Source organism: Kitasatospora sp. NPDC098652 (genome assembly GCF_044760155.1).
Lineage (GTDB): Bacteria > Actinomycetota > Actinomycetes > Streptomycetales > Streptomycetaceae > Kitasatospora.
On record NZ_JBIWAQ010000001.1, the window covers coordinates 736,167 to 793,837 of the forward strand.

The 57,671-nt window shown below is 73.0% G+C and carries 40 protein-coding genes and 2 pseudogenes (2 of these 42 cut by a window edge); 24 read left to right on the forward strand and 18 right to left on the reverse strand.

Annotated elements, in window-relative coordinates; all coding sequences use genetic code 11:
- The 3 genes and pseudogenes from ACIQWA_RS03255 to ACIQWA_RS03265 all read left to right on the forward strand — a co-directional run.
- Positions 1 to 1,083: the 3' portion of a hypothetical protein gene (locus tag ACIQWA_RS03255; protein ID WP_402477445.1), read on the forward strand. Its footprint begins 414 nt before the window's first position; only the last 1,083 of its 1,497 coding nucleotides appear in the window; its start codon lies off the left edge, out of view; its stop codon occupies positions 1,081 to 1,083.
- Between the two features lie 110 nt (positions 1,084 to 1,193).
- A pseudogene (locus tag ACIQWA_RS03260) lies at positions 1,194 to 1,504 on the forward strand (transposase family protein); the annotation flags it as partial.
- A 236-nt stretch (positions 1,505 to 1,740) separates the two neighbouring features.
- The gene (locus ACIQWA_RS03265; RefSeq protein ID WP_402477447.1) at positions 1,741 to 2,961 is read left to right on the forward strand and encodes a serine/threonine-protein kinase; all 1,221 of its coding nucleotides are present in this window, start codon (positions 1,741 to 1,743) and stop codon (positions 2,959 to 2,961) included.
- A gap of 469 nt (positions 2,962 to 3,430) precedes the next feature.
- On the opposite strand, the gene ACIQWA_RS03270 is transcribed toward ACIQWA_RS03265, so the two are convergent.
- The 3 genes from ACIQWA_RS03270 to ACIQWA_RS03280 form a co-directional block, all read right to left on the reverse strand.
- Entirely contained in the window at positions 3,431 to 3,721 is a 291-nt protein-coding gene (locus ACIQWA_RS03270; protein WP_402477450.1) for a hypothetical protein, read from the reverse strand.
- A 97-nt stretch (positions 3,722 to 3,818) separates the two neighbouring features.
- The gene (locus ACIQWA_RS03275; RefSeq protein WP_402477452.1) at positions 3,819 to 4,829 is read right to left on the reverse strand and encodes an AraC family transcriptional regulator; all 1,011 of its coding nucleotides are present in this window, start codon (positions 4,827 to 4,829) and stop codon (positions 3,819 to 3,821) included.
- Between the two features lie 56 nt (positions 4,830 to 4,885).
- The gene (locus ACIQWA_RS03280; RefSeq protein ID WP_402477453.1) at positions 4,886 to 5,431 is read right to left on the reverse strand and encodes a helix-turn-helix domain-containing protein; all 546 of its coding nucleotides are present in this window, start codon (positions 5,429 to 5,431) and stop codon (positions 4,886 to 4,888) included.
- A gap of 86 nt (positions 5,432 to 5,517) precedes the next feature.
- Between ACIQWA_RS03280 and ACIQWA_RS03285 the strand changes: the two genes are divergently transcribed.
- From ACIQWA_RS03285 to ACIQWA_RS03305, 5 genes and pseudogenes are all read left to right on the forward strand, one after another.
- Positions 5,518 to 6,381, forward strand: coding sequence for an alpha/beta fold hydrolase (locus ACIQWA_RS03285; protein WP_402477455.1), 864 nt, complete (start codon positions 5,518 to 5,520; stop codon positions 6,379 to 6,381).
- Positions 6,381 to 6,977 carry a DUF1707 domain-containing protein gene (locus ACIQWA_RS03290; RefSeq protein ID WP_402477457.1) on the forward strand — a complete coding sequence of 199 codons (597 nt, stop codon included), beginning with the start codon at positions 6,381 to 6,383 and terminating at the stop codon, positions 6,975 to 6,977. The genes ACIQWA_RS03285 and ACIQWA_RS03290 overlap by 1 nt, the downstream gene beginning before the upstream one ends.
- A 143-nt stretch (positions 6,978 to 7,120) precedes the next feature.
- Positions 7,121 to 7,360 (forward strand): annotated as a pseudogene (locus ACIQWA_RS03295) (transposase domain-containing protein); the annotation flags it as partial.
- 76 nt (positions 7,361 to 7,436) lie between these two features.
- Complete coding sequence (locus ACIQWA_RS03300; protein WP_402477898.1) at positions 7,437 to 7,574, forward strand: hypothetical protein; 138 nt, start codon at positions 7,437 to 7,439, stop codon at positions 7,572 to 7,574.
- A gap of 53 nt (positions 7,575 to 7,627) precedes the next feature.
- Positions 7,628 to 8,785 (forward strand): IS701 family transposase, encoded by a 1,158-nt coding sequence (locus ACIQWA_RS03305; RefSeq protein ID WP_402477876.1) that lies wholly within the window; start codon positions 7,628 to 7,630, stop codon positions 8,783 to 8,785.
- Between the two features lie 523 nt (positions 8,786 to 9,308).
- Here ACIQWA_RS03305 and ACIQWA_RS03310 read toward each other — a convergent pair.
- Positions 9,309 to 10,415 (reverse strand): FAD-dependent oxidoreductase, encoded by a 1,107-nt coding sequence (locus ACIQWA_RS03310; RefSeq protein WP_402477461.1) that lies wholly within the window; start codon positions 10,413 to 10,415, stop codon positions 9,309 to 9,311.
- 153 nt (positions 10,416 to 10,568) lie between these two features.
- Here ACIQWA_RS03310 and ACIQWA_RS03315 point away from each other — a divergent pair, with 153 nt between their 5' ends.
- On the forward strand, positions 10,569 to 11,150 hold the full coding sequence (locus ACIQWA_RS03315) for a TetR/AcrR family transcriptional regulator (protein ID WP_402477879.1): 582 nt from the start codon (positions 10,569 to 10,571) through the stop codon (positions 11,148 to 11,150).
- 78 nt (positions 11,151 to 11,228) lie between these two features.
- On the opposite strand, the gene ACIQWA_RS03320 is transcribed toward ACIQWA_RS03315, so the two are convergent.
- The 6 genes from ACIQWA_RS03320 to ACIQWA_RS03345 all read right to left on the reverse strand — a co-directional run bounded on the left by ACIQWA_RS03320 (position 11,229) and on the right by ACIQWA_RS03345 (position 18,036).
- Entirely contained in the window at positions 11,229 to 11,927 is a 699-nt protein-coding gene (locus ACIQWA_RS03320; RefSeq protein ID WP_402477464.1) for a hypothetical protein, read from the reverse strand.
- Positions 11,928 to 12,063: 136 nt separating this feature from the next.
- The gene (gene rbsD / locus ACIQWA_RS03325; RefSeq protein ID WP_402477467.1) at positions 12,064 to 12,453 is read right to left on the reverse strand and encodes a D-ribose pyranase; all 390 of its coding nucleotides are present in this window, start codon (positions 12,451 to 12,453) and stop codon (positions 12,064 to 12,066) included.
- Entirely contained in the window at positions 12,450 to 13,379 is a 930-nt protein-coding gene (locus ACIQWA_RS03330) for a ribokinase (protein WP_402477470.1), read from the reverse strand. Before ACIQWA_RS03330 ends, rbsD begins: the two co-directional genes overlap by 4 nt.
- Before the next feature lie 97 nt (positions 13,380 to 13,476).
- Positions 13,477 to 15,423 carry a substrate-binding domain-containing protein gene (locus ACIQWA_RS03335; protein ID WP_402477472.1) on the reverse strand — a complete coding sequence of 649 codons (1,947 nt, stop codon included), beginning with the start codon at positions 15,421 to 15,423 and terminating at the stop codon, positions 13,477 to 13,479.
- Entirely contained in the window at positions 15,413 to 16,933 is a 1,521-nt protein-coding gene (locus ACIQWA_RS03340) for a sugar ABC transporter ATP-binding protein (RefSeq protein WP_402477474.1), read from the reverse strand. The genes ACIQWA_RS03335 and ACIQWA_RS03340 overlap by 11 nt, the downstream gene beginning before the upstream one ends.
- Positions 16,930 to 18,036, reverse strand: a complete 1,107-nt coding sequence (locus tag ACIQWA_RS03345; protein ID WP_402477476.1) for a LacI family DNA-binding transcriptional regulator — start codon at positions 18,034 to 18,036, stop codon at positions 16,930 to 16,932. Before ACIQWA_RS03345 ends, ACIQWA_RS03340 begins: the two co-directional genes overlap by 4 nt.
- A gap of 384 nt (positions 18,037 to 18,420) precedes the next feature.
- Between ACIQWA_RS03345 and ACIQWA_RS03350 the strand changes: the two genes are divergently transcribed.
- A complete protein-coding gene (locus ACIQWA_RS03350; RefSeq protein ID WP_402477478.1) occupies positions 18,421 to 21,216 on the forward strand; it encodes a beta-L-arabinofuranosidase domain-containing protein in 2,796 nt (931 codons plus the stop codon).
- Positions 21,217 to 22,241: 1,025 nt separating this feature from the next.
- On the opposite strand, the gene ACIQWA_RS03355 is transcribed toward ACIQWA_RS03350, so the two are convergent.
- Positions 22,242 to 22,598, reverse strand: coding sequence for a beta/gamma crystallin domain-containing protein (locus ACIQWA_RS03355; protein ID WP_402477481.1), 357 nt, complete (start codon positions 22,596 to 22,598; stop codon positions 22,242 to 22,244).
- 525 nt (positions 22,599 to 23,123) lie between these two features.
- On the opposite strand from ACIQWA_RS03355, the gene ACIQWA_RS03360 reads away from it, so the two are divergent.
- The 5 genes from ACIQWA_RS03360 (at position 23,124) to ACIQWA_RS03380 (ending at position 29,731) form a co-directional block, all read left to right on the forward strand.
- On the forward strand, positions 23,124 to 24,647 hold the full coding sequence (locus ACIQWA_RS03360) for a peptidoglycan DD-metalloendopeptidase family protein (RefSeq protein ID WP_402477483.1): 1,524 nt from the start codon (positions 23,124 to 23,126) through the stop codon (positions 24,645 to 24,647).
- 11 nt (positions 24,648 to 24,658) lie between these two features.
- Positions 24,659 to 26,128 carry a hypothetical protein gene (locus tag ACIQWA_RS03365; RefSeq protein WP_402477486.1) on the forward strand — a complete coding sequence of 490 codons (1,470 nt, stop codon included), beginning with the start codon at positions 24,659 to 24,661 and terminating at the stop codon, positions 26,126 to 26,128.
- 207 nt (positions 26,129 to 26,335) lie between these two features.
- On the forward strand, positions 26,336 to 27,109 hold the full coding sequence (locus ACIQWA_RS03370; protein WP_360236576.1) for a serine/threonine protein kinase: 774 nt from the start codon (positions 26,336 to 26,338) through the stop codon (positions 27,107 to 27,109).
- 14 nt (positions 27,110 to 27,123) lie between these two features.
- The gene (locus ACIQWA_RS03375) at positions 27,124 to 28,488 is read left to right on the forward strand and encodes a serine/threonine-protein kinase (RefSeq protein ID WP_402477489.1); all 1,365 of its coding nucleotides are present in this window, start codon (positions 27,124 to 27,126) and stop codon (positions 28,486 to 28,488) included.
- Between the two features lie 187 nt (positions 28,489 to 28,675).
- On the forward strand, positions 28,676 to 29,731 hold the full coding sequence (locus ACIQWA_RS03380; RefSeq protein ID WP_402477492.1) for a BTAD domain-containing putative transcriptional regulator: 1,056 nt from the start codon (positions 28,676 to 28,678) through the stop codon (positions 29,729 to 29,731).
- A gap of 84 nt (positions 29,732 to 29,815) precedes the next feature.
- Here the strand turns inward: ACIQWA_RS03380 and ACIQWA_RS03385 are convergent, their stop codons facing one another.
- The 4 genes from ACIQWA_RS03385 to ACIQWA_RS03400 form a co-directional block, all read right to left on the reverse strand.
- Entirely contained in the window at positions 29,816 to 30,925 is a 1,110-nt protein-coding gene (locus ACIQWA_RS03385; RefSeq protein WP_402477494.1) for an alpha/beta hydrolase, read from the reverse strand.
- Positions 30,926 to 31,001: 76 nt separating this feature from the next.
- Positions 31,002 to 33,485 carry a penicillin acylase family protein gene (locus ACIQWA_RS03390; protein WP_402477497.1) on the reverse strand — a complete coding sequence of 828 codons (2,484 nt, stop codon included), beginning with the start codon at positions 33,483 to 33,485 and terminating at the stop codon, positions 31,002 to 31,004.
- Positions 33,486 to 33,747: 262 nt separating this feature from the next.
- Positions 33,748 to 34,422, reverse strand: a complete 675-nt coding sequence (locus ACIQWA_RS03395) for a cutinase family protein (protein WP_360236561.1) — start codon at positions 34,420 to 34,422, stop codon at positions 33,748 to 33,750.
- Between the two features lie 559 nt (positions 34,423 to 34,981).
- Complete coding sequence (locus tag ACIQWA_RS03400) at positions 34,982 to 36,073, reverse strand: LuxR C-terminal-related transcriptional regulator (RefSeq protein WP_402477501.1); 1,092 nt, start codon at positions 36,071 to 36,073, stop codon at positions 34,982 to 34,984.
- Positions 36,074 to 36,526: 453 nt separating this feature from the next.
- Here ACIQWA_RS03400 and ACIQWA_RS03405 point away from each other — a divergent pair, with 453 nt between their 5' ends.
- From ACIQWA_RS03405 to ACIQWA_RS03420, 4 genes are read left to right on the forward strand one after another with little or no spacing between them, the layout of a single operon-like run.
- Positions 36,527 to 37,648 (forward strand): hypothetical protein, encoded by a 1,122-nt coding sequence (locus ACIQWA_RS03405; RefSeq protein ID WP_402477503.1) that lies wholly within the window; start codon positions 36,527 to 36,529, stop codon positions 37,646 to 37,648.
- Between the two features lie 6 nt (positions 37,649 to 37,654).
- Positions 37,655 to 38,455 (forward strand): class I SAM-dependent methyltransferase, encoded by an 801-nt coding sequence (locus ACIQWA_RS03410; protein WP_402477506.1) that lies wholly within the window; start codon positions 37,655 to 37,657, stop codon positions 38,453 to 38,455.
- A complete protein-coding gene (locus ACIQWA_RS03415; RefSeq protein ID WP_402477509.1) occupies positions 38,452 to 39,669 on the forward strand; it encodes a cytochrome P450 in 1,218 nt (405 codons plus the stop codon). Before ACIQWA_RS03410 ends, ACIQWA_RS03415 begins: the two co-directional genes overlap by 4 nt.
- Positions 39,666 to 40,988: an MFS transporter gene (locus tag ACIQWA_RS03420; protein WP_402477511.1), complete on the forward strand. Its 1,323-nt coding sequence runs from the start codon at positions 39,666 to 39,668 to the stop codon at positions 40,986 to 40,988. The genes ACIQWA_RS03415 and ACIQWA_RS03420 overlap by 4 nt, the downstream gene beginning before the upstream one ends.
- A gap of 75 nt (positions 40,989 to 41,063) precedes the next feature.
- Here the strand turns inward: ACIQWA_RS03420 and ACIQWA_RS03425 are convergent, their stop codons facing one another.
- Entirely contained in the window at positions 41,064 to 42,860 is a 1,797-nt protein-coding gene (locus ACIQWA_RS03425) for an acyl-CoA dehydrogenase (RefSeq protein ID WP_402477514.1), read from the reverse strand.
- A gap of 200 nt (positions 42,861 to 43,060) precedes the next feature.
- Positions 43,061 to 44,407, reverse strand: coding sequence for an MFS transporter (locus tag ACIQWA_RS03430; RefSeq protein ID WP_402477516.1), 1,347 nt, complete (start codon positions 44,405 to 44,407; stop codon positions 43,061 to 43,063).
- An 819-nt stretch (positions 44,408 to 45,226) separates the two neighbouring features.
- On the opposite strand from ACIQWA_RS03430, the gene ACIQWA_RS03435 reads away from it, so the two are divergent.
- Genes ACIQWA_RS03435 through ACIQWA_RS03455 form a run of 5 tightly spaced genes read left to right on the forward strand, consistent with a single transcriptional unit; the run spans position 45,227 to position 56,991 of the window.
- Positions 45,227 to 51,268 carry an acyltransferase domain-containing protein gene (locus ACIQWA_RS03435; protein WP_402477519.1) on the forward strand — a complete coding sequence of 2,014 codons (6,042 nt, stop codon included), beginning with the start codon at positions 45,227 to 45,229 and terminating at the stop codon, positions 51,266 to 51,268.
- Entirely contained in the window at positions 51,265 to 53,106 is a 1,842-nt protein-coding gene (locus tag ACIQWA_RS03440; protein ID WP_402477522.1) for an amino acid adenylation domain-containing protein, read from the forward strand. The genes ACIQWA_RS03435 and ACIQWA_RS03440 overlap by 4 nt, the downstream gene beginning before the upstream one ends.
- Before the next feature lie 37 nt (positions 53,107 to 53,143).
- Positions 53,144 to 54,940 carry a type I polyketide synthase gene (locus ACIQWA_RS03445; protein WP_360236445.1) on the forward strand — a complete coding sequence of 599 codons (1,797 nt, stop codon included), beginning with the start codon at positions 53,144 to 53,146 and terminating at the stop codon, positions 54,938 to 54,940.
- Between the two features lie 2 nt (positions 54,941 to 54,942).
- The gene (locus ACIQWA_RS03450; RefSeq protein WP_402477881.1) at positions 54,943 to 56,247 is read left to right on the forward strand and encodes a cytochrome P450; all 1,305 of its coding nucleotides are present in this window, start codon (positions 54,943 to 54,945) and stop codon (positions 56,245 to 56,247) included.
- A 48-nt stretch (positions 56,248 to 56,295) separates the two neighbouring features.
- Positions 56,296 to 56,991, forward strand: a complete 696-nt coding sequence (locus tag ACIQWA_RS03455) for a formyltransferase family protein (protein WP_402477524.1) — start codon at positions 56,296 to 56,298, stop codon at positions 56,989 to 56,991.
- A gap of 84 nt (positions 56,992 to 57,075) precedes the next feature.
- Here the strand turns inward: ACIQWA_RS03455 and ddaH are convergent, their stop codons facing one another.
- Positions 57,076 to 57,671 carry the 3' portion of a dimethylargininase gene (gene ddaH, locus ACIQWA_RS03460; protein ID WP_402477525.1) on the reverse strand. It continues 253 nt past the right edge of the window, so the window shows 596 of its 849 coding nt (coding positions 254–849); its start codon lies off the right edge, out of view — the gene reads right to left on this strand; its stop codon occupies positions 57,076 to 57,078.

The window sequence follows — 57,671 nt, forward strand, 5'->3', positions numbered from 1 at the left end:
GGCAACGGTCACACGGTGGCGATCGAGCAGGTGCGGGCGACCGTGGTCGGGGAGCCTCACGACCCGCTGCCCGGCACGGTCGTGGGCTGCACCGCCCAGGGCGAGGGCAAGAAGATCGACATGGGTGTCGACCTGGACTCCACCGACCCGATCGCCATGGTCGCGGCCTTCGGGCCGGTGTCCTTCGCCCCGTACTTCACGGACAAGTACCTCTACCTCGAGAACGGGAAGCCCGAGATCGTGAGCCTCACCGTGCTCGCGGCCAGGCACAGCTACGACTACGTGATCACGGTCGAGGGCACGGTCGACGGCAGGCACCGCACGTGGGAGCTGAAGGACGGTGACCGCCCGTTCCACATCTCCGGGGTGCGGATGGAACGCGGCACCTTTCTGAACACGCTCGGCAGGGGCTGGGAGACCGACTACGGCAAGGGGGCGGGTGAACGCGCCCGGTGCAACCCGTGCTACGACGAGAACGAGAAGGAGATCCCGGGAACGACGGTCGCCACCGCACCACCCGGTTTCTCCTTCTCCTCCGCGCCGGGCGCCGACCCCATGGAGCTGCCGGTCCCGCCGAAGGAACGACCGGCCTCGCCGACACCTCCCCTGACGGTCGACCAGCATGACGCGGAGTCCGTCGTGATCGGCTGGGCCGTGACCTCGGGCAGCTTCGACGTGTCCCGCGGCGACACCGGGCCGGCGGCCGTCCTGAACCGGGTCCGCAGATACCTGACGCCCGAACTCGCCGCTTCCGGCGGAGGACTCAACGCGTGCGTGGCCGACGCCGCGGCCTGGCCGGCCGAGGTGACGGCGCGGCACGGCTGGTCGGTCGTCATGCACGCACTCGCGAGCCCCCGGGAGGGCCACCCCGATCCGCACGAACTCACCGGTGACGTGGTCGGGTTGGAGGCCGACATCAGCTGCGCCTACGCGGCGGCGGGCGGCTGGTACCAGACCCGAAAGGAATCGGTCATCGCGCGGCTGCAGCTTAAGCGCCAGCCCGACGGCGGCTACCTGATCTCCGACATGGAGAAGGTGGAGTACACCTTCCCGGCACCCACCGACCCGATCCCGCAACCCTGAAAGGGTCTGTACAAAGAACGGCTCTGTTCCGTAGTCGGTGGGGGTGGGTGCCGAAGCGTGATGGGCATCATTGACGTTTCATGCGCGATGTCAACGGGCTTGTGGGGAAGGTGTTTTCCGGGCTGTCGGCGCTGGTCGTCGAGGATGTGGCGGATGGCGGTGAGGTGGTCCGGGTGAGGGCCCGGACGCGGGACGTAGAGGTGCCGTGTCCGATGTGCGGGGTGCCCACCGGGAGGTGCATGGGTACCACTAGCGGACAGTGGCCGATGTGCCGGTAGACGGTCGTCGCGTGGTGCTCCGGATCCGGGCGCGCAGGCTGGTCTGCCCGGTTCGCGGCTGCCGGCGCCAGACCTTCCGGGAGCAGGTTCCCGGGCTGATCGAGCGCCTCCGACGCCGCACCACACGTCTGACCGGGCAGGTCGACCCTCGGGTTCCCGCTGAAGAGCCTTCGGTTCCCATGAACCCACGGGGCTCCAGGCCCTGCGCTCGGGTGGCTACGGCAAGAGGGACAAGCAGCGTGGAGCAGCTGCCGTGACTATGCGTGATGGGCGCCGAGGACTTGTGGGTATCCGATCCTACTGGCACCCGACGCCAGGACTCCTCCGGAGGCGGAAGGCCATAATTGCGCATGCCAGGGCTTGAGGAGGCGCGCGGCAGATGACACTCGGGGTGGACGGAATGAGACGGATCGGCCACTACACGGTTGAACGTGAATTGGGTGCCGGCGGGATGGGGACCGTCTACCTCGCGCGGTCGCGTGGAGGCCGTGCGGTGGCCGTCAAGGTGGTGCGGCCCGAACTCGCGACCGATCCGCACTTCCGGGACCGCTTCCGAGCCGAGATCGCGGCGGCCCGGAAGGTCGGTGGGTTCCACACCGCGCCGGTGGTGGACGCCGATCCGGACGCCGAGACGCCCTGGCTCGCAACGGCCTACGTCCCGGGTCCCACGCTGTCCGGGCTGCTCGCCGCCGAGGGGCCGATGGACGAACAGCGGTTGCGCCTGCTGGGTGCGGCACTGGCGGAGGCCCTGCAGGCGATCCATGCCTGCGGCCTGGTCCACCGTGACCTCAAGCCGGGCAACATCATCATGGCCGAGGACGGACCGCGCGTGCTGGACTTCGGTATCGCACGAGCCGTGGCGTCCACCCGGCTGACCGTCACCGGTGCGGCCTTCGGCACCCCCGGATTCCTCGCCCCGGAGCAGGCACAGGGCCGCGAAGTGGGCGGTGCCGCTGACGTGTTCGCGTTGGGTGCGGTCCTGGTCGCTGCTGCGGGCGGCAGCGCTTTCGGAACCGGTACGGCCATGGAGTTGATGTACCGGTGCGTCTGGGAGCCGGCGGATCTGTCGTCGCTCCCCCAGGGCCTGCGCCCGGTCGTCGAGGCCTGCCTGGCCAAGGATCCGGCCCAGCGCCCGTCACCCGACCAGCTGTTGGACCTGTTCGCGTCGCCGACAGCGGCGCCCTACGTCCCCACGGCGGTCGTCACACCGGTGCAGGGGGCGGAGGCGAAGGCCTCGATGGCGTCCGTACCGCCCTTCCGCCGGGAACCCTCGACCTGGGGCGCCGACTGGATCGGTGACGACGTGGCCTTTGTGGCCGAGGACCACAGAAGCGGGATCGTCATCGGTGGGCGTGGCGTCACGATCGACTTCGAGGGCCAGCGCGTCAGACTCGCTTGGGGCATGATCCGAACGGTCGAGTACGAGGCCGATTCCGCGACCTGGCTCAAGATCAGTGTCAGCTGTCGGTTCGGCGCCGCGTACCACTGTCGGGTGGACGCGCTCCGAACCTCCCGACTCCACGATTGGATCCGGGAGCTGGAGCCGGTCCTCGACCGCTACCTCCACGCGCGAGGCGACCGGGCGACCGCGGAGGAGTGATCGCGAGACTGAGACGGCATGCCCTTGCTGACGGCGACGGTGGCGAGTTCGTCGTCGACGGCCTCCACTCCATGTTCCAGGGCGTATTCGAGGGCCTTGATCGCGACCTCCCGACTGTCCCTGAGGTACTCGGTGTACTGCCCAGCGCACACGCCACCACGGCGACCGCCCCCCGGGACGGCCGCCCCCAGCGGGGGCCCAGCGGGCCCGGGACGACGGCGCGGGCAAGGTGGGCACGGCGGCCAGCAGCACCAGCCACCCGGCAGCTCCACCCCATACGAAGCCGAACACCGGACCGTGCCAACTCTCGCCCGACCCCAACAGCACAACCAAAGGTCCCGGGCGGCCGGGTCCTGCTCGGCCAGCGCGGGGTCCGTGCTCTTCACCCTGGTGCGGAACAGCTCGCGGTAGGCGGTGAACTTCGCGGCGACCCGCTGCGGCGCCATGGTGGAGCGGTCGACCTCGACCATCAGCACCGGCGCCCCGATCTCCGGGGCCTGGAGCACACCGCGTCCGGGCGGACCTTACGCCGGCCGCCCGGCAGCAGGAACTCGACCGCGGTCGCCCAGTCGGTCACGGTGCCGACCCCGCCCGCGGCGCCGGACGCGGTGCCGCCCAGGACGACCGCGGCGATCGTCTCGTTGACCGCCATCGGATGCGGCGCGCCGGCAAGCAGACGCGGGGAAGGGTTGCCCAGCCCAATGACCTGGCAACCCTTCCGTTTCTGCCATGCCGGGATCGTGAAGTCCCAGGACTCCACCAGTCCTCTCGTCCGGTGGGCCGCTCGGCCTGGTGTCAGCCGCGCTGGATCCGTCGGAGGTCATGGCGCCCGCCGCGCCCCTCCGTACGTTCCGCGGCTACGCGCCGTCGGGCCCGGCCAAGGCCCGGTGGCGGTGCTCACGCGGCGAGAGCCCGTAGGCGTTCCTGAAGGCCCGGCTGAACTCGGCGGCCCCGGGGATGCCGCAGCGGGCGGCAACGACGTGCACCGGCACGCTGCGCAGCGCGGGGTCGGCCAGTTCGCGGTGGGCCTTCCCCAGCCGTTGGGTGCGGATCGCCGCAGCGAGGGTCTCGCCCTGCGACTCGTGGGTGAAGACGCGGTGCAGGTGGCTGACGGAGATGTGGTGGGCGGCGGCGATCACGGCCGGGGTCAGGCCGGGGTCGTGGAGGTTGTGCCGGATGAACGCCCGGATGCCCTCCATCAAGGCTCGGCGCCGGGCTTCCTGGGGAAGTGCGGGGACGGCGTCGAGTTCCTGGGCGACCCAGGCGGCGACCAGGTCGACGACGACCGTCCCGAGCCGGGAGGCCTCCGCCGGCCGCAGGCTGTGGGCCTGGCGGCCCAGCCCGCGCAGGAAGTCCGTGAGCAGCGCGCCCGAGCCGGAGTCCGCGGCCAGTGACCGGCCGAGGAGGCTGCGCACCAGGCGGTGCGGCACCGGCAGCAGGGACTGGGGGATGTCGATGCCCAGTCCCGCCACATGGGCGTCCTCGGCGCCGGTGCCGGCGAGCCGGACGTCGTAGGGGGTGGTGCTGTCCGTCAGCCACAGTTCGCCGGGCCTGGGTCTTTCCCGCTGGTCATGCCCGCGCTTCATCACCGCCGCGCCGCAGGTCATCACGGTCAGGTGGTAGAGCTCCGGGCCGTGCGAGCGCCGCACCATCCGTTCGTTGCGCACGAAACGGGCCGAGCGGAACGACGTCCAGAGCATCGTCGCCGCCCCCAGCTCCGACCGCCGCAGCTGCGCCTCGAAGCTGTCCGCGTGAGCGCTGGTCGCCTCGCACTCCCGCGTCCGTCCTATCAGGTCCCGCCAGACCTCGAAACGCTCCTTCGCCGACAAGCCCTCGTCCCACCGGCCCCCCGTGGCACCGACCGCCATCTCCACCCCTCCGGAAGACACTCCCCCGCCGATCCGGCAGGGCTCCCCCGCCGACATCACGACGGGTCGTCCGGAGCGACGCCGGTGGGGAAGCGGATCGGGCTGAGCAGGTACGGCCTGCGCCCGGGTGCCGGTTCGTTCGCCAGGTAGGGGCCGAGGACGGCGAGCAGGTCGCCCGTCATCCGCCCGAGTTCCTCCGGGTCCAGCCACAGCGTGCCCTGCCGGTAGGAGACCCCGTCGGCCACCGGGTCGGCGTCCTCGCGGTCGAGGTAGGCGTTGAACTCGGCGATCAGGACGGCCATGGCGGCGGCGAAGCCCCGGCGGTGGTCGTCGGGCGTCATCGCGGCGGCGTCGGCGGTGCCGACGGAGGGGCGGTCCCGGCGCAGCCGGTAGTACCGCTCGACGGTGCCACGCACGCGCTGTTCGTCGGCGACCTCCAGGAAGCCGGCCTCGGTGAGTACGCCGACGTGCCGGTACATGGTCACCTTCGGGACCTCGGGCATGCGCGCGCACAGCTGGGCGGTGGTGAGGACCCGGTCGCCGGCGAACGCGTGCACGATGCGCAGCCGCACTGGGTGGAGAAGCACGTCGGTGGTGTCCATGGGCTTTACGATTCCACATTCGGCACTATTATCGGAAGTGGAAATGATGGCGATCCGTAGGTGATCGACGGCGATCGGAGGGGGACATGCGCCAGTCGGCGGGACGGGCGGTGCCGGTGAACGGCCGGTCCGTGTACGTGGAGGAGTCCGGCACCGGCCCGGACCACGCGGTGTTCGAGGCGGGCGCGGGCATGGGCCGCACCTGCTGGGATCCGGTGCTGCCGCTGCTCGCGGACCGCGCGCGCCTCGTGGCGTACGACCGCGCCGGCGCTGGTCGCAGCGGCCGGACGGAGGGCCGGCCGGGCATCGACGACCTGGCCGCCGACCTGGTCGCGCTGACCGGGGCGGTCGTCCCCGGCCGCTTCGTGCTCGTCGCGCACAGCATGGGCGGCCTGGTCGCACGCCGGGCCGCGGAGGCGCTCGGGCCAAGGCTGCGCGGGCTGTTGCTGCTGGATCCGACGGCGGAGACCGCGCCCGTCTACGACACCTTCGACCGGACGGTCGCCCAGGTCGACCGCACCATGGCCGTGATGCAGGCGCTCGTCCGGTTCCGCCCGCTGGCCCGCCTCGGTAGCGGGAGCGTGCGCCGGGCGTTCCCCGCGGACACCTACGCGGCGATGCTGGCCGAGGACCTCGTCCCGGCGGGCATCGCGCAGACGAGGAAGGAGGTCAAGGCCGTGGCGGAGGCGATTCCCCGCTTCCGCGCCGAGCCGCCCGCCCCGCCGTCCTGCCCGACCGTCCTGCTCTCGGCCTCCCGCCCGCAGCCGGGGAGGGCGCGGCACCACGCCGGACTCGTCGAGCACCAGCGCCGGTTGGCCGAGTCGCTGCCGGACGGCCGGTTCGCGCCGGTCGACTCGGGCCACCTCGTCCAGGCCGAGCAGCCGGCCGTCGTCGCCGCCCGCGTGCGCGAGCTGCTCGGCGCGTCCGAGACGGGCGAGGAGGCCCGGTGATGCACGAGCTCCACGACAGCACCCCGGCCCTGCGGGTCTCCGACGCCGACCGCGAGCGCGCCGCCGCCGTCCTTCGGGAGGCGGCGGCCGACGGCCGGCTCGCCACCGGGGAGCTCAACGAGCGGCTGGACCTCGTCTACGGCGCGCGGACGACCGGCGAACTGGCGGCCGCCGTCCGGGATCTCCAGAGACCGCAGGGCGGGCCGACGGCGGCCGAGGACGTCGGCGTGCTGAGCGACTTCGCTCGCCGCGGCCCCTGGGTGGTGGGCGCCGAGTACCGTGCCACGGCGGTCGTCGCGGCGGGCGTGGTGGACCTCCGCGAGGCCCGGTTCACAGGCCCGGAGACGACGATCCGCGTGCAGGCGTGGATCGGCACGGTCCACGTCGTCGTCCCCGAGGGCGTCGAGGTGTGCGTCGAAGCCACCAGAATCCTGGGCGACTTCCACCAGGACCGCGAGACCGCCCACCACCCCGCCGCGCGCCGGATCACCGTCATCGGCACCGCCGTGTGCGGCAGCGTGTTCGTCGTGCACGACCTCCCGCCCGCCCAGGAACGCCGCCTGCGCAAGCGCGAACGGCGGGGCCTCCCGGGCTAGCGGCAACGCCGTGTAGATAGGGCCTCGGGCGGCTGAGTCAAGTCGCCTGAAATGGGACGGAGCTCCTGCTAGAACCGTGTCGACCAAGATCACTGTTCGGTAGGAGCTCCGTGGATGCTCAGTCTGTCATCTCTCGTGAGGTTGTGGTTGCCGCTGGGGCGTTCGCGCCCGGCCATCTCGGGGAGTTGACCCGGGTTGTTCCGTTCGAGATGGTCGACGAAGCGTTGACGCAGACCGGCAGGATGCAGGCCCGGGTGAGGGACCTGCCGTCGCGGGTGGTGGTGTATCTACTGCTGGCCGGGTGCCTGTTCCCCGGGCTGGGCTGGCGGCAGGTATGGCAACGGCTGACCGCCGGCCTGGACGGCCTGCCGGTCGCCGACCCGACCGCCAGCGCTCCCCGCACCACCGCTCCGGACCCACCAGGGCCCGCCCCCTCACCGAGGGGGCGGGCCCTTTCGCGTGCACGAGCTGCGCACCGCGCTGTCCCGCTACGGCCTGCCCGGCGATCGCGAGCAGTTCGAGCAGGACCTGGCCGCCGCCCTCGACAACTCCCCGATCGGTGACTTCGCCGCCGTCGCCGAGGTCGCCGCCACCTAGTACTGCAACGGTGCTTACCGTGACGGTTGTTGAGTTCGCTCGTTGGGCTGTTTATGGGTGGGGACATATCCGAGGTTGATGTTCGTCGCTGGTCGGACGGGCTGGCTGGGTTGCATGAGCGGTTTGCTCACCGGTTCGCGCGGAGCGAGTCGCGGGAGTCGGCACTGGCCTACATGCGGGGCCTGCTGGCGCCGTTGGAGCGCAAGAACGGGTGGACGGTGGCCGAGGAGGCCGGTCACGGCGGCCCGGACCGGATCCAGAGGCTGCTGAACCGCATCGACTGGGACGCCGACGGGGTACTCGACGACGTGCGCGAGTACGTCGTCGAGCACCTGGCGGATCCGGGCGGCGTGCTGATCGTGGACGACACCGGCTTCCTGAAGAAGGGCATACGGTCGGCCGGCGTCCAGCGGCAGTACTCCGGCACCGCCGGCCGCACCGAGAACGCCCAGGTCGGAGTCTTCCTCGCGTACGCGAGCATGCATGGCCGGACCCTGATCGACCGGGCGCTCTACCTGCCGAAGTCCTGGACCGACGACCGCGAACGCTGCCGGGCCGCGGGGGTGGGCGACGGAGTCGAGTTTGCCACCAAGGTCCAGCTCGCACGGGCGATGGTCCGCCGCGCGATCGACGACAAGATCCCCTTCCGTTGGGTGACTGCGGACGCCGGCTACGGCTGCAGCAAGGGCTGGCGCTACGAGCTGGAGCAGGCCGACATATTCCACGTCGTGGCTACCACCAGCCACGACACGGTCGTCACCCGGCGGGCCGTGGACCATCGGCTGCACGACCTGGTCGCCGACCTGCCCCGGCAGAAGTGGAAGCGCCGCTCATGCGGGGAAGGTGCTCACGGCCTGCGGATCTACGACTGGGCACGCGTGGAGGTCCGGCCCTGGCATCGCCCCGACCGCAAGCACTGGGTCCTGGCCCGCCGCAGCACCAGCGATCCCACGAAAGTCGCCTACTACATCGCCTACGCGCCCGCCGACGCCACACTCAACGAGCTGATCGTCGTCGCGGGCGCCCGGTGGGCGAACGAAGAGTGCTTCCAAACCGCGAAGGGCCAGTGCGGCCTGGACGACTACCAGGTCCGCCGCTACACGGGCTGGTATCGACACATCACCCTCGCCATGGCCGCCCACGCTTACCTGACCGTCCTGCGGGCCCAGCACCTCGAAAAGGGGCCAGAGCGGCTCGAACGCCAGACCTGATCCCACTCACCGTTCCCGAAATCCGCCGGCTGATCACCCATCTCACCCGGCCTGTTCGCCGCAGCATCGACCACGTCCTGCACTGGTCCCGCTGGCGCCGCCGACGCCAGCACCAGGCCCGGATCAGCCACTACAAAAGACGAGGCTACAGTCCGAAAACTGAAGCATCGTCACAGTAAGCACTGTTGCAGTACTAGCCCGGCGAGGCGTGGAGCGCCACAGCGAAACCGCTCTAACGCGGGGGATCGGCCCACTGCCCGCAGCCCTCATCCATCGCCCGACCTCCACGTGCGAGTACGCTTCGAGAGCGCAGGACACGGCACTGACAACTCGCCTCGGAGGATAGAGAGATGGCGACAATGCGCCACCTCCCCTACGGGCTGCCATACGATCGAACCGAATCAACCCGCACCCTCTGACACCAATCGCCGCAGCTCAGCAAGCATCGACCCCGCACTCGCGGGGGTTGCTCCCACGCCACCCAGGGGAGTTCACCCTATCGCTCGGGGCCGGCGGGGTCAGCTCAGCGGGCCGCGGGGACGAGGTGGTCGAGGCCCCGGGCGCTGCCCGTCGCGGCCTCGGTCGAGCGTGGCAGCATGACGCGCTCGTAGGCGCGGACGGCGTCGGCGACGCTGGATTCGGTGACGAGGGCGTGGGCGAGGTCGGCGCCGTCGAGCATGGCGAGGTTGGCGCCCAGCCCGACCGGGGGCATCAGGTGCGCGGCATCGCCGAGCAGCGTCACGCCGGGCACGTGCGCCCAGGTGTGCGGGGCGGGCAGCACGTGCAGGGGCCGGTTGACGAAGCCGTGGTCGCTGTCGCGCAGGATCCGCAGCAGACTGTCGTCCCAGCCGTCGAACATCTCCAACAGGTGCTCCTGCACGGCCCGTTGGTCGCCGAGGTCGAGTCCGGCGGCCGCGTGCCAGTCCTGCGGCTCGCGCAGCGCGAGGTAGCCGCGGATGTGGCCGTTGCTGTTGCGCTGGGCGACCAGGGTCCGGCCGAGGCCCTTCGCCAGCAGCGATCCGTTGCCGACCAGCCGGGCGAGTTCGGGGTGGCGGGTGTCGCACTGGTCGAAGCCGGTCTCGACGAAGGTGACACCGGTGTAGTGGGGCACCGCGGGCGACAGGGCCGGGCGGACCCGTGACCAGGCGCCGTCGGCACCGACCACCAGGTCGAACTCCTCGGCCGTACCGTCACCCAGGACCAGCCGGCAGGTGCCGCCCGCCAGCGGGGTGACCCTGGTGACGGCACGGTCCCACCGCACCGTGCCCGGGGCGAGCGAGTCCAGCAGCAGGCCGCGCAGCTGGCCGCGGTCGATCTCCGGACGGCCCCCGCCTGCGGTCGGCCCTCGCTGCGTGAGGAGGGCACCGGTGGCATGGTCGAGCACGCGCCACTCGTCGCCCTCGGGGCGCGCGAGGGCATGGAACCGGTCGAGCAGGCCCGCCGACCGCAAGGCGGCCTGGCCGGTGTCGGCGTGCATGTCGAGGGTGCCGCCCTGCGGGCGGGCGTCGGCGTCGGCCTCGCGTTCGAACACCGTGACGGCGCGGCCGTGTTGCTGCAGGACCCGGGCGCAGGTCAAGCCGCCGAGGCCGGCGCCGACGATCGCGATGCGAGGGTCACGGGCAGAGGGCATGGGTGTGTCCTTCCGGTGGTGGGTGGGTCCCGGTGGTGGGTGGGTCGCCGGGCGGCCCGACACCACCAAGAAAGCACACTCGCTAAATAAGTGCAATGACTACACTTTCGGAGTGGATGCACTTCGGGCTATGGTGGTCGAGTGACCGAAGCGATGGGGCGCCGCGAGCGCAAGAAGGCCCAGACCCGCCAGGCCCTGGCCGACGCCGCACTCGAACTCTTCCTCGAACGCGGCTACGACCAGGTCGGCGTCAAGGACGTCGCCGATGCCGCGGACGTCTCGGTGACCACCCTGTTCAAGCACTTCGCCGGCAAGGAGGCGCTGGTCTTCGACCAGGACGACGACCTGGAAGCGGCCCTCGTCGCGGCCGTGCGCGAGCGGCCCCCGGGTCGGTCGATCCCGCAGGCGCTGCGCGAGCACCTGCTGCTGCACCAGACCCGGTTCGCCGTCCACGCCGCCGACCCGCGGTTCGCCGACTTCACCCGCCTGGTGCAGGAGACCCCCGCGCTGCGTGACTACTCCCAACGGATGTGGACCCGCCATGAAGCGGCCCTGGCGCGGGCCGTCGCGGAGGCCGTGGGCGCACCCGAGGACGACGTCAGCTGCGCCGCCCTGGCCCGGTTCGCCCTGGCGGCCCGCAGTCTGATCCTGCAGCACCCCGAACCGCGCCGGGCTGCCGACGAGGCGTTCGCCCTGCTCGAACAGGGCTGGGCAGTCTCCCATCCGAGCAACTGACCCGGTCTGCGATCGCCTCGAAGCCCGCCGGGCGGCGGTACCGGGGGTCAGGTACCCGGGGGCTCAGGTACCGGGAGGTCAGGTGGCCGGGAGGCCGTTTGCCATCTCCCGGAAGCGGGCGGACGGGCGCATCATGCCGTTGTCGCCGACGTTCAGGTTCTCCAGCCAGCCGTCCCGGTACCAGAAGATCGACGAGGTCAGCGGCGCCGGATCGTTGGCCTGGAGCTGCTTCGACAGGTCGATCATGAAGCGGATCGCGTTCAGCGACGAGCCGCTGCGGATCGGCGCCGCGCAGAACGCGTTGCTCGTCGGCAGGGTGACCAGGGCGCCGTGGGGCAGTTCGACCCCGCCCAGGACGTTCTCCAGCCGCAGGGCCTGGGCCGCGCCGGGCCACACGCCCATCCCGTTGACGGCGTAGAGGACGTCGCCGTTCGTCGCATTGAAGGACTGCCGGTTGAGCTGCTCGGTGGCCAGATTGGCGAAGGCCCGTTCCCAGAGCTCGGCCCGGCTGAGGCTCCACTGGTCGGCGGCGTGCTCGGCTATCGACAGGGCCTCGGTCGTCCCGCCCCGCTTCCCGCCGTTCACGCACAGGACGACCGACAGCTCGTCGTCGATCTGCCGGGCCATGGGGTCGGGGCCCAGTGTGCGGGTCGGGGCGACCAGGAGCCGAAGCCGGTCCCGGACCTCGAGGACCGAGATCCCGGCCAGCGCCTTGCACGGGCCGTGCTCGTCGCACAGCGGCTTCGGTAGGTTCTTGCGACTGCCGAACAGCGGCATGGGTGGTTCCCCCGGGGGTCATTGTGGTGGGTCGGACCAAGGCCCCAGCATCCCATCGGAGTTCGCCGACCGTCTCACGGATCGTCCGATTCCCGGAAACGCGCAGCCCGCCCAGCAGCCCGTCGTCGAAGGTCGATCAGAAGAACACCCCGCACCGCAGCAGCACGTTCGCGTACGGCCGGGCTTCCCCGGTCCGCACCACCAGGCGCGCCCCCGCACTCAGCTCCTTCAGCGTTTCGTGCGGTACGTAGGCCAGTTCGGTGAAGGAGCCGGCCAGCAGCCCGTCTGCGGCGGGGTTCGCCTCCCGTACCTCCTGCGCCGCGAGCGCCCCCTCGATCACCAACTCGTCGAGCAGCCCGGCCAGTACGTCCTCGAACGACGGGATCCCCGCCCGGAAGGCGAGGTCGACCACCCGGGGCCCGTCCGGAATCGGCATCCCCGCGTCACAGACGAGCACCTGGTCGCCGTGCCCCAACTCGGCGACGGCGCCGGCGAGATGGCGATTCAGAATCCCGCCCTTCTTCACCGCGCCTCGACCTCCTCGGCGGTGGGGAAGGACTCCTGGGCCCCCCGCCGCGTCACGGCGACGGCGCCCACCCGGGCGGCGTACCCGGCGGCCTCCGCGAGCGAAGCGCCCGCGCCCAGCTTCCAGGCCAGTGCGGCCGTGAAGGAGTCGCCGGCACCCGTCGTATCGACGGCGTCGACCTTCACCGACGCGACCCGTACGGCCTCCTCCCCGGCGGAGGCGACCAACGCTCCCTCCGAGCCGAGCGTCACCACGACCGATCGGGGCCCGCTCGCGAGCAACTCCCGCACCCACGCGGCGGGATCGTCGCCCGAGCCGGAGTCGCCGATGGTCCCGTCGCCCAGGATCACCCGGGCCTCGTGCTCGTTGACGATCAGCGGGTCGCAGGCCGCCAGCACCTCGGCCGGCAGCGCCTGCGGCGGGGAGGGGTTCAACACGAACCGCGTGCCGGACGGCAGTTGCCGCACGACCTCCACGACCGACTCCAACGGGATCTCCAACTGCGTCGAGACCACCCGAGAGGCGCGGATCAGCGGCTCGGCGGCCCGGACGTCCTCCGGCGTGAGCCGCCCGTTCGCACCGGGCGACACCACGATGCTGTTGTCCCCCGACGGGTCGACGGTGATCAGCGCGACGCCGGTCGGGGCCCCGCCCACCAGGACGCCCTCCGTGTCGACCCCCGCGCTGCGCTGCGACTCCAACAGCAGCCGCCCGTTCGCATCGTCCCCGACCCGCGCGAGCAGCGCTGTGCGCGCCCCCAGCCGCGCGGCGGCAACCGCTTGGTTGGCCCCCTTGCCGCCGGGATGGACGGCGAGGTCCGACCCGAGCACCGTCTCCCCGGCCCCGGGCCTGCGCTCGACACCGATCACGAGATCGACGTTGGCCGACCCCACGACCAGCACGTCGTAGTCGTACGTGAAACCCATGAAACTCCCCAATCAGGACATCCGAAACTCAGGAAATCCGAAACGAGGCGGCCGGAGCCCCGCTTCCGCGGGCACCCCGGCCACCCCGTTCCCCGTCTCAGCCGCTGAACCCGGCCACGGTCTCCTTCGTGACCACCTTCACCGGCACCTTGACGGTCTCCTCGACCTTCTCCCCCTTGATCGCCTTGACCGCGTTGTCCACGGCGATCTTCCCGAGCTGCGACGGCTGCTGGGCCACGGACGCGTACAGCGCCCCCTGCTCGACCGCCTTCAGCCCGTCGGGAGTTCCGTCGAAGCCGACGACCTGCACGGATTCGCCGGCCTTGGACCCGAGCGCCTTCACCGCGCCGAGCGCCATCTCGTCGTTCGCGGCGATGACGCCCTGGACGTCCGGGTGCGCCTGGAGCAGGTTCGACATGACGTCGAGCCCCTTGGTCCGATCGAAGTCGGCCGGCTGCTGCGCGACGACCTCGATCCCCGGGTACGCCTCCAGCCCCTTGGCGAAGCCCTCCGCCCGCTCCCGCGCGGCGGAGGTACCGGCCAGCCCCTGGAGGATCACGATCTTCCCGCTGCCGCCGAGCTTCTCGGCGACGGCCTTCGCCGCCTGCTCACCCCCGGCGACGTTGTCGGAGGCGACCAGTGCGTTCACATCGGCGTTGTTGACGCCGCGGTCGACGGCGATGACCGGGATCCTCGCCTTGCCCGCGGCCTGCACGGAGTTGCTCGCCGCGTCGGAGTCCACCGGGTTGACGACGATCGCCGCGAGCTTCGAACTGGTGAAGTTCTGCAGCTGGTTGGCCTGCTGCGAGGCGTCGTTCTGCGCGTCGGTGACGGTCAGGTCCACCCCCAGCAGCTTCGCCTCGGCCTGCGCACCCGACCGGATCTGCACGAAGAACGGGTTGTTGAGCGTGGAGAGCGAGAGGCCGATCTTCCGGGTGCCGGCCTTCGGATCGCCGTGCAGGAACGAGGTCGCAGCCACGATCGCCACCGTCACGACAGCCGCGATCCCGTACGTGGCGGCCTGCTTGCCCCTTCCGCCGCCGGGCGCCCCGATCGCCGTGGGAGTGGCCCCGGCCTTGCGCCGCACCGTGTCGAGCAGCACCGCCAGGGCGATGACGACACCGATGACGACCTGCTGCCAGAACGCGGAGACGTTCAGCAGGTTCAGCCCGTTGCGCAGCACCGCGAGGATGAGCGCGCCGATCAGCGTCCCCGACGCCTTGCCGGTACCCCCGGCGAGGGAGGCGCCGCCGATGACGACGGAGGCGATGGCGTCCAGCTCGTACCCGGTGGCGGCCTGCGGCTGCGCGGAGGAGAGCCGGGAGGCCAGGACGACACCGGCGACCGCGGCGAACACCCCGGACAGCGCGTAGATCACGAGCTTCTGCCTGGGCACCCGCAGACCCGAGAGCCGGGCCGCCTCCTCGTTGCCGCCGATGGCGTACATCGAGCGGCCGATGTACGTACGGCCGAGGACGAACGCCGTGACGAGCCCCATGGCCACCATGACGAGCACCGGCACCGGCAGCCACCCGCCGAGCGTGTCACCCAGGTGGGAGACGGAGGCCGGGAACGCGATCGGCGATCCGTCCGAGATCACCAGTGCCAGGCCACGCCCCACCGACAGCATCGCGAGCGTCGCGATGAACGGCGGCAGCTTGCCGTACGAGACCAGGAAGCCGTTCACCAGGCCGGCGGCCACACCCGTCGCCAGTGCCAGCAGCACCGCGACGGCCACCGGCACTCCGTGCGCCGTGGCGCTCCACGCCAGTACGGTCGCCGACAGCGCGGCCACCGACCCGACCGACAGGTCGATGCCCGCCGAGACGATCACGAAGGTGACGCCGAAGGCGAGGACGGCGGTCACGGCCGCCTGGACGCCGACGTTGAGCAGGTTGTCGGTGGTGAGGAAGTCGCCCGACAGCGCCGACATGGCGATGACGAGGGCGATCAGCGCGGTCAGCGCGCCGTTGTCGAGCAGCAGACGGCGCACCGCCGCGGCGCCACCGGCGCCCGTACCGCTCTTGAGCGTTTCAGCGGCCACGGGGGGCCTCCAGTTCGGTAGTGGGATTGCTCACGGCCAGCGACATGACCGCGTCCTGCGTGGCCTCGTCGGCGGACAGCTCGCCGGCGATCCGGCCCTGGGCCATCACCAGCACCCGGTCGCTCATCCCGAGCACCTCGGGCAGATCGCTGGAGATCATGAGGACGGCGGCCCCGGCGGCCGTCAGCTCGTTGATGAGCTGGTAGATCTCGACCTTGGCGCCGACGTCGATGCCGCGCGTGGGCTCGTCGAGGATCAGCACCCTGGTGTCGGCCAGGAGCCACTTGCCGATGACGACCTTCTGCTGGTTGCCGCCGGACAGCGTGCGCACCTGCTGACCGAGCCCGGCCATCCGTACGCCGAGTTGCCCGGCGATCCGCGCGGCGGCGTCGTGCTGACCCCTGAGGTCGACGATTCCGGCCCTGGTGGCGGACTTGAGGGTGACGAGTCCGAGGTTCTCCTCGACCGACTGGTCGAGCACCAGCCCCTGGCCTTTGCGGTCCTCGGGCACCAGCCCGATTCCCGCGGTCATGGCGGCGCCGATGTCGTGCCGCTTCAGGGAAGCCCCGTCGACGCGGACCGTACCGCGGTCGTACGGGTCGGCCCCGAAGACGGCCCGGACCACCTCGGTACGACCCGCCCCGACCAGCCCCGCGACGCCGACGACCTCGCCGGCGCGCACCTCGAAGCTGACGTCGTGGAAGACACCGTCCCGGGACAGTCCCTCCACGGACAGCAGCGCGGCGCCCGGGACAGCCCGCTCGCGCGGGTACTGCTGCTCGATGGACCGGCCCACCATCAGCCGTACGAGCTCCTCCTCCGGTGTGGAGGCAGGCACCTGTCCGACCGACCTGCCGTCCCGGATGACCGTGACCCGGTCCCCGAGGGCGGCGATCTCCTCCAGATGGTGCGTGATGAAGACGATCCCGACGCCGTCCTCGCGCAGTCTGCGCACGATCACGAACAGCTTCTCGACCTCCTCGGAGGTCAGCACGGCGGTCGGCTCGTCCATAATCAGGACCCGCGCGTCCAGGCTCAGCGCCTTGGCGATCTCGACCATCTGCAGGCGGGCGATGCCCAGTTCGCGCACCCGCGCCCGGGGCGACACGCTGACGCCGACGCGCTCCAGCAGCTCCGAGGCGTCCGCCTCCATCCGCTTCCGGTCGATCACCCCGAACCGGCGCGGCTGACGTCCCAGGAAGATGTTCTCGGCGACCGTCAGATCGGGGACGAGGTTGAACTCCTGGTAGATGGTGGCGATCCCGAGCCGCTCGGAGTCCTGCGCACCGTGGATGCGGACCTCCTGACCACCGACCAGGATGCGGCCCTCGTCGGGCGTGTGGGCACCGGAGAGCATCTTGATCAGGGTGCTCTTGCCCGCGCCGTTCTCACCGAGCAGCACATGGACCTCGCCCCGCCGCAGGTCGAAGTCGACGCGGTCCAGCGCGACCACCCCGGGGAAGGTCTTCCGAACGCCCTCGATGCGCAGCAACTCGTCCGCGTCGCTCACGACTGGCTCCTGTTCGTCACGGGGGCCTCGGTTACGGGGGCCTCGGTCACGGGTGTCCCGGTCACGGGCGTCCCGGTCACGGGCGTCCCGGTCACGGGCGTCCCGGTCACGGGGCTCTCGCCGCACGAGCGGCGAACGACGAGACGGGCGGGGAGCGTCACGGATCGCGGCGCCCGCCCCTCGATGCGGTCCACGAGCGCGCGCACGGCGGCCCGGCCCAGCTCGCCCGTGGGCTGGGCGATCGCGGTGATCGGCGGGTCGGTGTGCACGAACCAGGGGATGTCGTCGAACGCGGCGAGCGCGATGTCGTCCGGTACCCGCAGGCCACGGGCGCGGACGGCGTCCAGGGCGCCCAGCGCCATCAGGTTGTCCGCCGCGAACACGACCTGCGGGGGCTCGGCGAGGTCGAGGAAGCGCTCGGTCGCCCGTCGGCCGCTGGCGGCCTGGAAGTCACCCTGGCCGATGTACCGGTCCGGCAGGTCGAGGCCGCACTCCGCCAGCGCCTCGCGGAACGCCGCCACCCGCTCCTGCCCGGTCGTGGTGGCCGCCGGCCCGGCGATGATCGCCAGCCGCCGGTGCCCCAGCCGGCGCAGGTGCGCGACGAGATCCCGCACGGCACCCCGCCCGTCCGCCCGCACCACCGGCACGTCGACGCCGGGGATCCACCGGTCCACGAACACCATCGGTGTCCCGGCCCGGGCGGCGTCCAGCATGAGCGGCGACCCGCCGTCGGTGGGCGAGACCAGCAGCCCGTCGATACGGCGGTCCAGCAGCGTCCGTACGTGGTGGTCCTGCAGTTCCGGCCGCTCGTCGGCGTTCCCGATGATCACGCTGTACCCCAGCGCCCGCGCCTCTTCCTCCACGGACCGTGCGAGCTCGGTGAAGTACGGGTTCAGCACGTCGCTGATCACGAGGCCGAGCGTGTGGGTCTGATCGGTGCGCAGCGACCGCGCCACGGCGTTGGGCCGGTACCCGAGCGCTGCGACGGCGGCCAGCACCCGCGCCCGCGCGTCCGCACTCACCGAAGGGTGCTCATTCAGGACACGCGAGACAGTGGCGACGGACACGCCTGCCTCGGCGGCGACGTCCTTGATGCTCGTCACAGCCGCCCCACCTCCTCGTGGAATCGATTACATCAACGCGTTCCGACGATTGGAATCGATTACATGCGCGCAGGGCAAGCCCTGGACAGGTGGCTGAAACCTGATCGTGATGAACGCCGGCCGCCCAGGCAGCCACCCGCGGCGGGAATCGGGCGCGCAGGAGGCAAGCCCCAGGCCCCCCGCCTGGGGCTGGCCCGTCATCCGCCGGCGGCGCCCGCGTTCACGCCGTCTACCGGTCTATTGACACGCTAATTGTGAGCGTTAACACTCTTGCAACAAGCGGGCGTCGCACCAAGCCCCGCTGGGCGGCGACGTGCGCTTGTGCGAAGGACTACGGCCGCTGTACTCCCCCGCTTCCTTCTCCCGCACACGATGGAGTTCGCCATGCCGGCTCACCCCTTCAGCCGCCGTGCCGCGTTCAAGGCGACCGGCGTCGCGGCCGTGGCCGCAGCCGCCGGCCCCGCCCTCGGTCCCGGCCCCGCCCTCGGTCCCGTCTCCGCCCTCGGCCCCGGCCCAACCCTCGGCCCCGGCTCCGCCCTCGGTCCCGTCTCCGCCGCGGCGCAGACGGCCCCGGCCAGGTCCGACGTCGGAGTGTCGACGCTCCCGTTCGAGCTGGGTCAGGTCCGGCTCACCAGCAGCCGCTGGCTCGACAACCAGAACCGCACCCTGGCCTACCTCCGCTTCGTCGACGTCGACCGCCTGCTGTACAACTTCCGCGCCAACCACCGGCTCTCCACCAACGCCGCTGCCGCGAACGGTGGTTGGGACGACCCCGGGTTCCCCTTCCGGACCCACGTGCAGGGCCACTTCCTCTCGGCGTGGGCCCAGGCCGCCGCCGCGCTCGGGGACACCACCTGTCGGGACAAGGCCGTCCGGATGGTGGCCGAACTCGCCAAGTGCCAGGCCAACAACGCCGCCGCGGGCTTCTCCGCCGGCTACCTCTCGGGCTTCCCCGAGGCCGACTTCGCCGGCCTCGAAGCGGGCAGACTGAGCAACGGCAACGTCCCGTACTACTGCGTCCACAAGACCATGGCCGGCCTGCTCGACGTGTGGCGCCTCCTGGACAACACCCAGGCCCGCGACGTGCTCCTCGCGCTCGCCGACTGGGTCGACCGCCGCACCGCCGCGCTCGGCTACGGCACGATGCAGTCGGTGCTGGGCACCGAGTTCGGCGGAATGAGCGAGGTGCTGGCCGACCTCTGCCAACAGACCGGTGACACGCGCTGGCTGACCACCGCTCAGCGCTTCGACCACGCCGCCGTCCTCGACCCGCTCGCCGCGAACCTGGACCAGCTCAACGGCCTGCACGCCAACACCCAGGTGCCCAAGTGGATCGGGGCCGTCCGCGCGTACAAGGCCACCGGGACGACCCGCTACCGCGACATCGCCGCCAACGCCTGGGCGATCACCACCGGCGCGCACAGCTACGCCATCGGCGGCAACAGCCAGGCGGAGCACTTCCGGGCCGCGAACGCCATCTCCGGCTACCTCACCGACGACACCTGCGAGCTCTGCAACTCCTACAACATGCTCAAGCTGACCCGGGAGCTGTGGCAGCTGAGCCCGGACCAGGCCTCGTACTTCGACTTCTACGAGAAGACGCTGCTCAACCACGTCCTCGGCGCCCAGAACCCGGCCGACCCGCACGGCCACATCACGTACTTCAGCTCCCTCAACCCGGGCGGCCGCCGGGGCAAGGGCCCGGCCTGGGGCGGCGGCACCTGGAGCACCGACTACGGCACCTTCTGGTGCTGCCAGGGAACGGGCGTCGAGTCCAACACCAAGTTGATGGACTCCGTCTACTTCCACGACGGCACCACCCTCACGGTGAACCTGTTCCTCCCGTCCGTCCTGGACTGGACCCAGCGGGGCATCACGGTCACCCAGACCACCGCGTTCCCGACCGAGGACACCACGACGCTCAAGGTCACCGGCAGTGTCGGCGGGACGTGGTCCCTGCGCGTGCGCATCCCCGGGTGGACCTCGGGCGCCGTCGTCAGCGTCAACGGCGTCGCGCAGAACATCGCGGCCACCCCGGGCACGTACGCCACCCTCACCCGGTCCTGGGTCTCCGGCGACACCGTCACCGTGAAGCTCCCCATGCGGGTGGCCCTCCAGGCCGCCAACGACAGCCCGGGTGTCGCGGCGATCACCTACGGCCCCGCCGTCCTGGCCGGCAACTACGGCAGCACCGCGCTGTCCGCCCTCCCGGCCCTGGACCCCGCCACGATCACCCGGACCAGCAGCACCGCCCTCGCCTTCACGGCCACCGCCGACGGAGCGAGGGTCGACCTCGGCCCGTTCCACGACGCCCAGGGCTTCAACTACACCGTCTACTGGCGGACCGACAGCGCGAGCTTCCGTCTGGTCAACGCGGCCAGCGGACTCGTCCTCGGCATCCAGAACATGTCCACCGCCGACGGCGGCCTCGCCCTGCAGTGGCCCGACACCGGCACCGCCGACCACAACTGGGCCCTCGTCGTCGACGGCACCGCACTGCGGCTGCGCAACGCCAACAGCGGCAAGGTCCTCGGCGTGCAGGACATGTCCACCGCCGACAACGCCCCGATCCTCCAGTGGGCCGACACCGGCACCGCCGACCACCGGTGGACCGTGGTCGACGCCGGCAACGGCTACCACGAGCTCCGCAACGTCCACACCGGCAAGCTGCTCGGCATCGCCGGAGGCTCCACCGCCCAAGGCGCCGCCGCCGTACAGCTGCCCGACAGCGGTGCCGCCGCCGGCCAGTGGCAGTTCGCCCCCGTCGGCGCCCGGCGGATCCAGAACGTCGCCAGCGGACTCCTCCTCGGCATCCAGAACATGTCCACCGCCGACGGCGGCCTCGCCGTCCAGTGGGACGACAACGGCACCGCCGACCACCTCTGGACGGCCGTCCTCGACACCGGCGGCTACCTGCGGCTGCGCAACGCCAACAGCGGCAAGGTCCTCGCCGCGGAGAACGGCGGCACCGCCAACGGCACCCGGATCGTCCAGTGGGCCGACAACGGCGCCGCCGACCACCGGTGGCGCCTGCGCCACGGCGGTGGCGACACCTTCAGGATCCAGTGCGCCGCCGGCGGCCGCGTCCTCGGCATCTCCGGTGCCTCCACCGCCTGGGGAGCGCAGGCCGTGCTCTGGGACGACAACGGCACCAGCGACCACCTGTGGCGGTTCGTCTGATCCGGCGTCGGGTTCCGCGCTCGCCGAAGGCCGGCCGATCGCAGCCGGATCCCGCGGCACCAGGGCGACTTGCACGCCCGGGCGGGGGACTTCGGGGAGGCCGGGGTGACGTACCGGGAGAGCCTCGGACACCTCGGTCCGCAGGACGGGACACGACTGCGAGCGATCGCATCCTTCCGGCTCGCCAATCTGCTCAGCATGATGACCGATCGGACCGGTGACGCCCCACCGCTCTACGAGAAAGGCCCTGGAGACCAGCCGGAGTAGGGGAGCGGTAGCGTACGGCGCCCCCCAGCCCAGCCGCGCGAGGCCGCGATCCCGCCCAGCCGGTCCGTCGCGGCGCCCCTCGCCAGGGGCGCCACGACCGTCCACCACCGGACGGCTTTGTGCCACCACCTCGGGATCAGCCGGATTGGCTCCTCGTCCCCGCCGGCCAACCCCTCCTAGCCCGGCAAGGCGTGGAGCGTCACGGCGTAAGCCCCCTAAGGCGGGGATCCGCCCCGCGCTCGCGGGGCGGATCCCCGCCTGACGAACCGAGGCCATGCAGCAGGAGTCGGCCCCGGCGGCGTACGCGTCGCGGATGGAGAAATCCCCGCGCGTGTCCGACACACGCAAACCAAACACGGCCCGAACCGGTGCCAACGCTGTCCCGCTGCTCACGGGAGGGCCAGCTTCGAGAAGGTGTCCATCCGCCGGCGCATCGACCGCCAGGGCGCCGCCCGGGCCTCGCCGCCCGCGCCATCGACGGCCGCGTGGAGCGCGCCGACACCCGCGCCGGGCGCTGGTCCGGCCACGCCCCGGTCGCGGTGGCCTGCGGCCTGCGACCTGGACAGCTGACCGGCATGCGGCCGCGGGAGCACAGGTCGGTGCCGGCCGCGCCTGGGGGCGGGGCCGGCAGCGGTGGGCCGGGGTGGAGCGGATTTACCGCACGGAAGATTCGATGGCGATGCAAGTCCCGGGGGCTGCGGGGAGTTGCGGTGGTGCGGGCGGGGAATTTCCGTTCGGGGCCCGCTCCGGCGGTTTCGTCAGAGGATCCGGATGGAGTTCACCTTCGGCGGGCGGTTCGGGTACGAGATGTCGGTCCAGCGGTTGACCCGCACCGAGTCGCCGTTGGCGTCGGAGTAGATCAGGTCGTTGTTCCCCGTGGAGATGCGGTCGACCCACCACCCGCCGAAGTTGATCGACCCCGCGTTCGCGTAGCAGTCCACGCTGTCGCGGCCGTCGAGGTGCGACCAGATCTTCAGGAAGTCATTGCGGTTCCCGTCGCACGGGATGTGGTCGATGGCGAAGGCGCTGCCGGACGGCACGGCCACGGTGAGGGTGGCCGCCGCGGCGAAGGCCAGGGCCATCGAGCTCGCGGCCTTCTTCGCTTTCGTGAACATGGATGCTCCTCAGTCGGATGGAATGACGAATCGGAGTCCGCTGCGCAACGAGCTTCCGTTGCGTCGTACTCGATCAGTATCCGGACCGGGTTTATGAGGGTCAATCGAACAGGCCTTGGCCCAACCCGTTCTCGGTCATTTCCACGAGGATTTTCCGCGAGGCGTGGGGCCGTGGTTGGTCCGGTGCGTCGCGAGGGGCTCCGGGGCCGGACTGACGGGTCGTCGGCCCGAGGTCGCCCGGTGGCCGCTCTGACGTGGGGTGACGGCCGGGCCGGCGAGCGGGCCCGCCAGGGGCCGGGGGCACGTGGCCGGGAGAAGGGGGTGCGGGTGGCGTCCGCGCGCGCCGGGGCAGTGTCGGTGGGGTCGGGTGGTGGTGTCAGTCCGGATGGTTCCGGGTTCCCGGGTGGGTGGCGGGTGGTTAGCGTGCCCCGGGCGGTCCGGAGGGGCCGCTGTCACGCGTCTTCAGGAGGTCGGGATGACCGCGCACCACCCCAGTCGTAGGGCTCGCCGCCGCCGGTGCCAGGCATGAGGGGCGGACCGGTGCTGGGTTCCGTTCCGCGGCTGGCGCTGGCCGCGGCCGCGCTGCTGCTGCCGGTCGCCGTACCGGCCGCGCCCGCCGGGGCCGCGCCGGTGGCGGTCGCCGGGTTCGCGGCGTCCTGCCCGGCCCGCGGCCAGATCTCCCAGGGCTACACCCCGGAGCACAACGGCATCGACATCGCCAACGACTACGGCACCCCGATCTACGCGGTGGGTGACGGCGAGGTGACGGCCTCCGGACCGGCGCAGGGCTACGGCCAGTGGATCCGCATCCTGCACCCGGACGGGACCATCACCGAGTACGGGCACATGCGCGAGCGGGACGTGGCCGTCGGCGAGCACGTGACGGCGGGCCAGCAGATCGCGTTGATGGGCAGCGAGGGCGAGGCCAGCGGCCCGCACCTGCACCTGCGGGTCTGGGCCGACGCCAACGCGACCGTGCGCACCGACCCCGTTCCCTACCTCGCAGACCGCGGCATCACCATGCCCTGCCGACCGGGGACCGGTCCGCGTCCGGCGCCGTTGGTGTACCCGGCGCCGTCCGGGAAGGTGGTGTCGGCGCGCGGGGCGGACGGTCGGCTGGAGGTCTTCGCGGCCGGGGCCAACGGTGTCTCGCACGCCTGGCAGACGGTGGTGAACGGCGCCTGGTCGGACTGGGAGTCCCTCGGCGGACCGGGCGGCGCCGAGCTGGCGATCGGGCCGGACGCGGACGGCCGGCTGGAGATGTTCGCCCTCAACGGCAGCACCCTCCAGCACCGTTACCAGCTCGCTCCGTCCGGTGCCTGGTCGGGTTGGGAGGCGTTCGGGGGCGGCGGCCACGACCTCGCCGTCGGCGCCAACCAGGACGGGCGGTTGGAGGTCTTCGCGTCGGGTTCGGTGGGGCTCTTCCACAAGTACCAGACGGCACCCAACAGCGGCTGGTCGGACTGGGAGTCGGCGGGCGGCGGACCGGCCGACAGCGAAGTCCGGCTCGGCAAGGCCCCCGACGGCCGACTGGAGGTCTTCGCGCTCAACAGCAACACCTTCCAGCACCAGTGGCAGACCACCCCCAGCGGCGCCTGGTCGACCTGGGAGACCTTCGGCGGCGGCGGACGCGCCCTCACCGTCGACCACAACGAGGACGGACGCCTCGAAGTCCTCGCCTCCGGCCCGGCCGGCGTCTTCCACAAGTACCAGACCAACCCCACCACCTGGTCCGGCTGGGAGCCCACGGGCGGACCGGCCGACTCCCGGCTGACCAGCCAGCCGACGGCGGACGGCCGCGTCGAGGTCTTCGGCATCAACGGCAGTACCGCGCAGCACATCTGGCAGACCGGGCTGAACGCCCCGTACGGCCAGTGGGACACCTTCGGCGGCGGCGGCACGGGTATCACCGCCGCGACCAACGCCGACGGCCGGATCGAGGTCTTCGGGACCAGCAGCGCCGGCGTCTACCACAAGTGGCAGACCGGCTTCTCCACCTGGTCCGACTGGGCCTGGCTCAACACCACCGCCGGCCCCGCCGTCAACTGAGGAGACCTCACGTGACCAGCACACCACGCGCCCGACGGGCGCCCCACCGCGTCCTGCTGTCCGCGGTCGCCGCCCTGGGGGTGGCGGCGGGCCTGACGGCGGGCGCCACGCCCGCGCCGGCCGCCACCGGCATCGACCTGTGCGCCGAGGTCGGCTACAACGCAGGCTTCCGGGGCGACGCCCTGGTGACCGCGATCGCCGTCGGCATGGCCGAGTCCAGCTGCAACCCCTCGGCGTCCAACGTCCAGAACAACACCCCGCCGTCCCGCGACCGCGGCCTGTGGGAGATCAACGACTACTGGCACCCCGAGGTCAGCGACGCCTGCGCCTTCGACGCCCAGTGCAACGCCAACGCGGCCTACCGCATCTCCAACGGCGGTACCAACTGGCAGCCCTGGTCGACGTACAACCAGCGCGCGCACGAGCGCTACCTGGGTGCGGCGCAGGCCGCCGCGGACCGGCTCGGCCACCACGACCCGGGGCCGGCGCCGTTGGTGTACCCGGCGAAGTCCGGGAAGGTGGTGTCGGCGCGCGGGGCGGACGGCCGGCTAGAGGTCTTCGCGGCCGGGGCCAACGGTGTCTCGCACGCCTGGCAGACGGTGGTGAACGGCGCCTGGTCGGACTGGGAGTCCCTCGGCGGACCGGGCGGCGCCGAATTGGCGATCGGGCCGGACGCGGACGGGCGGCTGGAGATGTTCGCCCTCAACGGCAGCACCCTCCAGCACCGTTACCAGCTCGCCCCGTCCGGCGCCTGGTCGGGTTGGGAGGCGTTCGGGGGCGGCGGCCACGACCTCGCCGTCGGCGCCAACCAGGACGGGCGGTTGGAGGTCTTCGCCTCGGGTTCGGTGGGGCTCTTCCACAAGTACCAGACGGCACCCAACAGCGGCTGGTCGGACTGGGAACCGGCGGGCGGCGGACCGGCCGACAGCGAAGTCCGGCTCGGCAAGGCCCCGGACGGCCGACTGGAGGTCTTCGCGCTCAACAGCAACACCTTCCAGCACCAGTGGCAGACCACTCCCAGCGGCGCCTGGTCAACCTGGGAGACCTTCGGCGGCGGCGGACGCGCCCTCACCGTCGACCACAACGAGGACGGACGCCTCGAAGTCCTCGCCTCCGGACCGGCCGGCGTCTTCCACAAGTACCAGACCAACCCCACCACCTGGTCCGGCTGGGAGGCCGCCGGTGGACCGGCCGACTCCCGGATCACCAGTGAGCGCTCCCCGGACGGCCGGGTGGAGGCGTTCGCCATCAACGGCAGCACCGCGCAGCACATCTGGCAGACCGGCGTGAACGCGCCCTACGGCCAGTGGGACGGCTTCGGCGGCGGCGGCACCGAGATCTTCGCCGCCGCCAACGCCGACGGCCGGATCGAGGTCTTCGGCGCCAGCAGCGCCGGCGTCTACCACAAGTGGCAGACCGGCTTCTCCACCTGGTCCGACTGGGCCTGGCTGAACACCACCGCCGGCCCCGCCGTGGGCTGACACCACCGGCTCTCCCCCGCCCGCGGATCGGCAGGAACGGCCTGCCGGTCCGCGCCGACCGTCCCGCTCACCGAACGCCCCGACCTCGCCGTCACGTGGCCTGCACCACCATTCTGTTTATTGTCATGCTCAAGGAGGTAACGTTCCGTCCGTCAGGGCTACGGTCGGTGTGCGGTACGGGACAGCAGTGTGCGGGACGGGGGAACGGTGAGTGGGATTCTCGTCCACCTGCCGGAGGGGAACGGCGACGAGGCGGTGACCCTGCGGCTCGGGCCGGGGGAGCGGGCGCGTTTCGGGCGGGGCTCGGTCGGTACGCCGGTGGAGCTCCGGCTCGGCGACGAGACGGTCTCCCGGCTGGCCGGGGAGATCCACGCGACCGACGACCACTGGCAGTTGAGCAACCTCAGCAACACCCACGCCTACCTGGTGGAGAACCCGGAGGGCGCCGGTGAGTACCTGCGGGTGCCGCCGCGGCGGATCGGCGCGCCGATCCCCTTCGAGTTCTCCCGGGTGGTGCTGCCCTCCCGGCGTGAAACCCCGCTGTCCTTCCAGGTGTTCGCGCCCGACCACGTCTACCTCGACCCGCACGCCCGCGGCGGCTCCTGGGAGAGCCGCACCATGACGGCGTACTCGCTGGACGAGACGGCCACCTACTTCCTGGTGCTGGTCGCGCTCTGCGAGCCGTGGCTGCGCGACCTCTCCCCCGCCGCCGTGCCCACCACCCCCCAGGTGGTCGCGCGGCTGCGCAGCCACCCCGCCTGCGGCCGGCTCACGGCGCGCGCGGTCAGCTCCCACCTCGACTACCTCGCCGACGAGAAGCTCCGCGTCGAGCTGCCCGACGGCGCGGCGCGCCCGGACCGCCGCAGCGGCAAGCGCGAGGCCGTCGTCGGGCTGGCGTTGAAGTTCGGCATCGTCCGCGAGGAGCACCTCGCGCTGCTGCCGCGCCCCGAGGCGCCGGGCCCGGACGGTCGGGAACGGTAGGGAGGGCAGCGAGCATGCACGATCCGGCCTTCTGCGGGGACGGCGAGGACCTGCTGCCACCCGGTCACCGGGTCGGCGGGTGGACCGTGACGGGGCTCATCGGCGAGGGCGGCTGGGCGACCGTCTACGCCGCGCGCCGGAGCGGAACGAACGAGGTCACGGACACAGCTGCGGTCACCGACTCGGACGGCAGCGTCGCGCTCAAGGTGCTGCCGACCGCCGGGCTCGCGCCCCGGCAGGCCCGCAGCGTCGCCGAGGCCGCCCGGCGCGAGGTCGAGTTGGCCCGGACCGCGCCGCACCCGCGGCTGGTCCCGCTACTCGACACCCTCACCCTGACCGCCCCCGACCACCCCGCACTGGACGGCGCGATCGTCCTGGTCATGGAGCGCGCGCAGTGCACCCTGCGCCAACTGCTCGCCGGCGGCGTCGACGAGGACCGGGGCGGCCGGATCGTGGCCGGCATCTGCGAGGGCCTGGCCCACCTGCACCGCTCCGGCTGGGTGCACACCGACCTCAAGCCCGAGAACGTCCTGATCGGCCGGGACGGCGAGGTCCGCCTCTCCGACTTCGGCCTCGCCATCGAGCTCACCGGCACCCACGGCCACTGCGCCCCGATGGGCACCCCCGACTACCTCCCGCCGGAGCGGTGGAAGGAGCCGCTCGGCGAGCAGGGTGTCAAGATCCGTACCACCGCGGACATCTGGGCGCTCGGCATCGTGATCCACGAGGTGTTCGCCGCGGGCGTCCCGCCCTTCCCCGGCGCCACCCCGACCGCGCGCAGCGCCGCCGTCCAGCAGTACGCCGAGGGCCGCGCCGCGCTGCGCCTGGCCTCCGAAGTCCCGCCGTTCTGGCGCGAGCTGGCCGCCGACTGCCTCGCCCCGACCCACGCCGCCCGCGCCCCGCACACCGCGGAGAGCCTGCTGGCCCGGATCCGTGACCACCGGTCCGGCCGCCGGCCGCGCCGGGGCCGCCGCCCGCGGCTGCGCGCGGCCCTGCTCGCGCTGGTCGCCGCCGCGACGGCCGCCGGTTCCGCCGCGGCGCTCTGGCCGCGCTCCGAGCCGCCCGGGCACCCGGGCCGGATCCGGGTCTTCAACGCCGAGCGCAGCTGCCAGGACCGCGCCGACCGCGACCCCGGGTGCAGCCTCGGCCTGGCCGTCGACCCGCTGCGCCCGTACACGGCCGGCAACGTCGTCCCCACCCGCGTCTGGCACGGCGACACCCTCGACGCCGACTGCCAGCTCGCCACCGGCCTGCCGATCGTGGACGAGGAGGACCGCGCCTCCACCCTCTGGTACCGGGTCCACCTCCCCGGCACCCCCACCGCCTGGCTCCCGGCCGTCCGGACCAAGGATCGCCCGACCCTCCTCGACTGCCGCTGAGCACCGCGGTGCGCCGGGGCCGTCCAGGGTACCGGGGCCGTCCGGCGCGCCACTCCGGATCGTTCCGGATTCCGGGGCCGTGCTGCGCGCTACTCCGGATCGTTCCGGATTCCGGGCCCGGCGGGCCCGCCACTACCTTGTCGACGGCGCCGACCGGACCGGCCGGCGCGGAGTGCAGGGAGCAGGGATGTCGACGACCGCCACCACCACCCGGCCGAGCACCGCCGAACTCGGGGACCAGGAGCGCGCGGTGCTCCGGGCGGTCGGCTGCGGCCTGAGAGACGACGAGATCGCGGCCGACCTCGCCGTCCCCGAGGAGGTGGTGGCCGGAGTCCTGGCGCGGGTCCTCGGGAAGCTCGGGCTGCGCGACCGGGCCGCCGCCATCGTGCACGCCTTCGACTGCGGGCTGGTCGCGCCCGGCCGCGGCCCCCGAACACTGGTGCCCACGTCGGGGCGGGTGCCCGGGCCGGGGCCACGCGGCGCCGGGGTCGCGACGGGCGCTCCGAAGGTGCGGATCTCGGTGCTCGGGCCGCTCCGGGCGCAGCACGACGGGAGGGACCTGGACCTGGGGCACCTGCGTCAGCAGGCCGTACTGGCGGCGCTGGCGCTGCACCGGGGACGGACCGTCAGCCAGCAGGAGCTGCTGGACGGCGTGTGGGGGTCGGAGCCGCCGGTCACCAACGTGGTGCCGGTGCACGTGTACCGGCTGCGCAAGGCCCTGCGCCGCGGGGACTGTCCGGCCTCGGTGATCGAGCGCGACCGGTACGGCTACCGCCTGGTCGCCGCGGCGACCGAGGTGGACCTGGCCCGGATGGAGGAACTGGTCACCGCTGCCGGGACGGCGCACCGGGCGGGTGACCTGCCCGAGGCGGTCCGGCTCTGTTCCCGGGCGCTGGACCTGTTCGGCGGGGAGCCGCTGGCCGGGCTGCCGGGCCCGCTCGCCGAAATGGAGCGGCTGCGGCTGACCGAGCGCAGGATCACTCTCGCCCAGCGGCGCTCGGAGTGGCGGCTCCGACTGGGGCAGTACACCGGGGCGATCACGGAGCTGATGGCGCTGTCCGCGGAGCACCCGCTGAACGAGCCGGTGGCGGCGATGCTGATGGGCGCGCTGTTCCGTGGCGGTCGGCAGGCCGACGCGCTGGCCGTGTTCGACCGCACCCGGCGCAGGCTCGCGGACGAGCTGGGGGTTCCGCCGAGCCCGGTGCTGCGGCGGACGCAGCGGCTGATCCTGCGCGGGGCCTGAGGCCCACCCGGGCTGGCCTACCCGGGCCGGCCCGGCCGGGGCTACCCGGCCGGGCCGGCAGGACTCAGCAGGGGCCAGCGGGGCTCAGGACGCGAAGGCCCGTTCCAGCCGGGGGATCAGGTCCCGGAGGTCCTGTTCCCAGCAGTAGGCGTTGTGGCCGCCGTTGCACTGGCTCCCCCAGGCGGAGCCGTCGCCGTAGTCGACGTAGTAGTAGGGCATGCCGAGGGCGTCCATGCGGTCCTTGACGTGCTTGGACGCGCCCTCCAGCCAGAACTCCGGTTCGGTGGCCACCCCGCGGCCGTTGCCGACGTAGACGGAGACGCCGACGCCGGCGAGCTTGTCCATGTGCTGGGACGGGTCGGCCGCGTTCCACCGCCAGTCCGCGTTGAACACCGGGTAGGGGGTGCCGAACAGGGCGTCGCTGTCCACGGCGGGCTTGTAGGGGTCGTTGTTCGGGTCGCACGCCCCGGACGAGGAGCCGCAGATCACGCCCTGGGCGTCGACGAGGGAGGCGACCACGGCCAGCCGGAGGTCCATGGAGTCCACCGACAGGTCGATGTCGCCCGACAGCGAGGCGGTCTGGCTGAACAGGTCGGGGCGGTCCTGGGCGTAGTGGAAGGCGCCGAACCCGCCCATGGAGACCCCGGCGACGGCCCGGCCCTTCTTGGTGGCGACGGTGCGCAAGTTCGCGTCGATGAACGGGATCACCTGGTTGAGGTGGAAGTTCTCCCAGTTCTGGGCGCCGAGCTGGGTGTTCTGGTTGAGCCAGTTCGCGTACCAGCCGCGGGCGCCGCCGTCCGGGATGACGGTGATCATCGCGTTGGACGTGGTCAGTGCCGGGTAGTTCTGCTGGATCGGGTCGTCGGGCGAGCCGTGCAGGAAGTACAGCACCGGGTAGCGCCGGGTCGGGTCGTCGTAGTAGCCGCTCGGCAGGATGATCTTGATGTGGTGCTTGCCGGTGACCTCGGGCGTGGTCACGGTGAGGTAGAAGTTCGTGGGGCCGCCCACGCTCTGGTCGACCTGGGTCAGGCCGTACCCGTCCGTCATCCGCGGCGGTACCCCGGCGCCGACGGCGGCGGCCTGGGCCGGAGCGGCCGAAGCGGCAGGAGCCGCCGTGGTGGCCGTCCCGAGGATGCCGACGACGGCGGCCAGCAGGGCCGCCAGCCTTCGCCGGCGGTACGGTGTCCTCGTCATGGTGTTCCCCCTCGTGGGTGTGGTCGTGGGTGGCGTCGTTGGTGGCGTCGCGGTCGTCGTCGTGCGCTCAGCGGACTCAGTCAAGGACCTTGACCTCCAGGGCCGGTGAGGCCGCGATCTGCTCCTCGGTGTAGCGCTCCGGCACCCACTGGCCGGTCGAGAACAGCTTGGTCTGGTCCGCGTAGTGCGGCGAGTTCGGGTTGGCGGACTGGGAGTAGGCCAGCACCGAGGCGGCCTGCGGCGGCCCGTCGGCGGTGAACCGGGTCTCCTGGATGAAGCTGGAGCCGAAGGTGATGTCGAACTTGCCGTCGACCGAGCCGGGCGTGACCACGTTCAGCACCCCCGTTTCGTGGATAGCGCCGGGGACGGGGATCTGCTCGCCGTTGCGGGTGACCTTCTGGACGTCCGAGAGCCGCGCGTCCAGCGGGATGCCGGCGTTGCGCAGGGAGAGCACGGCCCGGGCGACCGAGTTGCGGACGGCGTCGTTGCCGGCGTCCAGCGAATTGGGCGTGTGCACCGGGTCCTTGGGGTCGAAGGGCACCCGCCAGGGCAGCTTCTCGATCGCCTGCCCGCCGCCCAGGAGGAACCAGACGTTCTCGAACAGCCAGGAACCCCGGCTGTCCGGGGTGAACTTGTGGTTCCAGGCGGCCAGGATCGGACACGCCTCGCTGATGTTGACCAGGTTGCCGTCCACCAGCACGAGCCCGAACGGCGCGCCCTGGCAGGCGCTCACCGTGGCGTTGAGGGCCAGGTCGGCCGCCCTGCTGTTGTCGGCGAACAGCAGTTGCCGCATGGTCTCCGGGGTGAAGCCCCGGCCCGGCAGGCCGTCGGTGCCGTTGATCCGGTTCTGCGCGGTCAGGATCAGCTCCTGGGTGCGCAGCGACCGGGGCGCCGCGGTGTCGCCCATCACCCGGGGGAAGGACAGCGGCTGCTCGGGGTTGGCCAGCCAGGCGCTGTCGTTGGCGTTGCCCACGAAGTCGGAGCGGATCAGCCGCGGTTGCTTGTGCGGGTCCATCAGCCCCGGCGCGACGGCGTTCGGGTCGTTCGGCCAGTCGCACTCGCTGCGTTTGCCGTCGAAGATCGAGACCGGCGGCACGTTGGGCAGCCGCAGCGACTGGTTGAACAGGATCTGGCCGGTCAGGGTGAGGCAGGACCGCGCGTGGTCGTCGGTGATGTTCGGGGTGGCCTGGATGTCCGCGTAGAGCGCGTTGCCCTTGCGGTCCGAGGCGACGGTGTTGAAGAAGGGGACGCCCTCGGTGGTCTCCAGGGCGTTCACCACCTCGTTGACGTCCTTGGCCTGGTCGAGGTGGAACCAGGTGTTCAGCGCCCGCAGGTTGTCCATGTTGGCGTCCCGCACCGCGTGGGCGCTGACGATCCAGGGCAGCGGCTGGCCCATGACCGAGGTGGTGATCGGGCCGTAGCGGGTGGCCCAGAGGGTCCTGGTGACCCGGCCGACGGAGCCGTCCGGGTTCAGCACGTCGACCCCGACCTGCTGCGAGGTCATCGGCGTCCAGACGCCGTCCACCAGGTAGTTGGTGGGGTGCAGCAGGTCCACCTGGACGTCGAACAGCCCGAACGGGGCGACGGTGGCGACGGTGTGGCTCCAGGCGACGTCGTCGTTGTGCCCGATGTTCACGGCGGGCAGGCCGAGCAGGCTGGCCCCGGAGACGTTGAAGCGGCCCGGGATGGTCAGTTGGGCCTGCCACATCCGGTTCTTGCCCTGCCAGGGGAAGTGCGGGTTGGCCAGCAGCATGCTGGTGCCTCCGGACACCCCCTGGGCGCCCACCGCCAGGGCGTTGCTGCCCATGCTGCCCTGCTGCCGGGCGGCGGCCATCGCCTCGCGGATCCGGTTGCCGGTCTCCTCGGGGGAGGGCTGGGGCGCCGCGGCCGGCTGGGCGGCGCCGGGCTGGGCGGCGACCGACGCGCCCGGGGGTGCGGCGTTGACCTCGCCGTCCACCAGCGGGTCGGCGCTGCCCATGATGATCTCGGCGTGGGCGTGCCGGTAGACGTCCAGCTCGGTGATCGGCCGCACCCAGGCGGCGCCGCGGCAGGCCGGGTCGGAGATGTTGCCGACGCCGGTCTCGGCCAGGTAGCGGTTGTAGCCCCGGACGTAGCCGCGGATGGCCTCCTTGACCTCCGGCTCCGGGCCCTTGGGCGCGGGCTGGTCGATCAGCCCCTCCACCACCCGGTTGTCGTTGATCCGCTGGAAGTAGAGGTCGCTGTTGAGGTTGGTGGTGCTGTTCTGGTTCTGGCCGGGGCTGGCCTTGCCGTTCGGGCCCAGGTAGCGGGAGCGCTGGGCGTTGACCATCAGGTAGGTGTCGGCCAGGGTGCAGATGTTGTCCTTGGCGGCGGCGTAGCCGTAGCCCTCCCCCAGGCCCGCCAGGTCGGCGGCGATGATGTGCGGGATGCCGTACTCGGTGTAGCGGATCGTCGGTTTGTCCGGTGCCCCGGCGGTGGCCGAGCCGCCGGCCGGTGGTCCGGCGGCCACCGTCGTGCCCATCAGTGCCGCTGCGGCCAAGACCACCACCGGTAGCCTCGCTGTGAGTCCCCTCCGCGCCATCGGGCCGTCCCTTCCCTGTCATCCGAGGGTTTTGTCCGTACGCGGCCACGCTAGGGAGGGGCGATGACAGACCGATGACGGGGGCGGCACCCCCGCGTCCGCCCCCGTGACTGCCCCCGCGTCCGCCCCCCGTGACCGCTCGGCGGCCGACCCCGCGGGCCCGCCCCCGCAGACGGCTCACCACCTGCCGGTGGCCGGGCGGTGCCCGGTCACTGACAGGTGGTGAGGCAGCCGGTTGCGGGCCCGGCGGGGTACGGGGCGGCTACCAGCTCGCCGGGTACCAGGCGCCGTTGTACCACTGCTCGTTGGCGCCGTCGTTGTGGTGATCCATGTTGAAGTCTTCGGGGTAGTTCTTGACGTGGTTGTTCGGGTAGGTCCAGATGCCGGCGGACTCGTCGCAGACGTAGTCCCAGTGGCAGATCGTCTTGACCGGCACGTTGCCGAAGAACCGGTCGGCCCCCGCCAGCGGGGCGCCGATGATGCCGCCGAACGGCACGGCCCCGCCGTTGGCCCCGGGCGGGCCCTGGCGCTTGGGGTCGGCGACCAGGATGGCGTTGACGTTGCCGAAGGTCTGCCAGTTCTCGGTCACCCAGACGTGCACCACGCCGGCGCCCAGCGAGTACCCGGCCATCTTGACGTGCTGGTCGGGACAGGCCGCCCGCTGGTCGCGGACCAGCCGGTTCAGCTCGTTGACGCCCGCCCGGGTGCTCGCGCCGTTGGGGATCTGGGTCGGGTAGCCGACGTGCTGCTGGATGTTGCCGTAGAAGCCGTCGTTGTTCCAGGAGCTGCCGGTGCCCCCGACGACGATCGTGTAGGTGCCCTCGCACGGGGCGGCCACGCGCGTGGTCGCCCCCTGCGCCGTGGCGCCTTGGGCCGCCGTCAGGCCCACCGTCATCAGGAGTCCGGCGGCCGCGGCCGCGATCCGTCGTGCTTGCATGTGCGTTCCTCCCCACGAGGTCGGCCCACCCGCCCGCGCGGTTGCGGTGCGCGGTGGGCCCAGATCACCGGAGGACCATCGCAGCGGGCGATGACAGACCGATGAAGCCGATCGTCCGGGGGACGCCGCCGCTGGTCAGGGGCGGCGGGCCGGGCGGCGGCGCGGGGTGCCGAAGGCGCGCAGGAAGGTGTCGACGCCGGTGCGGACGGCGGTGGCGAGGTCGGCGGGGGCGACGGGCCGGGTGCCGAGGGCGGAGAGGCCGGGGAGGTTGCCGCCGCGGCGATGGCGTCGATGCCCGCCTGCGCGTAGCCCTCGCGCGTGAACACCTTGACCGCGGCGTCCAGGATGGCGCTGCGCTTGTCGATCCGGCCACGGCCCGCCGACGCGACGGCCCTCGCGGCAACCCCGACCCGTCCCCGGCGGCCCCGCCGCCGTCCGCGCCTCGGAGAGAAGCCCCGCCATGCGACCGCACCCCGACGCCCTGCCGACCCCCGTGGGCTGACCCGCCATCGCCTGCTCACCGCCTCCCCCGTCGGCGTGTTCCGGTGAGCAGCACCGGTCAGCAGGCCGCTTCCTGGGGCGCCCCGTCGCCCGGGGCCGTCGAGCGGCGGATCAGGCCCGCTTCGATCGCCTTGACCCCGGCCTGGAAGCGGCTGGAGACGTCCAGTTCGTCCATCATCTCGGCGATGTGGCGGCGGCAGGTCCGGACCGAGATGCTCAGCCGGCGGGAGATCAGGTCGTCCTTGGCGCCCGCGGCGAGCATCCGCAGGATCGCGCGCTTGATCTCCTCGCCCGCGATGCCGCAGCGGGGCGTGCCGGGGCCGTCGGGGCTGGCGGGGCCGTCGGGCTCGAAGGGCAGGGCGGCGGACCAGGCCTGTTCGAGGGAGCGGTAGAGGAAGTCGACGGTGGAGGGCTCGCGCAGGACGACCGCGCCGTCGGGCCCGGAGCAGCTGGGGATGAACGCGGTCTCGCGGTCGAGGACGAGGATGCGGTCGGCGATCTCCTCGCAGGTGCGGATCCGGCCGCCGGCCCGGGTGAGCCGTTCGAGCAGCTCGCGCCGGCGGGCGCTGGTCCTGACCGGGTGCTGGAAGAGCAGGCGCAGGCGGACGCCGCGGGCCAGCAGCGCGAGTTGCTCGGGCAGTGCACCCTCGAGCTCCTGCTCGGAGATGACGCCGGGGTGGGCGCCGAAGACCTCGACCGAGCAGCGGCGGAAGGCCTCGCCCAGCAGCGAGCGGACCCGGCCCGCGCCGTCGATGACGTCGACCGCCTCCCGGCGGTTGCGCCGCTGACGGCTCTCGAAGTAGAGCGACTTGAGCGACAGCACCTGGGATTCGAGGTCCGACGCCAACTGCTCCAGGCCGGCGATCTCCTGCTTGATGGGGGTGACCAGCTGGGCGGCCGCCGAGTCGGGACTGGCCGGGGTCAGTGCGCCGGGGTCGTCGGGGGCCGGGGTGAGCAGCCTCAGCTCCCTGAGGACGGCCAGCCCGAGCTCGACCTCGGCGGGGGTGGCGCGCAGCTCCTCGAGCAGCTCGGGCTGGTCCGCCTCGGAGATCCGGCCGCGCTCCAGGGCCGAGCCGTAGATCGATACGGCGATCGGGCTCAGCTGCACGGAACTGGTCTTCGCGGAGCTGGTGTCGTCCAGGTACGTCATATCCTTTTGGGAGATTTCCACCACAATCCACACGCCTCACCGTCGATCAACAGCGACGCTCCACCGGACACCCTAACCCGCCCTGTCGTCATGAGCATGGAAAATTGGCCGGCCGTTTCCGGACCGGCCCGGACGGAAACGGAATGCCGACACCGGAATTGATGATTCGGTGGTCCCGCGAGCGGCATTTCCACACAGGCCGTACCGGAATTCGCCCCACCCGCGGACACCCCGTACGGACCCCCGCCGACACCCGCGGTCGGCGCGGTCCGCGCGGGCAAGCCTGCCGTGCAGGTTCCTGCCGCACCCCCTCGATGGACGCGGCGGCGCGGCCGGGCCGAAGCTTGGCCGGAGCCGTACCCGTGGCGCCCCGTCCGGTGCCGCGGGGCGCAGGAGCGTCGGAGGCGGGGGCCGGTCGCACGCCGCCCCCTCATGAAGGACGCCCCGCACCGCATGCCCGACAAGCAGCAGCCGATGCCGGTCACCGTGCTGCCCGGCCTCGCCGTCCTCGGCCCCGGCGGCGCCCGGCCGGGCGAGTGGCACGAGGAACTGGTCAGACGGGTCGCGCTGTGGCACCGCGCCGACGGAGCGCCGGGCCCGGCGGCGCGGCCCGGCAGGGGCCCGGGCACCGCCGGGGCCCCGCTGCGCGAGACCGTCAGGGAGCTGCTCGCCCGCTCCCCGCAGGACGGCGCCGCGGTCGTGCACCGGGCGAGCCGCTCGGTCAGCCGGGTCACCCTGGCGGGCCCGGGCCGCCCACAGTGGAGCGGGATCCGCACGCTCGGCGACCGGCTGACGGACACCCGGGCCGACCCCGAGGACCTGCTGCGCAGCGCGGCCCCGCTGCTCGAACCGTGGAGCGGCCTGCTCGTCACGACCCGCCGGCTGCTGGACCGCCGGGGCCCGCTCGACCGGCGCCCGCACCTCCACCACGTCCTGGACGGCCTGCGGTCGCTGGCCCCCGCGCCCTACCCCGGCTGCGGGCCCGCCCCGCCCGGCCCCAGCGTGGGCGCGGCGGGGCCGAGCGAGCGCCACTGGCTGCTCGACGGCGCCCTCGCCCTGCTCTCCCGACGGGCGGCCGTCCGGCGGGTGGTCGAGGCGGGGGTGCCGGGGAGCGGGCGGGGCGTGGTGGTCGGCCGGATCCCCGGCCTGCCCGGGGGATGGCGGATCGTCCGCCTCCTCGACCGGGCGTCCGGGGCGCCGCCGACGGCGGCCTGGGGTGCCGACGCCTGCGGGGCGCTGCGCCATGCGAGGGCCGCGGCGGCGACCCGGGCGGGCCGGTCTGGCTCGCTTAGCGGCCCGTCCTCGAACTCCCGCCCGCGGGGCGGCGGAATCGACGGAAGTAGCTGCCATGCAGTTTGCTGCCGCATTCGCGGCGTTGTCGGACGGTTCGGCGCGATGGATAGTTTCTGCGTCGTCAGCGGAAAGGGGGCTCGACATGAGCTACGACCACTGAAACCCGGAGACCCGTTGAATGCACGACCACAGGAAAAGCGCGGGTGTTGGCCGACGGCTGATGAGCCGACGGCCAACACCTTTTTCCGGCCTGCGCACCGCCCCGATTCCAGAAGGAACTGATCCAGAGTGGAAGAGCCCACCGGCGGCGACGCGCTCGCCGCGCCGGATCCGTACGACGTCATGGCCTACTACTACGACCTCTTCGCCCGGGCCGACGCCGCCGGCCACCAGACCTCGCCGAACGCTGACGCGTTCGCCGGGCCGGCCCGCGCCGGTGACGTGGTGCTCGACTTCGGCTCCGGCACCGGCACCCTGGCCCTGCGGCTGGCCGAACTCGGCTGCACCGTGCACTGCTTCGAGCCCTCGCGCGGGATGCGCGCGGTCCACCTCGCCAAGCTGTCCGCCCGGCCCGAGCTCGCCGCGCGGACGGTGCTGCTCCCGGCCGGGGCGACCGGCCTGCCCAGCGGTGTGGACTACGCGCTGTGCGCCGGGGTGCTGCAGTGCCTCGACGGCCCGGACCGGCGCAAGCTGTTCGCGGGCCTGGCGGGCGCCGTCCGGCCGGGCGGGCTGCTCGCCCTCGACATGCTCACCGACGGCCGGCCGAGCACCTGGGAGCTGCGGACGGCCGCGGAGACCACGGTGGCCGGGGTGGAGTACCGGCTGCGCACCTCCTCGGAGGCGCTCACCGACTCCACCATGCGGCGCCGGGCCGAGTACACGGCGAGCCTGGACGGCCGGATCGTCCACCAGGAGACCGTCTCCCGGGTGCTGTTCACGGTGCCGCGACCCGCCGTCCACCGGGAGCTCGCCGAGGCGGGCTTCGCGCTCCTCGACCCGCCGCCCGGCGTGCCGGAGGACTTCGCGCTGGCCCGGCGCTCGGGCGGCCCGGGCGCCGTCGACCGTCCGCCGACGGGAGCGGCCCGGTGACCGGGGAGCCCGACGGGGAACTCTTCGCCCCGCTCAGCCCCGCCATGCTGGCCGACCCGCGCCCGGTCTACGCCCGGCTGCGCGCCGAGGACCCGGTCCACTGGCACGAACAGCTCGGCGTGTGGGTGCTCACCCGGCACGAGGACTGCCTCCGGGTGGTCAAGGACACCGGGACCTTCGGCTCCGACCTGCGCAAGTCCGGCCGGGACGTCCCCTGGCAGCGGCTCAGCATGCAGACCCTCGACCCGCCCGAGCACACCGAGCTGCGCAAGCCGGTACTGGCCGCGCTCCGCTCGGTCGACCTGGACCGCTGGACCGAGCAGGTCCGGCGCACGGCCGAGGAGTTGGTCGCCGGGCTCGGCGACCGACCGGCGGACGTGATCACCGAACTCGCCGAGCCGCTGTCGCTGTCCGCCACCTGCCTGCTGTTCGGCGCCCCGCCGCCGGTCCAGGACGCCGAGTTCCGCGCGGCCTCCCGCGCGCTGGTCCTCGGCATGGACGGGGGTCTCGCACCGGAGCGGATCGAACCGGGCCTGGCCGCCCGCGTGCTGCTCAACGACCTCGTCGACGGCTGGTTCCGGGCCGAGTACACCGACGGCATGATGGCCGGGCTCACCGCCGCCCGGCGCGAGGTGCCCGCCCAACACCTGGTCAACACGGCCCGGGCGCTGTTCCACGCCGGCTACACCTCGACCACCAGCCTGATCGGGAACGCCCTGCTCGGGCTGGACCGGCACGGCGCGCTCAGCGGAGCGAACCTGCGCAAGGCCGACTCCGCCACCGTCAACGAGCTGCTCCGGCTGGACGGTCCGGTGCAGGCGAGCGGCCGGGCCGTCAACACCGACGTGGACCTGGGCGGCCGACGGCTGCGCCGCGGCGAGGTGGTGCTGGCGGTGTTCGGCGCGGCCGACCACGACCCGGCCGTCTTCCCCGAGCCCGGCCGGGCCGACTTCGGACGCGACCCCAATCCGCACCTGGGGTTCGGCCGGGGCGTGCACGCCTGCCTGGGCAACCACCTGGCCGTCCGGATCGTGCAGGCGCTGTTCCACGCGCTCGGCGACCGGTACGAGGAGCTGCGGATCGTCGGGGAGCCGGTGCGACGGCCCAGCGCGACCCTGCGCGGCCTCCAGCAGCTGCTGGTGACGGGCGCCGACCGGGATCCGGCGGGCGAGCGGGAGCCTGCGGGCGGTCGGAGGCCGGGGGCGCGGCCGTGACCCGTGCCGCGGGCGCGCCCCCACCGGCACCGGCCGCCGAGCGGGTCGGCTACCGGCAGCTGCTCGCGGTGGCCCCGTACCGGGTGCTGCTGTGCGGCTACGGGCTGGGCACGGTGGCCGAGAGCCTGCGCGCGGTCGCCCTCTCCGTGCTGGTGCTGACGGCCACCGGCTCCACCGTCCTCGGTGCGCTCGCCTACGGGATCTCCTTCATCCCCCAGGTGATCGGGTCCGGACTGTTCGGCAACGTCGCGGACCGGGTGCAGCCGGCCCGGCTGATCGGCCTCGGCTACCTGCTGGAGGGCGCCACCGCCGTCGTGCTGGTGCTGGTCGCGCTGCCCTACTGGGCCGTGCTCGCCCTGGTCGCGGCGGTGGCCGCCACCACGCCGGTGAGCCAGGGCGCCACCGGCCGGGCGGTGGCCGAGGTGCTGCCGGGCGCCGCGTACGTGCCCGGCCGCTCGCTGCTCAATGTGGTGTCCTCCGGCGCCCAGTTGCTGGGGCTGGGCTGCGGCGGCCTGGCGGTCGCGGCCCTGGGCGCCCGCCGGGCGCTGCTGGTCACCGCGCTCGCGCACCTGGCGGCCGGGCTGTGGGTGGCGGCCCGGCTCGGCCCGCTGCCACTCCCGGCGCCCCGCCCGGCGAGCGGCCGGCGCTCCGGCGTGGGCGGCAGGCGCTCCGGCGTGGGCCGCAGGCGCTCGACCGTGGGCGGCAGTTGGGCGGAGAACGGACGGCTGCTGGCGGACCGGCGGGTCCGGCTGCTGCTGCTGGTGCGCTGGCTGCCGCCGGCCTTCGCCACCGGAGCGGAGAGCCTGGTCCTGCCGTACGTGCGGGACCGGGGGCTGTCGACCGGCACCGGCGGGGTGCTGCTCGCCTGCCTGCCGGTCGGCATGCTGGTGGGCAACACCGTGCTGGGACGGTTCGTCCGCACCGGCACGGTGGAGCGTTCGGTGCTGCCGCTGCTCGCCGTGCTCGGCGCACCCCTGCTGGCCTTCGCGGTCCCCGGCCTACCGGTGGCGCTCGGCGGGGTGCTGCTGGTCGCGGTGGGCGTGGGGTTCTGCTACTCCCTGGGCCTGCAACGGCCGTTCCTGGCGGCGGTTCCGGAGCGTTCCCGGGGGCAGGCCTTCGGGCTGCAGTCGACCGGACTGATGACGGCCCAGGGCCTCAGCCCGGTCGCGGCCGGGCTGATCGCCGAGGCGATGACGACCGGTCGCTCCGTCGCCGTCATGGGAGTCCTGGTGCTGGCCACCGCCGGGCTGTTCGCCCGGCGGCTGCCCGCCCTCGTCACGGCGCCCCCGGCGGGCGCCACCCCCCTGACCGCCTCCTGACCGCCCCCGCGCAGCTCTGCCCCAGCCCCCGCGCGACTCGGCCCCGGCCCCACCGGTCCGGGGGCCGGAGCACCCTCAGAACGCGTCGTCCGGGATCTCGACGGCAGTCCGGTCCAGACTCTCCAGCAGTCGGAACTGGGCCTCGGTCTTCGGGAGTTCGTACCGGAAGAAGTACCGGCAGGCGTGCCGCTTCCCCTCGTGCACGGGCTCGCCGCCCCCGTCGGCGGCGAGCAGCTGCTCCAGCCACAGCCAGGCCACGACGGTGTGGCCGACCGCCTCCAGGTAGACGGTGGCATTGGCCAGCGCCGTCTCCGGCTCCCCGGTCGCCCACAGCCGCCGGGTGACCGAGAGGATGCGCCGGACGGCCTCGTCGAGCTGCCCCGCGTACTCGGCCGCCTCGCCGCCGGCGCTCCCGGCCCGGGCGGTGGTCGCCGAGACCGTCTCGGCGAGCAGCCGCAGGCCCGCGCCGCCGTCCATGACGACCTTGCGGCCGAGCAGGTCGAGGCCGTGGATCCCGTGGGTGCCCTCGTGGATGGGGTTGAGCCGGTTGTCCCGGTAGAACTGCTCGACGTCGTACTCGCGGGTGTAGCCGTAGCCGCCGTGCACCTGGATGGCCAGGCTGTTGGCCTCCAGGCACCACTGGGAGGGCCAGCTCTTGGCGATCGGGGTGAGGACGTCCAGCAGCAGGTGGGCGCGGGCGCGGTCCTCCGGGGAGGCGGCGGTGCGCTCCTCGTCGAGCAGTCGTCCGCAGTACAGCACCAGGGCCAACGCGCCCTCCGCGTAGGACTTCTGGGCGAGCAGCATCCGGCGCACGTCGGCGTGGGCGATGATCGGCACCTGGGGCGCGTCCGGGTCCTTGGCCCCGACCGGACGGCCCTGGGGGCGGGTGCGGGCGTAGTCGAGGGCGTGCAGGTAGCCGGTGTAGCCGAGGGCGGTGGCGCCGAGGCCGACGCCGATCCGGGCCTCGTTCATCATGTGGAACATGTACGCGAGGCCGCGGTGCGGCTCGCCGACCAGGTACCCGACGGCGCCGGGCTCGCCGCTCGGCCGGTGCACGCCCTCGCCGAAGTTGAGCAGGGTGTTGGTCGTCCCCCGGAAGCCCATCTTGTGGTTCAGCCCGGCCAGCACGACGTCGTTGCGCTCGCCGAGCGCGCCGTCGGCGCCGACCAGCACCTTGGGCACGATGAACAGCGAGAGGCCCTTCACCCCGGGCGGCCCGCCGGGGATCCTGGCCAGCACCAGGTGGACGATGTTCTCGGACAGCTCGTGGTCACCGCCGGAGATCCACATCTTGTTGCCGAACAGCCGGTAGCTGCCGTCGGCGCGCGGCTCCGCCCGGGTGCGCAGGTCGGCGAGCGAGGAGCCGGCCTGCGGCTCCGACAGGCACATGGTGCCGAAGAACCGCCCCTCGACCATGGGCCGGACGTAGGTGTCGATCTGGTCCCGGCTGCCGTGCGCCAGCAGCAGGTTGGCGTTGCCCACAGTGAGGAACGGATACCCGGACGTCCCCGGGTTGGCGGCCTGGAACCAGGCGAAGCAGGCGCTGGCCACCACGGAGGGCAGCTGGGCACCGCCGACCTCGTGGTCCATGGCGCTGCCGAGCAGGCCGGTGTCCGCGAAGACGGCCAGCGCCTCCCGGACCTCCGGGATGATGTGCACCCGCTCGCCGTCGAAGCGCGGCTCCTCGGCGTCGTTCCGCTTGTTGTGCGGCGCGAAGTGCCGGGTGGCGACCTGCTCGCTGAGGTCCAGGGCGGCGTCGAAGGTCTCCCGCGAGTGGTCGGCGTAGCGGGGCCGGGCCGTGAGCGAGGGGACGTCCAGCCACTCGTACAGCAGGAATTCGAGGTCGCGGCGGGAGAGCAGCAGGGACGGCACGGGTGGCGCCTTTCGCGGGTGACTAAGCGCTTGCTTGGCTTGGTCAGCAGCATGCTGCACCGGGCCGAAGGCGTCAACCGGCACACGTCGGCCGTCCCGGCCCGCAGGCCGGGACGGTGGGCGGACCGGGACGGTGGGCAGGCCGGGACGGTGGGCGGGACGGGACGGTGGGCGGGACGGGACGGTGGGCGCGGCGTCCGTCAGGTACGGCGGCCCGCAGCGATGACCGCGGCGCCGAGCAGGCAGGCCGCGGCGGCGGTGACGTAGGCGAGGTGGTAGCCGTCGAGCTGGTCCGTCCTGGTCCCGGCGACCAGGACCATCAGCGCCACCCCGACGCTCGCGCCGATCTGCTGGGTCACCACATTGACCGCCCCGGCGACGCCCTGCTGTTCGGCGGGGACACCGGCCAGCCCAGCGGTGGTCATCGAGGGGAAGTTCAGCCCCTGGCCGATGCCGCTGAGCACCAGGCCGGGCAGCACGTGCACCAGGTAGGAGCCGTCGTGCGGGGTGACCAGCCAGAGCCCGGTGCCGACGCCGATCAGGACCAGCCCGACGGACATCAGGGTGCGCGGGGTGAAGCGGGCCAGCAGTCGGCCGGTGGCGAAGTTGGCGGTGAGGAACACCGCGGCGGACATCGGCACCAGCGCCAGGCCGGACTCGAACGGGGAGTAGTCCAGCATCCCCTGGAGGTACAGCGGCGCGAAGAACAGCATCCCGACCGAGCCCGTGTACTGGAGGAACGCCGCCAGGCTCGCCGCCCGGACGGAGCCGAGCCGGAACAGGCCGAGCGGGAGGACCGGGTCGGCGGTGCGGTGCTCCCGCACCACGAACAGCACCAGGCAGAGCGCGGCGGCGGCCAGCACCGTCCAGGCCGTGGCGCCGGAGCTGCTCACCCCGACCACCAGCAGGGTGAGGCCGAGGGTCCCGGCGACGGCGCCCGGCAGGTCCAGCCGGCCGCGGTGCCCGGGGCCGTCCGGCAGGCCGATCCTGGTCACGGCCAGCACACCCGCCCCCAGCAGCACCGAGAACCACAGCACCGAACGCCAGCCGAGGAGTTGGGTCAGCACGCCGCCCAGCATCACCCCGCCGCTGAAACTCGCGGCGCCGACCGCCGCGTAGACGCTGAACGCCCGGTTGCGGGCCGGACCGGCCGGGAACGCCTCGGAGAGCAGCGCCAGCGCGGCCGGGCCCGAGAGCGCGGCGCCGATTCCTTGGACGGCACGCGCGCCCAGCAGCACCCCGATGTTCGGCGCCACCGCCCCGACCAGCGCGGAGGCGGTGAACACGGCGACGCCGACCTCGAACACCCGCCGCCGGCCGAGCACATCGGCCAGTCGGCCGCCGACCAGCAGGAACCCGGCGAAGGTGACGGCGTAGGCGGTCATCACCCACTGGAGGGTGGTGTCGGCCAGATCGAAGCGGGAGCCGACCGAGGGCAGGGCGGCGTTCAGCACCCCGAGGCCGCTCACGTCCAGGGCGAGCGCCCCGGCCAACACTCCGAGGGCCAGTCCCGGTCGGGCCAGCGGCTTCACCGCGACGTCGGTCATGCCCGGCCGCCGACGGGGCAGGCGGGGGCGACAAGCCCGGCACGGGAGGCGGGGTCGGCGTGGCGCACTGCACCGGGCGGTGCAAGCACCTGGAGCCGCCCGGGGCGCCGAGGGGCTAAGGAGCGGTCGACACTGGCTGACGCTGTCTCAGGACTCGCAACTGGCATGGGGATCAGCTTGCCCGGGTCGATCGTCCGCTGTCCACCCCACGCAAGCCGCGCGGCGACCGGGACGCCGCCCAACTCCCTTGCCTCACACGAACATTCGCTGTATCGCGCGCGAACGAAAGCCCGCCCTAAAGCGGTTCAGTCGCCATTGATCGTTCGTCCGGGGACAGTCGACCGAGCAGGTCGAATCGGACACTTTGGCGATCGGATCCCGCCACTGCCCGGACCGGCCCGCAGACGACGCTTGTCTCACCAATCGCCAAGTGGCACTCTCATACCCGCTGGTCGGTAAACACCCGGTGATCCGCTGCACATCGATTCGCATAAATCGCACACTCGTTGCGCCAGACCCGATCGACCTTCCGATCGGCCCTTCCGATCGACCTTCCGATCGGCCCTTCCGATCGACCTCCGCATCCAGGGCGGACCGGGACACCAGCGCCGCGGAATCCCCGACGGCGAGAACTTCACAGTGGGCCGCTGTCGCGTGATCACCCGAGCCGATCCGAGCGATTCGAGCCGCTGATCCGCACGTCCGCACGCGGCTGAACCAGGCTGTCGCGAGCCGTCCGGCCGGGCAGTCCCGACCCACCAGAGTCCCGTCCCCACCCCTTCCCCCACCCCTTCCTTCCGCCCTGCCCAGGGAGTCGCCATGCCCCAAGAACGCACGGTGCCGGACCTGTCCGCCGTCACGGACTTCCTGCTCTCCCGCGTATCCGAACTGTTGGACGTGTCCGCGAACACCCTGGACCCCCGGGCCCCGCTGCACCGGTACGGGCTGGACTCCGCGCGGTCGGTGGCACTCGCCGCCGAACTGTCCGAATTCCTCGGGCGCGCCGTCCCCGCCACCTGGCTCTGGCAGTACCCGACCGTCGGCGAGCTGGCCCGGGCCCTGGTCGAGGGCCCTCGCGAGGCGCAGCCCGCCCGGGGCGCCGAGCGCGGCACCCGTACCCACGAGCCGGTCGCGGTCGTCGGCATCGGCTGCCGCTTCCCCGGCGGTCCGGACCCGTCCGCGTTCTGGCGGCTGCTGGTGGAGGGCGGTGACGCCGTCGGACCGGTCCCGGCCGCGCGCCGTGCGCTGATGAACGACGCGGTCCGCTGGGGCGGCTTCGTCGACGACATCGACCGCTTCGACCCGCTGTTCTTCGGCATCTCGCCGCGCGAGGCCGTCCAGATGGACCCGCAGCAGCGGCTCGTCCTGGAACTGTGCTGGGAGGCGCTGGAGGACGCGGGCATCGCCCCGCACACCCTGCTGGGCAGCGACACCGGGGTGTTCATGGCCTCCTGTTGGGGCGACTACGCCGCGCTGGCGCACTACCGGGGGCCCGACGCCCAGATCACCCCGCACACGGCGACCGGCATGCACGACGGCATCATCGCCAACCGGGTCTCCTACGTCCTGGGGCTCCAGGGCCCGAGCATGGCCATCGACGCCGCCTGCGCGGGCTCCCTGGTCTCGGTGCACGTCGGCTGCCAGTCGATCCAGCTCGGCGAGAGCGAGCTGGTGCTGGCCGGCGGCGTCAACCTGAGCTTCGTCTCCGACTACTACACCGCGATGGACGCGATGGGCGCGCTCGCCCCGGACGGCCGCTGCAAGTCCTTCGACGCCCGGGCCGACGGCTACGTCCGCGGCGAGGGCGCCGGGGTCGTCGTGCTCGCGCCGCTCAGCGTGGCCCTGGAGCGCGACCTCCCGGTGTACTGCCTGATCAAGGGCAGCTCCTCCAACAACGACGGCCTGAGCAACGGGATGACGGCGCCGAACCCGCAGGCGCAGGAGAAGATGCTGCGTACCGCGTACCGGCGGGCCGGCATCGACCCGCACCTGGTGGACTACATCGAGTGCCACGGCTCGGCGACGCCGCTCGGCGACCCGATCGAGGCCAATGCGATCGGCGCCGTCCTGGGCGGTGACCGCAGCGAGCCGCTGCGGCTGGGCTCCGTGAAGTCCAACGTCGGCCACCTGGAGGCGGCCGCGGGCATCGTCGGGCTGGTCAAGCTGGCGCTGTCGATGCGCAACGGCGTGCTGCCGCCGAGCCTGCACTACAGCACGCCGAACCCGCAGATCCTCTTCGACGAGTACCGGCTGACCGTCCAGGACCGGCTGACGCCCTGGCCGCGGCGCTCCGACGCCCGCCGGGGCGGGGTCAGCTCCTTCGGCTTCGGCGGCGCGATCTGCCACGTCGCGGTGGAGGAATTGCCGCGCCCCGAGGGCTCCCTGCTGCTGCTGGCCGCCGACTCCCGGGAGGCGCTGGCCGAACGGGCCCGGGCCCTGCGCGACGCCACCGATCTGCGCGAACTGTGCCGCCGCGCACCCGGCGAGGGGGCGTTCCGGCTCGCGGCCGCCGCCCGTGACCTGGCCGAACTCCGCACCCAGCTGGACGCCTTCGGCGCCGGTGCACCGGCGCCCGGGCTGAGCGTCGGCGAGCCGGCCGGGGGCCGCCCGCGGGTGGCGTTCCTGTTCTCCGGCAACGGCTCCCAGTGGGTCGGCATGGGCCGCCAACTGCTGGCCGGGATGCCGGTGTTCCGCCGCTCGATGATGCGCTCCGACCGGCGGATGCGGGAGCTGCTGGGCTTCTCCCTGGTCGAGCAGCTGCTCTCCCCGGACGGCCGCCTGGACGACATGGACGTCTTCCAGCCACTGCTGTTCTCCCTCCAGGTCGCGCTGGCCGAGACCTGGCGCGCGCTGGGCGTGGAGCCGGACGTCGTGGTCGGGCAGAGCGTCGGCGAGTTCGCGGCCGCCCATGTGGCCGGCGCGCTCGACTTCGAGGACGCCTCCCGGCTGGCCGCCCACCACGGGCGGCTGCTCCAGCAGTTGGCCGTCGGGCGGGGCGAGGGCATCGTGGTGATGACCGCCGCGGACGAGGTCGAGCCGTACCTGACCGGCGGGCTCACCCTGTCCGGCCGCAACGGCCTGCGCTCCACCCTGGTCACCGGCACCCCGCAGGAGATCGACGGCCTGGTCCGGCAGCTCACCGACGCGGGCGTCACCAACCACCGGGTGCGGATGGGCCACGCCCCGCACTCCCCGCTGGTCGACCACGTGCTGGCCCCGTTGAAGGTCGAACTCGACGGCATCCGCCCCCGGAGCACCCGGATCCCGATGATCTCCACGGTCACCGGCGAGGCCGTCGACGGCGCCGAACTCGGCCCGCACTACTGGGCGGAGAACCTGCGCCGGGAGATCCGGGTGGTCGACGCCCTGACCGGCCTGCGCGAGCACCACGTCGACGCGGTGATCGAGCTCAGCCCGCACCCGCTGCTGCTCAAGTCGGTGTCGGAGCTGCTCCCCGCCGCCACCCTGCCCTCGCTGCGGCGCGGCGAGGACGAGGCCGTCACGCTGCTCGGCTCGCTCGGCGCGCTGTACGCCGCCGGACTGCCCGTCCCGGCGCACCCGTTCCTGGCCGGTGACCGGGGCCGGCACACCGCTTCCGGCCAGGCCGACCCCGCCCCGGAGGGCCGACTGCACCTGGTGCCCGTCACGGCCCGGACGGCGGGCGCGCTGGCCGACACCTGCCGCGAACTGTCCAACCACGTCGAACGCGACCCGGGCCTGCGGGTCGCCGACCTCGCGTACACCCTCGCGGCCCGGCGCACCCACCACAACCACCGGGTCGCGCTGTTCGCCCGCAGCCGGCAGGACGTCCTGGACGGCCTCGCCCGGGTCGCGTCCGGCCGGCCCCACCCGGAGGTGTTCACCGGGGCGGTCTCCGGGAACGTCGACCGCCGGGTGGCGCTGGTGTTCTCCGGCGGCGGCACCCAGTGGGTCGGCATGGGCCGTGAACTGCTGCGCTCCCACGCCGGGTTCCGCGCCTGGATGACGGCCTGCGACGCCGCCGTGCGCGCGGCCGGCGGCTGCTCGGTGCTGGAGCAGTTGGCCGCCCCGGCCGAGCAGGCCCGGTACGAGGAGATGGACGTCCAGCAGCCGGTGCTGTTCGCCCTCCAGGTGTCGCTGGCGAAGGTCTGGCTCGGGCTCGGCGTCGAGCCGGCCGCCGTGGTCGGGCACAGCCTGGGCGAGGTCGCGGCCGCCTGCGTGGCCGGGGCGCTGTCGCTGGAGGACGCCGCCCGGGTCGTGGTCATCCGCTCGCACCTGCTGGAGCGCAAGGCGGCCGCGGGCGCGATGATCTCGGTCGACCTGCCGGAGGCGGAGCTGCTGCCCCGGCTCGCCCCGTACGCCGCGCACGCGGCCGTCGCGGTGGTCAACAGCCCCACCAGCGCGGCGGTCTCCGGCTCGCCCGAGGCCGTCGACGCCCTGGAGGCCGACCTGCGGCGGGAGGGGGTGTCGGTGCGCCGGATCCGGGTCGAACGGCCGGTGCACAGCCCCGGCATGGACCCGCTGCTCCAGCCGCTGCGCGAGGGCATCGAGGGCATCAGCGCGCTGCCGCCCGTCATCGACTTCCACTCCACCGCGCTGGCCGAGGCGGTCAACCCGCCCACCGACGTGGACTACTGGGTGCACAACCTGCGCAACCAGGTCCGCTTCGCCGAGACCATCGGGGCGCTGGTCGACCGGGGTGTCGGCACCTTCGTCGAGATCGGCCCGCACGAGACGCTGCGCGGCGCCGTCGAGGAGATCGCGCTCACCCGCGGGGCTCAGGTGCACGCGGTCAACTCGCTGCGGCGCGAGGAGAGCGACCTGCGCTGCCTGCTGGGCGCGGCCGCCTCGCTGTACGTCCGGGGCCTGCCGCTGACCTTCGACCCGCTGTTCGACGACGACGTCGAGCCGGTGGAGACCCCGCTGGTGCAGTGGCAGAAGGAGCGCTACTGGATCGACACCGAGCCGCAGCCCGCCCGCGCGCCCTCTCCGGCGGCTCCGCCGGTCGCCACCGCACCCGCGCCCTTGCCGGCGGCCGTTGTGCAGGCCGCGCCCGAGCCCGTGGCCCGGCCGGTGGCGGAGGTCGTCCTCGACGAACTCGCCGACGCGCTGGGCGTGCCGGTGAGCGGCCTCGACACCGGCGCCTGTCTGCGCGACTTCGGCCTCGACTCGATGCTGGGGATCCGGCTGGTCAACCGGATGCAGGCGCTGTTCGGGCACCGGGTGTCGCCGGTGGTGTTCCTGGACGGCCGCCCGATCTCCGAGGTGGTCGGCCACTTCGTCGGGCTCACCGACGGCGGTGCACCCGCGCCGGCCCCGGCCGCCCCCGTGACCACCCCCGCCCCCGTGACCGCCCCCGCCGCCGTACCGGCCCCCGTACCGGCCCCCGCCGCCCCGGACCACGCCTTCCTCGACGAGCTCTCCGAACTGGACGCCGAGGAACTGCTGGACGAACTGGACGCCCGCGGCCTGCTGGACGCCACCGACGCACCGGCCCGGGAGCAGCTGCGCGCCGACGGCCTCGGCCTCGCCCTGGCGCCCGCCTCGCACGGCCAGTCCTCGCTCTGGTTCATGCAGATGGTCGCGCCGGACGCCGTGCCCTACAACTTCATGGTGACCGCCCGGATCCGCCGCGCGGTCGACGAGAAGGCCCTGGAGCGCGCCGTCCGGGCCGTGACGACCCGCCACCCGGCGCTGCGCACCCTCTTCGTCGAGGCGGGCGGGCGGCCGTACCAGGTCGTCCTGGACGAACCGGTGTACGAGTTCCTGGTGCTGGACGGCTCCGCGCTGGACGACGAGCAGGCCCGCGAGGAGCTGGCCCGGCAGGGGCACCGGCCGCTCGACCTCGACAACGGACCGCTGGTGCGGGTCGTCCTGCTGAACCGGGGCCCGGCCGACCACTACCTGCTGGTGCTGGTCCACCACATCGCCTCGGACGCGGCCTCCGCCGATGTGATGATCCGCGAGCTCCAGGCCTACTACGAGGGCGCCGACCCGGCCGCCGACGCACCGGCCGCCCCGTACACCGAGTTCGTCGAGTGGGAGCGGCAGTGGCTGGCCGGGCCGGCCGCCGGGGCGGCGCTGGACTGGTGGTCGGCGAAGCTGGCCGACCCGCCCGCCCACCTCGACCTGTCCGCCAGGGAGCGGCCGCCGGGCGTCACCTACGAGGGCCGCGACCTGGCGTTCCGCTGGAGCGCCGAGGAGAGCCGGCTGCTGCGGGAGTTCGCGCTGCGCGAGGGCGTGTCGATCAGCACCGTGGTGCTGGCCGGGTTCTTCGCCACGCTCAACCGCGCGGTCGGCACCGAGGACGCGGTGCTGGCCACCGCGATCGCCCAACGGGCCGAGCCCGGCTGGGAGTCCGCCGTCGGCTACTACCTCAACACCGTGCTGGTGCGGGCCAATCCGGCCGCCGACCGCAGCTTCCGCGAGCTGCTGCGCGAGGTGCACGACTTCTCGCTCGGCCTGCTGGAGCACATGAACTACCCCCTCGACCTGCTCGCCTCCCGGCTCCGGCCGCCGCGCGCCGAGGGCCGCTCCCCGTGGTTCGACGTGGTGGTCAACTGGCTGTCCTCGGACGCCTTCCCCCGCTCCGTCAAGCTCTTCCACGGCGTCGGCTCCACCCTCACCCCGGACGGCGCCCTGCCGCTCGAACCGCTCCAGGTCCGCCGGCACCTCGCCAAGTTCGACCTGGAGATCTCGATGGCCGACATCGACGGCGAAGTGGCCGGCCACGTCCAGTTCAAACCGAGCTACCTGGAAAGGCACACCGTGACCGCACTGCTCGCGCTGTACCGCACCGTGCTCTTCGACTCGATCGCCCGGCCCGACCTCGCCCTCGGCGCCGTCGCCCCGGCCGGCCTGCCCGAGGAGACGGACCGGTGACCGAGACCCTGCACTCCGCCTTCGTCGAACTGGCCGCCAAGAACCCCGACGCGATCGCGGTCTACGCCGAGGCCGGCATCCTCAGCTACGGCGAACTCGACCGCCGCTCGGCCGAGTTGGCCGAACGGCTGACCGCCGCCGGGGCCGGCCCGGGCGTCCCGGTCGGGATCTGCGTCGAACGCACCCCCGAACTGCTGGTCGCCATCCTGGCCGCACTGCGCAGCGGCGCCTGCTACCTGCCGCTGGACCCGAACTACCCCGCCGACCGGCTCGGCTTCACGGTGCAGGACAGCGGCACCCGGTTGCTGCTCACCACCCCCGCCTCCCGGGCGAGTTGCCCGCCCGGCCCGACCGTCCTGGTGCTGGACGGCGCCGCGGTGCGCACCGAGCCGGGCGCGAAGCCCGTCCCGGTCGTGCCCGGGGACACCGCGTACGTCATCTACACCTCGGGCTCCACCGGCCGGCCCAAGGGCGTGGCGGTGCGGCACGGCGGCGCGGTGGCGATGCTCGCCGCGATGGACCGCGTGCTGGAGGGCTGCGACCTGAGCGGGGTCGCGGCGGCCAGCTCGGTCTGCTTCGACATGTCCGTGATGGAGATCTTCAACGCGCTGTGCCGGGGCGGCGCCGTGGTGCTGGTCGAGAGCGCCGTGCACCTGCCGGAGAGCCGCTACGCCGACCGGATCACCCACCTCAACGCCGTGCCGTCCGTGATGAACGGCCTGCTGGACGCCGGGGCGCTGCCGCCCAATCTGCGCACCGTGGTGTTCGGCGGCGAGGCGCTGCGCCGCAAGCTGGTCGACCGGACCTACCGGGAGACCGGCGCCACCCGGGTGTTCAACGCCTACGGCCCCACCGAGGGCACCGTGTTCTGCTCCTTCGGCCTCGTCCCCGAGGAGTCGGCCGAGGAGCCGACGATCGGCCCGCCGACCGAGGGCGCCCTGGTGTACGTGCTGGACGAGCAGCGGCGGCCGGTCCCGACCGGCACCCCCGGCGAGCTGTACCTCGGCGGCGCCGGGGTCGCGCACGGCTACGTCAACCGGCCGGAGATCACCGCCGAGCGCTTCCTGCCCGACCCGTTCCACCCGGGCGGGCGGATGTACCGCACCGGGGACCTGGTCGAGTTCACCGAGGGCGGCGAGCTGCGCTTCCTCGGCCGCACCGACCACCAGGTCAAGCTGCGCGGCTACCGGATCGAGCTGGAGGAGGTCGAGGCCCGGCTGACCGGCTGCCCCGAGGTCCGGGAGGCGGCCGCCGCCGTCCACGGCAACCGGCTGGTCGGCTACGTGGTGCCCGCGGGCGACGGCCCCGCCCCGGACGGGCCCCGGCTGGACCCGGCGCTCCAGGGCGCCGTCACCGCCCGGCTGGCCGCCGAGCTGCCCGACTACCTGGTGCCCGCCACCCTGGTGGTGCTGCCCGCCCTGCCGCTCGGGCCGGGCGGCAAGCTGGACCGCGCCGCCCTCCCCGAGCCGCCGGCCGCCGGCACCGGCGGGCCGACGACCGCGCCGAGCACGCCCACCGAGATCGCCGTGTCCGAGATCTGGGGGCAGCTGCTCGACCTCGAACCGTCCGGCATCGACGTCCAGGCCGCCTTCTACGACCTCGGCGGCGACTCGCTGCTGCTGATCCGGCTGGCCCGGCTGATGACCCGTCGCTTCGACCGGCGGGTCCGGGTGCCCGACCTGTTCAGCTTCCGCGACATCGCCTCGCTCGCCCGCTGGCTCGACGAGGAGGAGGGCGCCACCCCCGAGGTGGTCCAGTCGGCCCGCCGCCGGGCCGGCGCCCGCCGCGCGGCCCTGCGCGGCCGCCCGGCCGCCGACCGCCCGGCCACCGACGGCTGAGCCACTCCCCCACCCGACACGAGGCAGGAGCCTTCCCATGACCGACCGCCCCGAGCAGGACTACGACCCCGGCGACGTGGCCGTCATCGGCATGTCGTTACGGGCCCCCGGCGCCCGTACCAAGGAGCAGTTCTGGGACAACCTCGTCCACGGCCGGGAGTCGATCTCCTTCCTGGCCAAGGACGACATCCACGTCGACGAGACCCTGATCCACAGCCCGTTCTACGTGCGCGCCTGCGGCGTGCTGGACACCTACGACAGGTTCGACCCCTCGGTGTTCGGCATCAGCGACCGGATGGCCGCGGCGATGACCCCGGAGAACCGGCTGTTCCTGGAGAGCGCCTGGGAGTCGCTGGAGGACGGCGGATACGACCCGGACCGGCTGGACGCCGAGATCGGGATGTACGGCGCCAACAACCCGCAGACGGCAGCGCTCTACAGCTCCCCGCCGGACCGGGTGTCGGTCGGCCCGGAGGCGATCGAGGCCAGCCTGGCCTGGTCGCCGGACACCATGACCTCCAACGCCCTGTACTACCTGGGGCTCACCGGTGAGGCCGTCACCGTCGCCGCGGTCTGCGCGGGCTTCCACTACGCGGTGCACCTGGCCTGTCAGTCGCTGCTGCTCGGCCAGACCGACCTGGCGGTCGCGGGCGGCGCGATGGTGCGGCTGCCGCACCCGCGCGGCCACCTGTGGGAGGAGAACCGGATCCTGTCCCGGGACGGCCACTGCCGCCCCTTCGACGCCAACGGCACCGGCACCGCGCTGTCCAGCGGCGTGGTCACCGTGCTGCTCAAGCCGCTGGGGCACGCCGTCGCCGACCGCGACCACGTCTACGCCGTGGTCAAGGGCTCGGCCGTGAACAACAACGGGGTCAGCGCGATGGCCTACGGCCTGGCCCAGCCCGAGCGGCTGAGCGCCTGCATCGCGAGCGCCATGGAGGTCGGCGGCGTCGCCCCCGAGACGGTGGGCATGTACGAGGCCAACGGGCTCGGCCTGCCGATGACCGACGAGCTCGAAGTGCACGCGGCGACCATGGCGTTCGGCAAGCAGACCGCGACCACCTCGATCGGCGGGGTCAAGGGCAACGTGGGCCACGGCGGCGTGGTCTCCGGCGGATTCGGCGCGGTCAAGGCCGCGCTGGCGCTGTACCACAAGCAGCTCCCGGCGACGATCAACCTGACCGAGGTCAACCCGGACCTGGACCTGCCCGGCACGCCGTTCGTGCCCCAGCTCGAAGGGGCGGACTGGGAGCCCGAGTCCGGCATCCGCCGGGCGGGCATCACCTCGATCGGCGGCGGCGGCTACAACGCCCACCTGCTGCTGGAGGAGCCGCCGGCCCCGGCCCGGCGCGAGCCCGAGGAAGCGGGCCGGCCCCGGCTGGCCACCCTGTCCGCCCTGGACGACGAGGCGCTGGCCCGTCAGCGCGCCCGGCTCCGGGAGCGGCTGGCGGCCGACCCGGGGCTGCGGCTGGACGACGTCTGCTACAGCCTCAACCTCGGCCGCAAGGTGCTGCCCCGCCGGTGGGCGGCCGTGGTGCGCAGCCGGGAGGAGCTGATCGCGGCGCTCGCCGGGGAGCCCACGGGCGGCGTCGTCACCTCGACGGCCACCGCTGCCGCCGCCGTCCCGGCGTCCGACCCCGACGCCTTCGCCCGCACCGACGACGGGATCGTGCCCTCCGGTCGGGACGCCGGGGCGCTGGCCGAGCTGGCCGCCGCCTGGGTGGGCGGCCGGCAGGTGGACTTCGCCGCCCTGCACCGGGGCGAGGCCAGCCACCGGGTGCCGCTGCCCACCTACCCGTTCCAGCCGCGCCGGTTCTGGCGCACGGACTGGTGACCGTGCGCACCCCGGCCCCGGCACCGAGCCCGGCACCAGCCCCCGCACCGGCCGCCGTGGACCTGGGCGACCCGGCCACCTTCGCCGACCCCGACCTCGACCTCGACGGCTACTGGCGCACCCTGCGGGACGAGGCGCCGCTGCACTGGAACCCCCCGGTCGACGGCCGCCGCGGGTTCTGGGTGCTCTCCCGGCACGAGGACATCCTGGCCACCTACCGGGACGACACCCACTTCACCTCCGAGCGCGGCAACGTCCTGGTCACCCTGCTGGAGGGCGGCGACGCCGGGGCCGGCCGGATGCTGGCCGTCACCGACGGGCACCGCCACCACGAGCTGCGCAAGATCCTCCAACGGGTGCTCTCCCCACGGGTGCTGGACGAGGTGGCCACCACCGTGCGGGCCAACACCCGGCGGTGGATCCGCGAGGCGGTCGAGTCCGGCGGCTGCGACTTCGCCGAGCGGATCGCCGCCCGGATCCCGATGACCACCATCTGCAACCTGCTCGGCGTGCCCGAGCAGGACCACGACCACCTGCTCGGCCTGACCAGGGCGGCGCTCTCGGCGGACGACGAGGACGTCGACGAGGTCGACTCCGAGATGGCCCGCAACGAGATCCTGATGTACTTCATGGACGTCGTCGAGGAGCGCCGCGAGCACCCCGGCGAGGACGTGATCAGCATGCTGATCGCCAGCTCCGTCGACGGGGTGCCGCTGACCGACGAGGACGTGGTGCTCAACTGCTACAGCCTGATCATCGGCGGCGACGAGACCAGCCGGCTGACGATGATCGACTGCGTCCGCACCCTGGCGGCCCGGCCCGACCAGTGGCAGCGGCTCAAGCGGGGCGAGGTCGAGCTCGGCACGGCCGTGGACGAGGTGCTGCGCTGGGCCTCGCCCACCATGCACTTCGGGCGCAGCGTCGTCCGGGAGACCGAGGTGCACGGCGTACGGCTGCGGCCCGGCGAGATCGTCACGCTCTGGCACGCCTCCGGCAACCGGGACGAGCGGGTCTTCGACCGGCCCGAGCTCTTCGACCTCGGCCGCACCCCCAACAAGCACCTGGCCTTCGGCTACGGCCCGCACTTCTGCGTGGGCTCCTACCTGGCCAAGGTGGAGATCGCCGAACTGCTCAGTGCGCTGCGGGACTTCACCACCGGGTTCGAGCAGACCGCCGAGCCGCGGCCGATCCGCTCCAACTTCCTGACCGGGTTCGCCACCCTGCCGGTGCGCTTCGACCCCGACCGCGCCGGGCTGGCAGCCGCGCTGGCAGCCGGGCCGGAAGCCGGGCTGGAAGGGGCCGACTGACGCGCCGACGCCGACACCGAGACCCGACCAGTGAGCGCAGGAGGACGGATGAACATCTACCTATCGGGACAAGGGGCGTTCGCGGTGCAGGTCGCGGAGGCCCTGCTGGACAGCGGACACAAGATCGTCGGCGCGGCCGCGCCCCGGCTGCGCAAGGGGAAGTCCGACGAGGCCGACGCGATGTGCTGGGACCGCCTGCGGTCCTGGGCGTACCCCAGGGACATCCCCTGGACGGACTCGGCCGAGCTGCGGGCGCGGCACGTCCCGGACGGGGTGGACGTCATCCTCGCCGCGCACTCGCACGCCTTCCTGGGCAGGGAGACCCGCGCCCGGGCCGCCGTCGCCACCATCGGCTACCACCCCAGCCTGCTGCCGCTGCACCGCGGCCGGGACGCGATCCGGTGGACCATCCGGGACGGCGACAAGGTCACCGGCGGGAGCGTCTACCACCTGACCGAGCGCACCGACGCCGGGCCGATCGCCGCCCAGCAGCACCTGTTCGTGCCGCCGGGCTCGACCGCGCAGAGCCTGTGGCGCGACCACCTGGCGCCGCTCGGGGTGCGGCTGCTGCTCAAGGTGGTCGCCGACCTGGCCGCCGACCGGCGGATCGAGGTCCCCCAGGACGAGTCGCTGGCGACCTGGGAGCCCGCGATGGGCGCGCCGCCGCTGTTCAAGCCCGAGCTGATCGCGCTGCCCGGCACGGCCCGGGTCGACAGCAGCAGGTGGGCGCTGCACGAGCACTGAGCCCGCGCGCCGAAGAGCTGTCGGCCCCGCACCCCTCCCCGGAGTTCCGGCGAGGGGTGCGGGGCCGCGGCCGGCTGCGTGGCGTCAGGGCCGCAGTTCGAGGGTGCAGCACTTGACCGCGCCGCCGGCCTTGAGGAGTTCGGTGGTGTCCACCCCGATCGGGTTGAAGCCCCGCTCCCGCAGCTGCTCGATCAGGCCCGTCGCGGCCTGCGGCAGGACCACGTTGCGACCGTCCGAGAAGGCGTTGAGGCCGAACACCGCGGCGTCCTGGGCGCAGGCGCGGAGCGCGTCCGGGAAGAGCTCCTCCAGCACGGAGCGGCTGCCCGGGGTGAAGGCCTCCGGGAAGTACATCACCTCGGTGTCGGAGAGCACCCCGAGCGCGGTGTCCAGGTGGTAGTGCTCGGGGTTGACCAGGGTCAGCGAGGTGACCGGCAGGCCGAAGAACTCCTGCGCCTCGTAGTGCGAGCGCTGGTCGGTGCGGAAGCCGGTACCGGCCAGGATGCGGCGCCCGACCGGGAGGTAGTCGCCCTCGCCCTCGTTGATGAACTCGGGCCAGAGCACGTCCCGGAAGCCCTGCCGGACGAACCAGGCGAGGTAGGCCGGCCCCTCGGCGGTGCGCTCGAGGTGCCGGAACCGGGCCCCGAGCACCTTGCCGTCCACCACCGTCGCGCCGTTGGCGG

What these genes read in the sequence shown, in the direction of transcription:
- ACIQWA_RS03265 (WP_402477447.1), top strand. Translation starts at nt 1,741, where the DNA reads ATGACACTCGGGGTGGACGGAATGAGACGGATCGGCCACTACACGGTT.
- ACIQWA_RS03275 (WP_402477452.1), bottom strand. Translation starts at nt 4,829, where the DNA reads ATGGCGGTCGGTGCCACGGGGGGCCGGTGGGACGAGGGCTTGTCGGCG.
- ACIQWA_RS03280 (WP_402477453.1), bottom strand. Translation starts at nt 5,431, where the DNA reads ATGGACACCACCGACGTGCTTCTCCACCCAGTGCGGCTGCGCATCGTG.
- ACIQWA_RS03285 (WP_402477455.1), top strand. Translation starts at nt 5,518, where the DNA reads ATGCGCCAGTCGGCGGGACGGGCGGTGCCGGTGAACGGCCGGTCCGTG.
- ACIQWA_RS03290 (WP_402477457.1), top strand. Translation starts at nt 6,381, where the DNA reads ATGCACGAGCTCCACGACAGCACCCCGGCCCTGCGGGTCTCCGACGCC.
- ACIQWA_RS03305 (WP_402477876.1), top strand. Translation starts at nt 7,628, where the DNA reads ATGGGTGGGGACATATCCGAGGTTGATGTTCGTCGCTGGTCGGACGGG.
- ACIQWA_RS03310 (WP_402477461.1), bottom strand. Translation starts at nt 10,415, where the DNA reads ATGCCCTCTGCCCGTGACCCTCGCATCGCGATCGTCGGCGCCGGCCTC.
- ACIQWA_RS03315 (WP_402477879.1), top strand. Translation starts at nt 10,569, where the DNA reads ATGGGGCGCCGCGAGCGCAAGAAGGCCCAGACCCGCCAGGCCCTGGCC.
- ACIQWA_RS03320 (WP_402477464.1), bottom strand. Translation starts at nt 11,927, where the DNA reads ATGCCGCTGTTCGGCAGTCGCAAGAACCTACCGAAGCCGCTGTGCGAC.
- ACIQWA_RS03330 (WP_402477470.1), bottom strand. Translation starts at nt 13,379, where the DNA reads ATGGGTTTCACGTACGACTACGACGTGCTGGTCGTGGGGTCGGCCAAC.
- ACIQWA_RS03350 (WP_402477478.1), top strand. Translation starts at nt 18,421, where the DNA reads ATGCCGGCTCACCCCTTCAGCCGCCGTGCCGCGTTCAAGGCGACCGGC.
- ACIQWA_RS03355 (WP_402477481.1), bottom strand. Translation starts at nt 22,598, where the DNA reads ATGTTCACGAAAGCGAAGAAGGCCGCGAGCTCGATGGCCCTGGCCTTC.
- ACIQWA_RS03360 (WP_402477483.1), top strand. Translation starts at nt 23,124, where the DNA reads ATGAGGGGCGGACCGGTGCTGGGTTCCGTTCCGCGGCTGGCGCTGGCC.
- ACIQWA_RS03375 (WP_402477489.1), top strand. Translation starts at nt 27,124, where the DNA reads ATGCACGATCCGGCCTTCTGCGGGGACGGCGAGGACCTGCTGCCACCC.
- ACIQWA_RS03380 (WP_402477492.1), top strand. Translation starts at nt 28,676, where the DNA reads ATGTCGACGACCGCCACCACCACCCGGCCGAGCACCGCCGAACTCGGG.
- ACIQWA_RS03385 (WP_402477494.1), bottom strand. Translation starts at nt 30,925, where the DNA reads ATGACGAGGACACCGTACCGCCGGCGAAGGCTGGCGGCCCTGCTGGCC.
- ACIQWA_RS03390 (WP_402477497.1), bottom strand. Translation starts at nt 33,485, where the DNA reads ATGGCGCGGAGGGGACTCACAGCGAGGCTACCGGTGGTGGTCTTGGCC.
- ACIQWA_RS03395 (WP_360236561.1), bottom strand. Translation starts at nt 34,422, where the DNA reads ATGCAAGCACGACGGATCGCGGCCGCGGCCGCCGGACTCCTGATGACG.
- ACIQWA_RS03400 (WP_402477501.1), bottom strand. Translation starts at nt 36,073, where the DNA reads ATGACGTACCTGGACGACACCAGCTCCGCGAAGACCAGTTCCGTGCAG.
- ACIQWA_RS03405 (WP_402477503.1), top strand. Translation starts at nt 36,527, where the DNA reads ATGCCCGACAAGCAGCAGCCGATGCCGGTCACCGTGCTGCCCGGCCTC.
- ACIQWA_RS03430 (WP_402477516.1), bottom strand. Translation starts at nt 44,407, where the DNA reads ATGACCGACGTCGCGGTGAAGCCGCTGGCCCGACCGGGACTGGCCCTC.
- ACIQWA_RS03435 (WP_402477519.1), top strand. Translation starts at nt 45,227, where the DNA reads ATGCCCCAAGAACGCACGGTGCCGGACCTGTCCGCCGTCACGGACTTC.
- ACIQWA_RS03445 (WP_360236445.1), top strand. Translation starts at nt 53,144, where the DNA reads ATGACCGACCGCCCCGAGCAGGACTACGACCCCGGCGACGTGGCCGTC.
- ACIQWA_RS03455 (WP_402477524.1), top strand. Translation starts at nt 56,296, where the DNA reads ATGAACATCTACCTATCGGGACAAGGGGCGTTCGCGGTGCAGGTCGCG.